At 72.6% G+C, this 56,986-nt stretch carries 50 protein-coding genes (2 of these 50 cut by a window edge); 31 read left to right on the top strand and 19 right to left on the bottom strand.

The features are described 5' to 3' along the window. The 6 genes from ACVUH9_RS01240 to ACVUH9_RS01215 form a co-directional block, all read left to right on the top strand. Nucleotides 1-105, top strand: the 3' end of a protein-coding gene (locus ACVUH9_RS01240; RefSeq protein WP_475753147.1) for an endonuclease/exonuclease/phosphatase family protein. It extends 741 nt beyond the left edge of the window; only the last 105 of its 846 coding nucleotides appear in the window; its start codon lies off the left edge, out of view; the stop codon is at nt 103-105. 77 nt (nt 106-182) lie between these two features. Beyond that, nucleotides 183-1,865 (top strand): ABC transporter substrate-binding protein, encoded by a 1,683-nt coding sequence (locus ACVUH9_RS01235; protein WP_475753145.1) that lies wholly within the window; start codon nt 183-185, stop codon nt 1,863-1,865. Between the two features lie 33 nt (nt 1,866-1,898). After that, nucleotides 1,899-2,861, top strand: coding sequence for an ABC transporter permease (locus ACVUH9_RS01230; RefSeq protein WP_475753143.1), 963 nt, complete (start codon nt 1,899-1,901; stop codon nt 2,859-2,861). A 23-nt stretch (nt 2,862-2,884) separates the two neighbouring features. After that, a complete protein-coding gene (locus ACVUH9_RS01225; protein ID WP_475753141.1) occupies nt 2,885-3,706 on the top strand; it encodes an ABC transporter permease in 822 nt (273 codons plus the stop codon). Further along, nucleotides 3,703-5,526 carry a dipeptide ABC transporter ATP-binding protein gene (locus ACVUH9_RS01220; RefSeq protein WP_475753139.1) on the top strand — a complete coding sequence of 608 codons (1,824 nt, stop codon included), beginning with the start codon at nt 3,703-3,705 and terminating at the stop codon, nt 5,524-5,526. The genes ACVUH9_RS01225 and ACVUH9_RS01220 overlap by 4 nt, the downstream gene beginning before the upstream one ends. Before the next feature lies 1 nt (nt 5,527). After that, nucleotides 5,528-5,686 carry a hypothetical protein gene (locus ACVUH9_RS01215; protein WP_475753137.1) on the top strand — a complete coding sequence of 53 codons (159 nt, stop codon included), beginning with the start codon at nt 5,528-5,530 and terminating at the stop codon, nt 5,684-5,686. Between the two features lie 114 nt (nt 5,687-5,800). Here ACVUH9_RS01215 and ACVUH9_RS01210 read toward each other — a convergent pair whose 3' ends face one another. From ACVUH9_RS01210 to ACVUH9_RS01200, 3 genes are all read right to left on the bottom strand, one after another. Then, nucleotides 5,801-8,104, bottom strand: coding sequence for an FUSC family protein (locus ACVUH9_RS01210; protein ID WP_475753135.1), 2,304 nt, complete (start codon nt 8,102-8,104; stop codon nt 5,801-5,803). A gap of 92 nt (nt 8,105-8,196) precedes the next feature. Beyond that, nucleotides 8,197-9,336, bottom strand: a complete 1,140-nt coding sequence (locus tag ACVUH9_RS01205) for a sensor histidine kinase (RefSeq protein WP_475753133.1) — start codon at nt 9,334-9,336, stop codon at nt 8,197-8,199. Beyond that, complete coding sequence (locus ACVUH9_RS01200) at nt 9,329-10,024, bottom strand: response regulator transcription factor (protein ID WP_475753131.1); 696 nt, start codon at nt 10,022-10,024, stop codon at nt 9,329-9,331. Before ACVUH9_RS01200 ends, ACVUH9_RS01205 begins: the two co-directional genes overlap by 8 nt. 220 nt (nt 10,025-10,244) lie before the next feature. Here ACVUH9_RS01200 and ACVUH9_RS01195 point away from each other — a divergent pair, with 220 nt between their 5' ends. From ACVUH9_RS01195 to ACVUH9_RS01170, 6 genes are all read left to right on the top strand, one after another. Then, on the top strand, nt 10,245-11,153 hold the full coding sequence (locus ACVUH9_RS01195) for an NAD(P)-dependent oxidoreductase (RefSeq protein ID WP_475753978.1): 909 nt from the start codon (nt 10,245-10,247) through the stop codon (nt 11,151-11,153). Continuing rightward, nucleotides 11,146-12,198: a D-alanine--(R)-lactate ligase gene (gene vanA, locus ACVUH9_RS01190; RefSeq protein ID WP_475753129.1), complete on the top strand. Its 1,053-nt coding sequence runs from the start codon at nt 11,146-11,148 to the stop codon at nt 12,196-12,198. Before ACVUH9_RS01195 ends, vanA begins: the two co-directional genes overlap by 8 nt. Beyond that, entirely contained in the window at nt 12,195-12,836 is a 642-nt protein-coding gene (vanX, locus tag ACVUH9_RS01185; protein WP_475753127.1) for a D-Ala-D-Ala dipeptidase VanX, read from the top strand. Before vanA ends, vanX begins: the two co-directional genes overlap by 4 nt. Nucleotides 12,837-12,839: 3 nt before the next feature. After that, nucleotides 12,840-14,180 (top strand): UDP-N-acetylmuramoyl-tripeptide--D-alanyl-D-alanine ligase, encoded by a 1,341-nt coding sequence (locus ACVUH9_RS01180; protein WP_475753125.1) that lies wholly within the window; start codon nt 12,840-12,842, stop codon nt 14,178-14,180. Between the two features lie 140 nt (nt 14,181-14,320). Further along, on the top strand, nt 14,321-15,133 hold the full coding sequence (locus ACVUH9_RS01175) for a phytanoyl-CoA dioxygenase family protein (protein ID WP_475753123.1): 813 nt from the start codon (nt 14,321-14,323) through the stop codon (nt 15,131-15,133). A gap of 182 nt (nt 15,134-15,315) precedes the next feature. Further along, entirely contained in the window at nt 15,316-15,960 is a 645-nt protein-coding gene (locus ACVUH9_RS01170; RefSeq protein ID WP_475753121.1) for a M15 family metallopeptidase, read from the top strand. 246 nt (nt 15,961-16,206) lie between these two features. Here ACVUH9_RS01170 and ACVUH9_RS01165 read toward each other — a convergent pair whose 3' ends face one another. Then, nucleotides 16,207-17,628 carry an FAD-binding oxidoreductase gene (locus ACVUH9_RS01165; RefSeq protein ID WP_475753119.1) on the bottom strand — a complete coding sequence of 474 codons (1,422 nt, stop codon included), beginning with the start codon at nt 17,626-17,628 and terminating at the stop codon, nt 16,207-16,209. A gap of 261 nt (nt 17,629-17,889) precedes the next feature. Between ACVUH9_RS01165 and ACVUH9_RS01160 the strand changes: the two genes are divergently transcribed. Further along, nucleotides 17,890-18,351 (top strand): MEKHLA domain-containing protein, encoded by a 462-nt coding sequence (locus ACVUH9_RS01160; RefSeq protein ID WP_475753117.1) that lies wholly within the window; start codon nt 17,890-17,892, stop codon nt 18,349-18,351. Nucleotides 18,352-18,420: 69 nt separating this feature from the next. On the opposite strand, the gene ACVUH9_RS01155 is transcribed toward ACVUH9_RS01160, so the two are convergent. Beyond that, entirely contained in the window at nt 18,421-20,364 is a 1,944-nt protein-coding gene (locus ACVUH9_RS01155; RefSeq protein WP_475753115.1) for a helix-turn-helix domain-containing protein, read from the bottom strand. Nucleotides 20,365-20,496: 132 nt separating this feature from the next. On the opposite strand from ACVUH9_RS01155, the gene ACVUH9_RS01150 reads away from it, so the two are divergent. The 6 genes from ACVUH9_RS01150 to ACVUH9_RS01125 are packed head-to-tail and all read left to right on the top strand — an operon-like array spanning nt 20,497 to nt 29,041. Further along, nucleotides 20,497-22,554, top strand: coding sequence for a hydantoinase/oxoprolinase family protein (locus ACVUH9_RS01150; protein ID WP_475753113.1), 2,058 nt, complete (start codon nt 20,497-20,499; stop codon nt 22,552-22,554). Nucleotides 22,555-22,574: 20 nt separating this feature from the next. Beyond that, entirely contained in the window at nt 22,575-24,749 is a 2,175-nt protein-coding gene (locus ACVUH9_RS01145) for a hydantoinase B/oxoprolinase family protein (protein WP_475753111.1), read from the top strand. Further along, on the top strand, nt 24,746-26,008 hold the full coding sequence (locus tag ACVUH9_RS01140) for a CaiB/BaiF CoA transferase family protein (RefSeq protein ID WP_475753109.1): 1,263 nt from the start codon (nt 24,746-24,748) through the stop codon (nt 26,006-26,008). The genes ACVUH9_RS01145 and ACVUH9_RS01140 overlap by 4 nt, the downstream gene beginning before the upstream one ends. After that, nucleotides 26,009-26,854: an enoyl-CoA hydratase/isomerase family protein gene (locus ACVUH9_RS01135; protein WP_475753107.1), complete on the top strand. Its 846-nt coding sequence runs from the start codon at nt 26,009-26,011 to the stop codon at nt 26,852-26,854. It begins immediately after the preceding gene. Next, nucleotides 26,851-28,119 carry a hydroxymethylglutaryl-CoA reductase, degradative gene (locus tag ACVUH9_RS01130; protein WP_475753105.1) on the top strand — a complete coding sequence of 423 codons (1,269 nt, stop codon included), beginning with the start codon at nt 26,851-26,853 and terminating at the stop codon, nt 28,117-28,119. Before ACVUH9_RS01135 ends, ACVUH9_RS01130 begins: the two co-directional genes overlap by 4 nt. Nucleotides 28,120-28,123: 4 nt before the next feature. After that, on the top strand, nt 28,124-29,041 hold the full coding sequence (locus ACVUH9_RS01125; protein WP_475753103.1) for a hydroxymethylglutaryl-CoA lyase: 918 nt from the start codon (nt 28,124-28,126) through the stop codon (nt 29,039-29,041). A 154-nt stretch (nt 29,042-29,195) separates the two neighbouring features. Here ACVUH9_RS01125 and ACVUH9_RS01120 read toward each other — a convergent pair whose 3' ends face one another. Then, a complete protein-coding gene (locus tag ACVUH9_RS01120) occupies nt 29,196-30,326 on the bottom strand; it encodes a restriction endonuclease, SacI family (RefSeq protein ID WP_475753101.1) in 1,131 nt (376 codons plus the stop codon). A gap of 109 nt (nt 30,327-30,435) precedes the next feature. After that, nucleotides 30,436-30,855 (bottom strand): very short patch repair endonuclease, encoded by a 420-nt coding sequence (locus ACVUH9_RS01115; protein WP_475753099.1) that lies wholly within the window; start codon nt 30,853-30,855, stop codon nt 30,436-30,438. Between the two features lie 228 nt (nt 30,856-31,083). On the opposite strand from ACVUH9_RS01115, the gene ACVUH9_RS01110 reads away from it, so the two are divergent. Then, nucleotides 31,084-32,175 carry a DNA cytosine methyltransferase gene (locus ACVUH9_RS01110; protein ID WP_475753097.1) on the top strand — a complete coding sequence of 364 codons (1,092 nt, stop codon included), beginning with the start codon at nt 31,084-31,086 and terminating at the stop codon, nt 32,173-32,175. Nucleotides 32,176-32,219: 44 nt separating this feature from the next. On the opposite strand, the gene ACVUH9_RS01105 is transcribed toward ACVUH9_RS01110, so the two are convergent. The 3 genes from ACVUH9_RS01105 to ACVUH9_RS01095 all read right to left on the bottom strand — a co-directional run bounded on the left by ACVUH9_RS01105 (nt 32,220) and on the right by ACVUH9_RS01095 (nt 36,433). Next, entirely contained in the window at nt 32,220-34,340 is a 2,121-nt protein-coding gene (locus ACVUH9_RS01105) for a PKD domain-containing protein (protein WP_475753095.1), read from the bottom strand. A gap of 105 nt (nt 34,341-34,445) precedes the next feature. Then, entirely contained in the window at nt 34,446-35,798 is a 1,353-nt protein-coding gene (locus ACVUH9_RS01100) for an amidohydrolase (RefSeq protein WP_475753093.1), read from the bottom strand. A 113-nt stretch (nt 35,799-35,911) separates the two neighbouring features. Beyond that, complete coding sequence (locus ACVUH9_RS01095; RefSeq protein ID WP_475753091.1) at nt 35,912-36,433, bottom strand: PadR family transcriptional regulator; 522 nt, start codon at nt 36,431-36,433, stop codon at nt 35,912-35,914. A 55-nt stretch (nt 36,434-36,488) separates the two neighbouring features. Here ACVUH9_RS01095 and ACVUH9_RS01090 point away from each other — a divergent pair, with 55 nt between their 5' ends. Continuing rightward, nucleotides 36,489-37,973, top strand: a complete 1,485-nt coding sequence (locus ACVUH9_RS01090; protein ID WP_475753089.1) for an MFS transporter — start codon at nt 36,489-36,491, stop codon at nt 37,971-37,973. A gap of 32 nt (nt 37,974-38,005) precedes the next feature. On the opposite strand, the gene ACVUH9_RS01085 is transcribed toward ACVUH9_RS01090, so the two are convergent. Both ACVUH9_RS01085 and ACVUH9_RS01080 read right to left on the bottom strand, forming a co-directional pair. After that, a complete protein-coding gene (locus ACVUH9_RS01085; protein ID WP_475753086.1) occupies nt 38,006-38,650 on the bottom strand; it encodes a response regulator transcription factor in 645 nt (214 codons plus the stop codon). Continuing rightward, a complete protein-coding gene (locus ACVUH9_RS01080; protein ID WP_475753084.1) occupies nt 38,638-40,338 on the bottom strand; it encodes a sensor histidine kinase in 1,701 nt (566 codons plus the stop codon). The genes ACVUH9_RS01085 and ACVUH9_RS01080 overlap by 13 nt, the downstream gene beginning before the upstream one ends. Before the next feature lie 110 nt (nt 40,339-40,448). Between ACVUH9_RS01080 and ACVUH9_RS01075 the strand changes: the two genes are divergently transcribed. The 8 genes from ACVUH9_RS01075 to ACVUH9_RS01040 all read left to right on the top strand — a co-directional run bounded on the left by ACVUH9_RS01075 (nt 40,449) and on the right by ACVUH9_RS01040 (nt 48,614). Beyond that, complete coding sequence (locus tag ACVUH9_RS01075) at nt 40,449-42,749, top strand: arylsulfatase (protein ID WP_475753083.1); 2,301 nt, start codon at nt 40,449-40,451, stop codon at nt 42,747-42,749. 105 nt (nt 42,750-42,854) lie between these two features. Then, nucleotides 42,855-43,535, top strand: a complete 681-nt coding sequence (locus ACVUH9_RS01070; RefSeq protein ID WP_475753081.1) for a GAP family protein — start codon at nt 42,855-42,857, stop codon at nt 43,533-43,535. A 114-nt stretch (nt 43,536-43,649) separates the two neighbouring features. Then, complete coding sequence (locus ACVUH9_RS01065; RefSeq protein WP_475753079.1) at nt 43,650-44,198, top strand: hypothetical protein; 549 nt, start codon at nt 43,650-43,652, stop codon at nt 44,196-44,198. 103 nt (nt 44,199-44,301) lie between these two features. Next, nucleotides 44,302-45,141, top strand: coding sequence for a hypothetical protein (locus ACVUH9_RS01060; RefSeq protein ID WP_475753077.1), 840 nt, complete (start codon nt 44,302-44,304; stop codon nt 45,139-45,141). Between the two features lie 183 nt (nt 45,142-45,324). After that, nucleotides 45,325-46,536 carry a hypothetical protein gene (locus ACVUH9_RS01055; protein WP_475753076.1) on the top strand — a complete coding sequence of 404 codons (1,212 nt, stop codon included), beginning with the start codon at nt 45,325-45,327 and terminating at the stop codon, nt 46,534-46,536. A 95-nt stretch (nt 46,537-46,631) separates the two neighbouring features. Further along, complete coding sequence (locus ACVUH9_RS01050) at nt 46,632-47,279, top strand: LysE family translocator (protein WP_475753074.1); 648 nt, start codon at nt 46,632-46,634, stop codon at nt 47,277-47,279. Between the two features lie 154 nt (nt 47,280-47,433). Next, nucleotides 47,434-48,039, top strand: coding sequence for an RNA polymerase sigma factor (locus tag ACVUH9_RS01045; protein ID WP_475753072.1), 606 nt, complete (start codon nt 47,434-47,436; stop codon nt 48,037-48,039). Next, nucleotides 48,036-48,614 carry a hypothetical protein gene (locus ACVUH9_RS01040; RefSeq protein ID WP_475753070.1) on the top strand — a complete coding sequence of 193 codons (579 nt, stop codon included), beginning with the start codon at nt 48,036-48,038 and terminating at the stop codon, nt 48,612-48,614. The genes ACVUH9_RS01045 and ACVUH9_RS01040 overlap by 4 nt, the downstream gene beginning before the upstream one ends. A 75-nt stretch (nt 48,615-48,689) precedes the next feature. Here ACVUH9_RS01040 and ACVUH9_RS01035 read toward each other — a convergent pair whose 3' ends face one another. From ACVUH9_RS01035 to ACVUH9_RS01010, 6 genes are all read right to left on the bottom strand, one after another. Next, nucleotides 48,690-49,529 carry an SDR family NAD(P)-dependent oxidoreductase gene (locus tag ACVUH9_RS01035; RefSeq protein ID WP_475753068.1) on the bottom strand — a complete coding sequence of 280 codons (840 nt, stop codon included), beginning with the start codon at nt 49,527-49,529 and terminating at the stop codon, nt 48,690-48,692. 14 nt (nt 49,530-49,543) lie between these two features. Then, nucleotides 49,544-50,185 (bottom strand): DUF892 family protein, encoded by a 642-nt coding sequence (locus ACVUH9_RS01030; protein WP_475753066.1) that lies wholly within the window; start codon nt 50,183-50,185, stop codon nt 49,544-49,546. Nucleotides 50,186-50,286: 101 nt separating this feature from the next. Then, nucleotides 50,287-51,477 carry a Cmx/CmrA family chloramphenicol efflux MFS transporter gene (locus tag ACVUH9_RS01025; RefSeq protein ID WP_475753064.1) on the bottom strand — a complete coding sequence of 397 codons (1,191 nt, stop codon included), beginning with the start codon at nt 51,475-51,477 and terminating at the stop codon, nt 50,287-50,289. Nucleotides 51,478-51,548: 71 nt separating this feature from the next. Next, complete coding sequence (locus ACVUH9_RS01020; protein WP_475753062.1) at nt 51,549-52,124, bottom strand: TetR/AcrR family transcriptional regulator; 576 nt, start codon at nt 52,122-52,124, stop codon at nt 51,549-51,551. A gap of 174 nt (nt 52,125-52,298) precedes the next feature. Further along, nucleotides 52,299-52,892, bottom strand: coding sequence for a hypothetical protein (locus ACVUH9_RS01015; RefSeq protein WP_475753060.1), 594 nt, complete (start codon nt 52,890-52,892; stop codon nt 52,299-52,301). Between the two features lie 46 nt (nt 52,893-52,938). After that, a complete protein-coding gene (locus ACVUH9_RS01010; protein WP_475753058.1) occupies nt 52,939-53,559 on the bottom strand; it encodes a LysE/ArgO family amino acid transporter in 621 nt (206 codons plus the stop codon). A 71-nt stretch (nt 53,560-53,630) separates the two neighbouring features. Here ACVUH9_RS01010 and ACVUH9_RS01005 point away from each other — a divergent pair, with 71 nt between their 5' ends. Next, on the top strand, nt 53,631-54,521 hold the full coding sequence (locus ACVUH9_RS01005; RefSeq protein ID WP_475753056.1) for a LysR family transcriptional regulator ArgP: 891 nt from the start codon (nt 53,631-53,633) through the stop codon (nt 54,519-54,521). On the opposite strand, the gene ACVUH9_RS01000 is transcribed toward ACVUH9_RS01005, so the two are convergent. Continuing rightward, nucleotides 54,487-55,302 carry an IclR family transcriptional regulator gene (locus tag ACVUH9_RS01000; protein WP_475753054.1) on the bottom strand — a complete coding sequence of 272 codons (816 nt, stop codon included), beginning with the start codon at nt 55,300-55,302 and terminating at the stop codon, nt 54,487-54,489. The two genes, ACVUH9_RS01005 and ACVUH9_RS01000, sit on opposite strands and share 35 nt — an antisense overlap. Nucleotides 55,303-55,465: 163 nt before the next feature. On the opposite strand from ACVUH9_RS01000, the gene hutH reads away from it, so the two are divergent. Further along, nucleotides 55,466-56,986 carry the 5' portion of a histidine ammonia-lyase gene (gene hutH, locus ACVUH9_RS00995; RefSeq protein ID WP_475753052.1) on the top strand. Its footprint extends 63 nt past the window's final position, so the window shows 1,521 of its 1,584 coding nt (coding positions 1-1,521); the start codon lies at nt 55,466-55,468; its stop codon lies beyond the right edge, outside the window.

The raw sequence follows: 56,986 nt of genomic DNA, 5'->3' as shown, positions 1-56,986 counted from the left end.
GACGCGCGGATCGTCCGCTGCGACGTCGTCCTCACCGATCCCCCCGCCAGCGATCACTACGGCGTGCTCGCCGAGATCGAGCTGGTCGTGCAGCCACCGCGCTGATCCGCCGTCCGCGGAGCGATCCGCGTCGTGCTTCCTCTCCCCAAGCAACAGCCTCTCCCCGAAGAACAGGAGTTCTCGTGCAGACCCCCCGTGGTGACCAAGCGTCCCGCGGCGCTTCGTGGCGCCGCAACCGCAGTTCCGTCCTGTTGGCCAGCGCCTTCGTGATCGGTGTCTCGACGCTGACGATCGGTTGCGGCGGATCCGAATCCCCGGCCGACGGTGCGGCGCCCTCGACCGACGCCGCTGCGGCGGCCAAGCCGATCGAGCAGTTCCGGATCGGGCTGTCGGCCTCCGAGCCGACCAGCAGCATGGATCCGAGCACGGACCAGACGGCCCATCTGGTCGATCAGTTCTTCATGGAGCGGCTGACCGAGATCGACGCGGCCGGCGTGCCGCAGCCTGCGCTGGCGGAGAAGGTCACGCAGCCCGACGCGAAGACCTACGTCTACCACCTGCGCCACGGCGTCAAGTTCTGGGACGGCGCGGAGCTGACGGCCGACGACGTCGTCTACTCGATGAACTACCTGTCGAAGCCGACCAGCATCAGCTCGTTCCCGTGGCCGTCGTTCAAGAGCGCCAAGGCGAAGGACCCGTACACGGTGGTCGTCACGCTCAAGCAGGCCGACGCGTCGTGGCCCAGCAAGGTCAGCCACCCGATGGCCCCGATCTTCCAGAAGAAGTTCGCCGAGGAGCACAAGGGGAGCATGGGCAAGCCCGGCACCCTGATCATGGGCACCGGCCCGTTCGAGCCCAAGCGGTTCGATCCGTCCTCGGGTGAGGTCGAGCTCACGGCGAACCCGAACTGGTGGGGCGGGAAGGTCGGCATCAAGAAGCTCTCGTTGAACTTCTTCGCGAAGGAGACGAGCCTGGCGCTGGCGATGCGCTCCGGCAGCATCGACGCGGGCGTCGGGGCATCGCGGGCGTCGGCCTTCGAGGCCTCGGCGGGCTCCGACGTGCAGGAGGTCTCGTTCCGGTCGTGCACCTCGCCGTTCATCTCGATGAACGTCCGCAAGGCGCCGTGGAACGACGTGCACGTGCGCCGTGCGGTCGCCCATGCGATCGACCATGACGCGCTGATCAAGGCGAGCGGGGCGCGGGCGGTGACGCCGGGCGCCAACCCGACGCTGATCGCGACCCCGAGTCTCGAGACCGTGGGAAGCAAGCAGGACGTCGAGGCGCTCCTCGCGTCGGTGCCGCAGTACGAGCACAGCGTCGAGAAGGCCAAGGCCGAGCTGGCCAAGTCGAAGTACCCCGACGGCGTCAACGCCGACTTCACGTACTACACGTGGGGGCCCTCGGGTGACGTGATGCAGGTGCTCGCGGCCCAGATGGCGGCGGCCGGCATCAAGATCAAGCCGCGGCTCGTGCAGTACGCCGCGTGGATCGCCAACGAAGGACAGGCGAACCTGGCCGAGCGGTGGACCACGCTCAACTACGCTGGCGGCTGCAGCAGCTCCGGTGATCCGAGCGGGTACGCGGGCTACCTGGGCGCGGCCAGCCTGAAGAAGGGCTCGTACAACTTCGCCGGCTACGGCACCGACGAGTTCAACGACTGGTGGGCGCAGTCGCTGGCGACGAGCGACAAGGACGAGCGCTTCGGTCTCTACTCCAAGATCGTCACGGCGATGGCGGAGGACGTGCCGTTCCTGCCGCTGTTCCTCGGCACGGAGCAGGTCTACCTGCGCAAGGGCTTCAGCGTCGCCAACGCCGGCAAGTGGCTGCCGACGGACTGGCCGCTCACGATCACGGCCGGGAGCTAGCCGGATGTCCTGGACAGCACGGGAGGACCGACGATGAGTCGCGGAGAGGCCGTCGCGTTCGTGGCCCGCCGCCTGGCGATGCTGCTCGCCCTGCTGGTGGTCGTGTCGTTCGCGGTCTTCTCGCTGCTGTCCATCGCGCCGGGCGATCCCGTCGAGGTCCTCCTGGGCACGACGCCCCGGACCGCGGAGACCGTGCAGGCGCTGACGGAGAGGTACCACCTCGACCAGCCGTTCCTGGAGCAGTACTGGATCTGGCTCAGCCACGCGGTCCAGCTGGACTTCGGGGACTCGATCCAGACCCAGATGCCCGTTACCGACGAGCTGGCCCGGCGCCTCGCGACGTCGCTGTTCCTCGGGCTGTACGCGTTCGCGATCGTGATGGTGCTCGGCGTCGGTCTCGGCATCGTCGCCGCGCTGCGTCGGCGCACCGGGGTCGACCGGGCGATCGTCGGGGCCTCGATCGTCGGACTCAGCACGCCGTCGTTCGTCGGGGGGATGGCGTTGATCTACCTGTTCGGCGTCGTGCTCGAGCTGTTCCCCGTCTACGGCGGCGGCTCCGGGTTCGTCGACCAGCTGTGGCACATGACGCTGCCGGCCGTCGCGCTGGCGTTGACGAGCACCGCTGCGGTCGTCAAGACCGTGCGGGCGGCGATCCTCGGGGTCGTCGACCAGGACTACATGATGTTCGCCCGTGCGCGGGGCCTGTCCCGGAAGCGGATCCTGATCGTCTACGCCCTGCGGAACGCGCTGATCCCGCTCGTGACGATGAGCGGCATCGTCCTCACGCACCAGATCGTCGGCGCGGCGCTCGTGGAGACCGCGTTCTCGCTGCCCGGCCTCGGAGCGCTGCTGGTGACGTCCGCCGCCCAGCAGGACATCCCGATGCTGCAGGCGATGGCGGTCCTGATCGCGACCGTGGTGGTGCTCGTCGGCCTGTTCTCCGACCTCCTGCTGGTGGCCGTCGATCCGCGCATCCGACTCGGGCGGCAGGCATGAGCGCGATGCAGCAACCGGGAACGGTGGGTCGACGGATCGGCCTGCTCGGCATCGTCGTCTGCGGCGCGATCATCGCCGTGGTCGTGGTCGCCGCGGTCCTCGGCTCGGTGGTCGCGCCCCACAGCGCGAGCGCCCAGGACGCCGGCAACATCCTGGCCGGAGCGAGCGGTGCGCACTGGCTCGGAACGGATTCGCTCGGGCGTGACGTCGCCTCGCGGCTGATCGTCGGGGCGCGCTCCGCGCTCGTCGGTCCGCTGGTGATCGCGATCGGCTCGATGCTGATCGGCAACGTCCTCGGGCTGCTCGCCGGCTACCGCGGGGGCCGGCTCGACGCGATCGTCATGCGGTGGGTCGACCTGATGTGGTCGGTGCCCGCCCTGCTGGTGATCATCATCGTGCTGGGCGTGCTCGGCACCAGCTACTGGGCGGCGGTCGGCCTGCTGACGGTGCTGACCGCGCCGTTCGACGCCCGCGTCGTGCGCGGCGCGACGCTCGAGCAGGCGCCGCGCCCGTACGTGCAGGCGGCCCGAACGCTCGGGATCTCCGACACGAGGATCATGTTCCTCCACGTCTGGCCGAACGTCGCGGCCGTCGCGATCGCCAACGCGTTCATCGTCTTCGCGGCCTCGTTGACGGCGATGGCCGGGTTGTCGTTCCTCGGCTTCGGCCTGGCACCAGGCAGTCCCGATTGGGGGCTGATGCTGGCCGAGGGCTTCCAGGACCTCTTCCAGAACCCGTTGTCGATCCTCGCCCCTGGGGTGGCGATCGTGCTCGCCGCGACGTCGATCAACCTGATCGGCGATTGGTTCTACGAGCGGCTCTCGAGCCGAGGAGCATCACGATGACCGCAGTCGACGGCGAGCCGATCCTCGAGGTCGAGGACCTCCGCATCGAGCAACCCCGCCGCGAGGGTGCGCGGACGATCGTCTCGTCGGTCGGATTCTCGGTGCGCGCGGGGGAGACGGTCGGGATCGTCGGCGAGTCGGGCAGCGGCAAGTCGATGACGGCCCGCGCGATCGTCGGCCTGCTGCCGCACGGGGTCGCCGCCTCCGGCGTGGTTCGGCACCAGGGACGCAACCTCCTGGAGCTGTCGGGGCCGCAGCAGCGCGCGCTGCGCGGCGGGCGGATCGGCCTGATCATGCAGGACCCGTTCACGATGCTCAATCCGCTTCTGCGTTGCGGGCAGATCGTCGCCGAGTCGCTGCCGTCGGGCCGGGCGATGGGCCGCGCGGCCCGACGGCTGGAGGTCGCACGGCGCCTGGCCGAGGTCGGGATCCACGACGAGAGCGTGGCGCACCGCTACCCGTTCCAGCTCTCGGGCGGGATGAGTCAGCGCGTCGCGATCGCGGCCGCCCTCGCCCGGGACCCGGAGATCCTGATCGCCGACGAACCGTCGACCGCGCTCGACGTGGCGACGCAGCAGGAGATCCTGGCGGTGATCAAGCGCCTGCAGGAGGCGCGCGGCATGGCGCTCGTGCTCATCACGCACGACCTCCGGGTCGCGTTCTCGACCTGCAACCGGATCAACGTGCTGTACGCCGGGTCGCTGGTCGAGGCAGGAGGGGCCGCCGCGCTGCGTCGGGAGCCACAGCACCCGTACACGCAGGGCCTGCTCCTCTCCGAGCCGCCGTCCGACCGTCGGGTGGAACGGCTGATGACGATCCCGGGCGCGGTGCCCACGGCCGACCAGGTGACCGGAAGCTGCGTCTTCGCCTCGCGCTGCCGCTGGGTCGACGATGCCTGCCGCCGGAATGCTCCGCCGCTGGTCGAGGTCGCTCCCGGCCGCCGGTCGGCGTGCTCGCGGTGGCCCGTGATCCGCAGCGAGATGGCGGGCCTGAGCAACGTGGCGCTCGCCGAGGCGGCGCCTCGGGTGCCGGACGGCGGCGCTGCGTCGCTCGTCGAGGTGCGCGACGTGCGGAAGCTCTTCCGCGGTGCGGCGGTGCCCGCCCTCGACGGCGTGTCGATCGAGCTGCGGGAGGGGGAGAGCGTGGGCATCGTGGGCCAGTCCGGCTCCGGCAAGACGACCCTCGCACGGATGCTCGTCGGCCTCGAGCGGGCCTCGGCGGGCAGCATCGTGATCGACGGCGTGCCCGCCGACGACTGGGCAGCGCTGCGCCCCGACGTCCGGCGACACCTGCGCGGCGTCGTGCAGATGGTCTTCCAGGATCCGTACTCGAGCCTCAACCCGATGCGCACGATCGGGTGGACGCTGCGCCAGGCGATCCTGGCCCGGGATCGGGCGGCACGCAACGTCGACGCGCAGCTGGCCGACCTGCTGCGCTCGGTCGGCCTGTCGCCGGACTACGCCCGACACCGGCCGCAGCTGCTCTCGGGCGGCGAGCGTCAGCGGGTGGCGATCGCCCGCGCCCTCGCCGTGCGTCCGCGGCTGCTGATCTGCGACGAGCCGGTCTCGGCGCTCGACGTGTCGGTCCAGTCGCAGATCCTCAACCTGTTCGACGAGCTGCGGGCGGAGCGGCAGATCGCCTACCTGTTCATCACCCACGACCTCTCGGTCGTGCGCCAGGTGACCGACCGCGTCTACGTCATGCACCGCGGGAAGGTGGTCGAGTCGGGTGCGACCGACGTGGTGCTGCGCGACCCACGGGCGGACTACACCCGGACGCTCGTCGCCGCGTCGGGCGCCGCAGGGACCGGTGAGGCCTGACATGACCGTCGCCACGACCGACGCGCTGGGCAACCGCAGCGAGCAGACGCGGACGGTGACGGTCGCCGACAGACCGGTCGAGCAGCCGCCGGTCGTGGACCGGCCGCGCAAGGATCCGCCGGCCGCAGATCCGCCGAGAACCGACCCGCCCAGGATCTAGCCGACCGCGATGGCTCCTGGCCCGGCGACGTCGAACACGACCCGCCCGGGGCTGGGCCGGGCGTCCTCATGAGTCACCAGGCGTCCACGGGGCCTGGATCGCCCCTGGCTGACGTCAGTGCGCCTCGCGCGCGAGCTCGGCCGCGGCTGCGGCCAGCCGCGGCTCGAGCCCCTGGAGGGCGGCGAGGTGCTCGTGCAGCCAGGCGATGACGAGCCGTTGCGGAAGCTCGTCCGCGGCGCCGGCGGCGCCCTGCGCCTGGAGGCGCAGGACGGTCGTCACGGCGCCGGGCGCGACCGGTGGGGGCTTGGAGCGACGGATCGCGTCGGCCAGCGCGGCGTACCAGCCGTCCAGTGCGTCGATCTCGCGCCGCAACGCGGCCTGGTTGGCGCGCACGGCGGGGGAGGGAGGTGCCGCGGGCATCGGCCGCAGCAGATGGTGCCCGCCGCTCAGCTGCTCGACCCCGCGGCGCAGCCGCGTCACGCCGGCCACGAGCGCCGACAGGTCGTCGAAGGACACGTGGTGCGCCCGCTCGGACAGGTACTGGCGCAGCGTCGCGTCGAGCCGCTCCGATGACGCGCTCGCGGCCTGCGCGAGCCGGTCGGGTGCGGACGCCGCAGGCCGATCGAGCAAGCCGCGGACCGTCGTGATCAGGTGCTCGGCGTTGCGCTCGTACGCCTCGGCGAGATCGTCGCGCAACACGCCGGAGGCGCCGCGCGGCCACAGCAGCAGCGCCGTGAGCAGGCTGATCGCCGCGCCGATCGCGACGTCCTCGATCCGCACCAGTCCGATCCGCCAGCCGGACGGCTGGATCAGGTTGAAGACGATCAGCATCTGGAACGAGAAGGCCGCCTGACCGGCCAGGAAGGAGAGCGCCTTGCGCGCGTAGACGGCGACCACCGCGACGGGCACCAGCAGCGCCCACAGCAGCGTCGTGTCGGTTCCCACCAGGTACACGAGCAGCCCGCCGGCGACGATCCCCAGGGTCGTGCCGGCCAGATCCTGGAGCAGCGTCACGCCCGTCGTGAGGGCCTGGGAGCGCAGCACCGCCAGGGTGCCGAGCACGACCCAGAAGGCGTGATGCACGTCGGCGAGCTGGCTGACGAGCACCGCGATCGCGAGGCCGACCGCGCCACGCAGGCTGTTGCGCAGCCAGACCGAGCGCATCGTCACGTGCGCGGCGGCGACGTCGTGGACCGTGCTGGTCCGTTCCCCTGAGCGTCGCGGCGGCCGGTCGGGCGGCTCCTCGGAAGGCACGCGGCCGGCCACGCGCAGCGCGTCGTTGCCGAGCTGCCACGCGGCGTAGGAGAGCGATCGCAGCCGGAAGCTCTCGTCCAGGTCGGCCGCGAGAGGGATGTCGGCGCCGGCCCGCCACTGGTCGACCCGTTGCATGAAGTGGTCGCCGGCAACGCTGCGCGCGCGCAGCAGCGCCGCCAGGTCCGGCGGCTCGGCGTCGGGGCGATCCACCAGCCGGGCGCTGGCGCCGAGCACGTCGGCGACGCTCGTACGGACCTCGGTCTCGGGGAAGCCGACGTCCGCCGCGCGTTGCGACGGCGACGGCAGCGGCGTCGCGTCGAGCCAGACGACGTCCTCGACGAGCTGCCCCAGCGCGGCGCCGCGCGCGCCCGTGCCGGTCGGGCGCGTCCGTGCCCCGAAGTAGACGTGGTGCATGTCCCGGATCGCCGCGGTCGAGGCCTCGCGGGCTTGCGTGGGCACCCGCTGGTCCACGGCGGCGGACGCCGTCACGACGTCCGCAAGCGCGCGGATCGCGGCGCCCACCCGCGCCCGCAGCTGGTCGGGTGGGCGCCGGGGCCACGGCAGCGCGAGCGCCAGCAGCGCCACGGTGCAGCCCAGCAGCCAGCCGGCCAGCCGGTGGGAGAGGGGGTCGGTCGCCACGGGCACCATCGCCGGCAGCACGAAGGCGAGGATCGCGGCTCGCGATCCGGCCGCGACGTAGCTGTTGAGGATCCCGGCGAACAGCAGGGCGAAGCCGATCACCGCCATCGCGCCCGCGGCGAGGAACGGGTCGGAGGAGCAGAGCGTGCCGATCACGACCAGGACGCTTCCGGCGGCGATCAACGCGACGTAGGCGAGCAACCGGGTGCGCGGGGGACCTCCGAAGTCGGCGAACAGGAGCATCGCGATGGTGCCGAAGAAGGCCAGCGACGCGATCCCGGGCTCGTCGAGGACCTCGAGGGCCAGCGCGAGCACCACGGGGATGACGATCGCCGCGCGCACCGCGGTCCCGAGCACGTAGCGGTCCAGGTGTGCGAACGGCCGCCGCAGCGTCGACCACCCCCGCGCGATGCGGTCGGCGTCGCTCACGACGACCCGCCGCTCGGCATCGCGGTGGTCGGCACGCTCGTCGCCGCTCAGCCGCTCGATCGTTGCATTGGCGCAACGTACATCGGGGTGTGGCATCAAGCGATCGACCGAGCAGCATCACGGCTCGGCTCGCGACGACCCTGGGACGCGAGAGGCCTCGTCGAGCACCTGATTGACGTGCTCCGCCGTCACGCGCCGATCGCCGCGCGCGGGGGCTCTGGCGTCGCGCGCTCTGGCGCGGCGGGCAGGTGCACCGTGACCGAGAGCCCTCCTCCGGCCCTGGGGCTGAGGGTGAGGGTTCCGTCGTGCGCGTCGGTGATGCGCTGGACGATCGCCAGGCCGAGGCCGACGCCTGCGTCGTGGGTACGTATGCGACTGGTGCCGCGCAGGAACGGCTCGCCGAGGGTGGAGACCAGCTGTGGGGTGAGCTGCTCGCCGGTGTTCTCGACGGTGAGCGTCACGCTCTCGGGGCGAACGCTGGTCGTGACCCACACGGTGCCGTCTCCGGGCAGGTTGTGGACGATCGCGTTGTGCACGAGGTTCGTCGCCATCTGCAGCAGGAGCGCGGGTGAGCCGATGGTGGGGGTCGCGTCGCCGGAGGTCTCGATGGTGACGCCGCGCTTCTCTGCGAAGGGGAGGAGCGTCTCGGTGGCTTCTTCGGCTACGAGGGACAGGTCGACGTGCTCTCGGGCGAAGGACCGCTGGTCGGCGCGGCTGAGCAGGAGCAGTGCTTCGGTGAGTTCGATCGCCCGCGCGTTGACGGCGTGGAGGCGCTCGACGAGCTCGCCGTTGTCGCGGTCCGGATCCTTGCGGGCGACGTCGAGCAACGTCTGCGTGACCGCCAGCGGGGTCCGCAGCTCGTGGGAGGCGTTGGCGGCGAACCGCTGCTGCTCCGCGACCTGCGCTTCGAGTCGCGCGAGCATGGCGTCGAAGCTGTCGGCGAGCTCGCGGAACTCGTCGTTGCGGCCCTCCAGCTGAATTCGGTGGCCCAGCGATCCGGCTGTGGCCACGCGGGTGGCGTTCGTGATCCGCGCCAGGGGGGTGAGCATGCGCCCCGCGAGGATCCATCCGCCCACGAGACCGAAGACCAGCAGGGAGGCGAGCGCGATCGCGGCCTTCGGCACGAAGGCGTCCAGGAGCGCGGATCGGCTGGGACCGGTGATCAGCACCATCCGGCCGGGCGGCATCGCATGGTCGTTGGAATCGGGGACGTACCGCAGCAGGAACACCCACACGACCGCGAGCAGCAGGACGCCGGCGAGCATCAGGAAGCCGGCGTAGCTGAGGGTGAGCTTGAGGCGAGCGCTCAAGCCGGGGGCTCTATCCACGGTCTCCTCCCTCGCGCCCGCCGTCGGGCTGGGCGTCGATCCGGTAGCCGGCCCCGGCGACGGTGGCGATCACCCACGGTTCGCCGAGGCGCTTGCGGAGGGCCGAGACCGTGATCCGCACGGCGTTGGTGAACGGGTCGGCGTTCTCGTCCCACGCCCGGTGCAGCAGCTCCTCGGCGCTGACGACGCCGCCCTCGGCCTCGACGAGCACCTCGAGCACCGCGAACTGCTTCCGGGTCAGCGGGACGTAGCGGCCGTCGCGGTAGACCTCGCGGCGGAACGGATCCAGCCGCAGACCGGCGATCTCACGCACCGGCGGCCGGTGGTGGGCGCGCCGGCGGTCGAGCGCGCGCAGCCGGAGCACGAGCTCCTGGAGCTCGAACGGCTTCGTCAGGTAGTCGTCGGCGCCGAGCTCGAACCCGGAGGCCTTGTCGTCGAGTCGGTCGGCCGCGGTGAGCATGAGGATCGGCATGCCGCTGCCGGAGGCGACGATCCGCTTGGCGAGCTCGTCACCGGAGGGCCCGGGGATGTCGCGGTCGAGGACGGCGATGTCGTAGGCGTTGACGCTCAACAGTCGCAGCGCGGCGTCGCCGTCGCCGGCGATGTCCGCCGCGATCGCCTCCAGGCGTAGGCCGTCGCGGATGGCTTCCGCCATGTACGGCTCGTCCTCAACGATCAGCACACGCACGCTTCGAGGCTAACGCCGGCGCATATCGTCGGCGTATCGAAAACCGGATACGGGCTGGCAACAGGCCGCAGCGTTCACTGCGGCCATGCTCCGCAACGCATCCAGACGAACCGTGGCCCGCCCCGCACGCCCGCCGGCGTCCTCATGCTCCCCGGTCGCCCCGACGGTGGGGGCCACGATCTACGGCTGCACGGAGGACGAGGCGGCCCTGTGCCGGCAGATGGCGTGGCGCCTCGGCGTGGTGCCGACGATCACCGCGGCGCCGCTCTCGGAAGCGACCGTCGGGCTCGCGGTCGGCAACCGCTGCGTGAGCATCGGGCACAAGACCCGCGTCACCGACCCCACGCTGCTCGCGCTCAGCGAGGCCGGCGTGCGGTACGTCTCCACGCGCAGCATCGGCGACAACCACATCGACGTCGACTACGCGCAGCGTGTGGGGATCGTCGTCGAGACGGTCGCCTACTCGCCCGACAGCGTGGCGGACTACACGCTGATGCTGATCCTGATGGCGCTGCGACACGCCCGGTCCGTCATCAGGCGGGCCGATGTCCACGACTACCGTCTGGGCGACCTCCGCGGGCGGGAGCTGCGCGACCTGACCGTCGGGGTGATCGGAACGGGACGAATCGGCGCCGCGGTGCTGGACCGACTGCGCGGGTTCGGCTGCCGCGTGCTGGCCTGTGACCCGCGGCCCACGACCTCCGCGGACTACGTCGCGCTCGACGCCCTGCTCGAGCAGAGCGACGTCGTGACGCTCCACACGCCGCTGACGGCGGCGACGCACCACCTCCTGGATCGCCGCCGGATCGAGCGGATCAAGCGCGGCGGCGCTGTGGTCGTCAACACCGGACGCGGCGGGCTGATCGAGACGGAGGCGCTGATCTCCGCCCTCGAGAGCGGCCGGCTGGGCGGCGCGGCGCTCGACGTCGTCGAGGGCGAGGAGGGGATCTTCTACGCCGACTGGAGCGACAAGCCGATCCCGAGTCACCAGCTGCGGCGGCTGCACGAGCTGCCGAACGTGCTGATCAGCCCGCACATCGCCTACTGCACGGACCACGCGCTGCGCGACGCCGTCGAGGCCAGCCTGATCGGCTGCCTGACCTTCGAAGGCGGGGTCCGGCATGCGTAGGTCGAAGGTCGGGATCCTCTTCGGCGGCTGCTCCGAGGAGCATCCGATCTCCGTCAAGTCGGCGCACGAGGTGGCACGCCACCTCGGTCTCGAGAAGCACGAGCCGTACTACGTCGGGATCACCGCGGACGGCGCCTGGCGGCTCTGCGAGGACCGCCCCGACGCGGACTGGGAGCACGGCCGCCACCGTCCGGTGGTGCTGTCGCCGGACCGCGGCACGCACGGGCTGCTCGTGCTGGAGCAGGGCCCGCCCGCCCGCTGGGAGACGATCCGCCTCGACGTGGTGCTGCCGGTGCTGCACGGCACGCTCGGCGAGGACGGCGCGATCCAGGGGCTGCTGGAGCTCTCCGGGATCCCCTACGTGGGCTGCGACATCCAGGGCTCGGCCCTCTGCATGGACAAGTCGCTGACGTACATGGTGGCCCGGGCCGCCGGCATCGCGACGCCGAGCTTCCGGACCGTCGCGGCCGGCGAGGAGCTCGATCCCGCCGAGCTCGCCTACCCGGTCTTCGTCAAGCCGGCCCGCTCCGGCTCGTCGTTCGGCGTCACCAAGGTCTCGGATCCCGACGGGCTGCCGGAGGCGATCCGCGCCGCGCGTCGCTACGACGCGAAGGTGCTGATCGAGGAGGCCGTCGCCGGCAGCGAGGTGGGCTGCGCGATCCTTGGCGACCACCGGGAGCTCCTGGCCGGCGAGGTCGACCAGATCGCCCTCTCCCACGGCTTCTTCCGGATCCACCAGGAGGACGATCCGGAGAGCGGCTCGGACAACGCCACCGTCACCGTGCCCGCCGACGTCCCGGAGGCCTCGCGCGCGCTCGTGCAGGAGACCGCGAAGGCGGTCTATCGCGCCCTCGGATGCCGCGGGCTGTCGCGGGTCGACCTGTTCCTCGAGGCGGACGGCCGCGTAGTCCTCAACGAGGTCAACACGCTGCCCGGCCTGACGTCCTACAGCCGCTACCCGCGGATGATGGCGGCGGCCGGACTGCCGCTCGGCGACGTGCTCGACCGGCTGCTCGCGCTAGCGCTGGACGGAGGCGGACGATGAGCGGCGACTTCGCCTTCGTCGACGAGCTCGTGCCCGGGATCCGCTGGGACGCGAAGTACGCGACCTGGGACAACTTCACCGGCAAGCCGGTGGACGGGTACCTCGTCAACCGGATCGTCGGCACCACCGCGTTGTGCGCGGCCCTGCGCGACGCTCGCGACGCGGCCGCATCCCTGGGCTTCGGCCTGCTGCTCTGGGACGGCTATCGCCCGCAGCACGCCGTCGACAGCTTCCTGCGCTGGATCGAGCAGGCGGAGGACGGCCGGACGAAGTCGCGGCACTACCCCAACATCGAGCGAGCCGAGATGGTCGACCAGGGGTACGTGGCCGCGAGGTCGGGCCACAGTCGCGGCAGCACCGTCGACCTGACGCTCTATCGCCTGGCCACCGGCGAGCTCGCGGCCATGGGCGGCGGCTACGACCTGATGGATCCGGTCTCCCGTCACGGGGCGCCCGCGATCGCGCCGGACGAGGCGGCGAACCGTCGCCACCTTCGCTCGATCATGACGGCCTGCGGCTTCGCGCCCTACGACTGCGAGTGGTGGCACTACACGCTCGCCCACGAGCCGCATCCGGACACCTACTTCGACTTCCCGATCGCCGCAGACCTGGCCATGTCGACGAGCACGGCGGGCTGAGGCGTGCGCTTCTCGACCGCGGAGCTGGCGACCCACCTGGACGGTGAGTTGATCGGGCCCGATGTCGTCGTCGACGGCGCGAGCATCGACACCAGGACGATCCGCCCGGGGCAGCTCTACGTGCCGATCGCGGCCCGGCGCGACGGCCACGACTTCGTCCCGGCCGCGCTCGCGGCCGGCGCGACGGCCTACCTCACCGCACGCGAGCCGGTGGGCGGGACGGCCATCCGCGTGCCCGACACCGGCGCCGCGCTGCTGCGCCTCGGGGCGCTGGCGCGCAGTCGGGTCGGCGGGGCGATCGCGGTCACGGGGTCGGTCGGCAAGACCACCACGAAGGACCTCCTTGCCGCCTGCCTGGCGTCGACGTTCCGCACCGCCGCGAGCGAGCGCTCGTTCAACAACGAGCTGGGGCTCCCGCTGACGCTGCTGGGCGCCCCCGAGACTCCGGAATGGGTGGTCCTCGAGATGGGCGTCCGGCGCGAGGGGGACATCGAGCGGCTGGCCGAGGTCGCCCGTCCCGACGTCGGCATCGTGACCCGGGTCGACCTGGCGCACGTCGAGTATCTGGGCGACCTCAACGGGGTCGCGCGCGCCAAGAGCGAGCTCGTGGCCGCTCTGCCGGCGTCGGGCGTCGCGGTCCTGAACGCCGACGACCGTCGCGTCCGCGAGATGGCGCCGTTGAGCGCGTGCCCCGTGCTGCGGTACGGCAGCGACGCCGACGCCGACGTGCGGGCCGACGACATCACGCTGGACCGCGACCTGCGCCCGCGGTTCCGCCTGTCGTCGGACTGGGGTCGCGCCGAGGTCCGCCTGGGGCTGCGCGGCGTCCACCAAGTGACCAACGCGCTGGCCGCGGCGTCCGCCGCGCTGTGGTGCGGGGTCCCGATCGAGGCCGTGGCGGCGTCCCTGGAGGAGAGCCAGGGCTCGCCCTGGCGGATGGAGGTCCACCAGCTGCCCGGCGGTCCCGTCCTGGTCGTCGACTGCTTCAACGCGATCCCGGCGTCGGCCGACGCGGCCGTGCGCTCGCTGGCCGCGCTGCCGGGCGAGCGCAAGCTGGCGCTGCTCGGAGTGATGGCCGAGCTGGGCGAGCACGGCGCGTTCGAGCACCGCCGGATCGCGCGGCTGGCGGAGCAGCTCGGGATCGACGTGGTCGGCTACGGGACCGACCTCTACGGCGAGGCGTACGTGACCGGCGTCGACGACGCCGTCGCGCTGCTGCGCACCATCGGCCCCGCCGACGCGGCGCTGATCAAGGGCAGCCGCGTGGCGCGACTCGAGGATGTGGTCCGCGCCTACGGCGGGGCGGTGGGCGCACCATCGCTCACTCCCGGGGCGGCAGCCTGACGACCGCGCCCGGGGGTCCGGGGGCCGGTGGCATCCCCGGCCCGCGGCCGCGCTCCGCCCGCTTCCCCGAGCCGGGCGTATCGCCGACATATCGAAAACCGCATACGGGCCGGCAACCCCGCGGAGCGTTGAGTGGGGGCATGAGCTACGACAAGTCGGCAAGCACGACGACAGCGGCGATGGCCAACGCGGTGGCGGAGGAGGGCTGGTGCGTCGTCGGCGCCCTCGAGCGGCCCCTCGCCGGCCGCCTGCGGCGGGCGGTCGACGAGGTGGCGGCGCGCTCCGCCGACGCCGCCACCGGCGGGCAGCTGCACCAGCTGTCGGGCCTGGCCCAGCACCGTGATCTGGCGGAGGTCGTCGACTGGCCGCCGCTGCTGGCCCTGGCGACCGAGCTGCTCTCGCCCAACGTCTACGTCAACCACTCCCACCTCGACGTCCACCCGCCCCACCCGCCCCACCCGCCCACCGGGGCCCGCCGCTGGCACCGTGACAACGGGCTGCTGGGCCGCGACATGCGGCTGCTGTGGCGCGACCAGCCCCGGGTGACCCTGAAGGTCGCGGTCTACCTGACCGAAGTGGACTCGCCCGACGACGGCGCCCTCGAGGTGGTGCCGCGCAGCCACCTCGACACGCAGTCGCGCTACCCCAACGAGGACCAGCCCGACGGCGTGCCGCTCCTCGGTCCGGCGGGCACGGTCGCCGTGTTCGACGCGCGACTCTGGCACCGCCGGCGCGACAACCTCGGCGCACGCGTGCGCCGCGCGCTGTTCATGGCGTACAGCTTCCGGTGGCTGACCTCGCGCGACACCCCGTTCGAGGCCGTGCCGGAGTGGGCTGGCCTGTCGCCGATCCGTCGGCAGCTGCTCGGAGACCAGACGGTCGACCCGTTCTACTGGGCCGCCGGCGAGCTGCCGCTCGATCCGCGCTCCAGCGAGATCCAGGAGGCCGCATGACCCGCGCCGCGAGCGGGGCGGCCGGCAGTGGCCGCCCGTCGGCCCGGCGTGCCGGCGGGGTGGCCGTCGACGCCCGACGCGGAGGCGCGTCGTCGCGTCGACCGGCGACGCGACCCGACATATCGTCGGCGTATCGAGAACCGCATACGGGCCGGCAACAGCAGGCGGTCTTGACTGGTGGCGTGACCACCACCGAACCGGCACGAATGGTGATCCGCCGCACGCGGATTCGCAGAAGGCGCCTCGCCGCCCTGCTCGTCGCGATCGCGGCGATCGTCGTCGCGGCCGGCTACCAGCCGCTGACGTCGTCGTCCGCGATCGACCACCTTCGCGGCGAGCACCACGATCCTGGCCCCGAGTTCCGGGCTGCCCTCGGCGAGGACGCGGGCGCCATCCCCGACGGCACGACGGTCTTCGACGACCAGGTCCGGGGGGTGGCCAACCTCGACCCGGCGCTCCTCGCCGCCCTGCGCCAGGCGGCGTCGGCGGCCGCCGACAGCGGGATCGAGCTCCTCGTCGACAGCGGTTGGCGCTCCCCCGAGTATCAGAAGCACCTCCTCCAGGAGGCCATCGCGACGTACGGCTCCGAAGCGGAAGCGGCCCGCTGGGTGGCCACTCCGACCACGTCCGCGCACGTGTCTGGGGACGCCGTCGACATCGGGCCCACCGGCGCCGCCGCCTGGCTGTCCGAGCACGGCGCCGCCTACGGGCTGTGCCGGATCTACGGCAACGAGCCGTGGCACTTCGAGCTGCGCCCGAACGCCGTCGCCCAGGGCTGCCCCGAGACGTACGCCGACCCGACCCATGATCCAAGGATGCAGCAGTGACCCACCACGCTCGGTACGGAACTGGCGGCGAACGCCATCACGACAAGGGAAGGAGATGACGAGAGCACTGTGGCTGGTCACCCTCGCGGTGGTCGCCCTGATCGGCGCGGGTCTGCTGCCGGCCGTTCGCGCGTCGCGGATGCCACCCACGGTGGCGCTGCGCACGGCATGAGCCGGACGTGGACCTGCATCGCCGGCCACCGTGCGCTCGCGCCCCGCGGCGAGCGTGGGGCCGAGGCACATCGGTCAGCGGTCTCCGTCGTCGGCGCGGCGGACGACGTGCCCGACGCGGAGGACGCCGGCCGGATCGTGGCGCTCGGCCAGTTCGCCGAGCCGGCGGTGGGTCTGCTCGTCGTGGCAGCGGGCGATCCGCTCCGGGTCCGTCGACGGGGCGAAGTTCGGCAGCAGCCCTCCGGTCGTCCACGGCTCGACGCTGGCGATGATCGCGGCGGCGTGGACGGGGACGACCTCCGCGATCTCCGGGGCGAGCGCCCCGGCGGTCAGCAGGTTGAACGCGGCGTCGCGGTGGCAGAACGCGCTGGCGTGCTCGGCCGGACGGGCGAGGGCGCCGCCGAGCAGCCGGAGCTCGACGACGATCTGGGGCGAGCGCGCGCCGGGGCCGGCGAGGGCAAGCAGCGCATCGACGGCCTCGGCCGGCAGCTCGTGCAGCAGGGCGGTGTTCTCGTGGCCGGGCAGCGGGTCGACGGGATCGCCGTGCACGGCGCCGATCGCCGTGTAGGGCATCGGCCCGATCTCCCCGAGGATCGGCTCCGCGCTGGCGCGGATCGCGGCCAGCAGCGGCTCGCAGACGTCGGCGTCGGCGGTGCTGGTGAACCGCACGGCGACGGTCAGCCGGCCGGCCAGCGGCGGCGGGACGTCCGGCAGCGGCGGCAGCTGCATCAGGGCGACGGAGGTGTTGGCGTGCTCGGGCAGCGTCGGGGCCCAGCGGCGCCAGGCGTGGAGCACCGCTGCGGCGTCCTCGCCGTCGAAGTAGAGCGCGCCCCCGAAGACCTCGGTCAGCGGCAGCAGCTCGAGCTCGACGCCGCAGACGATCCCGAGCGTCCCCTTGCCCCCGCGGAGGCCCCAGAAGAGGTCGGGGTGCTCGTCGGGGGTGACGTGCAGCAGTCGTCCGTCGCCGGTGACGACGTCGAAGGCGCGGACCCGGTCGGAGGCGAGTCCGAAGGTCCGCACGAGCGGGCCGACTCCGCCGCCGGTGAGGAACCCGGCCACGCCGACGTGCGGCGTCGAACCGACCACCGGGGCGAGGCCGTGCACGGCGGCCGCATCGATGACCTGCTGCCAGATCGCGCCGGCGCCGAGCTGGGCGGTGCCGGTGGCCGGGTCGATCTCGATCGCGTCCATCTCCCCGGTGTGGACGAGCAGGACATCGTCGCCGTTGGCGGTGGCGACGGTCCCGTGGCCGGTGCGCTGGACCGCGACGCGCAGGCCGAGCTCGTTCGCGACGCGGACGGTCTCGACGACGTCCTGCGGTCCCGCCGCCGCGATCACGGCGCGGGGCGCGACCGCGACGGCCAGGTTCCAGGGCGTCGCCAGCGCGTAGCCGGCGTCGCCCGGCACGGAGATCGAGCCCTGGAGACGGGAGCGTAGGCGGGCGATCGTCCCGTCGGCGTCGTGCGAGGGGTGGGGGCTGGGGGCGGTCGTGGACACGGGCTCTCCGGCTGGTTCGGTGGCACGACCGGTGACCGGCGGTGCGCCGGCGGCCCCGGGCGGACGGCAGACAGGCCGACGGCGGATGTGGGCCTCGGCGAGCAGTGCTGAGGGCGGATCGGTCGCGGAAGCCGGCAACGTATCGCGCCCCGCCACGAGCGCAAAAGGGGCTCAGGCCCCCTCTTCGTGCGGCGCCCGCGTTCGTGACGATCGCCACGCCGATCGCGACGGTCGTGACCGCCCAACTCGTATCTTTCGCGGATGCCGCCGTGGACCGAGGACGAGTTGCTGACGCGAGCGGGTTGGCTCCTGCGCAGCTACCGGGAGTGGGCGGGGGAGGAGCTGATCGACGTCGAGACCGACGACGAGGCCGCACGAGCCCGCGCGCTGTTCGACGCGCCGATCGCGGTCCTGGCCCACGACAGCCGGCCCGATCCGCTCTGCATCTACGCCAACGCCGCGGCGCTTGCCGCGTTCGAGCTGCCGCTCGCCGACGCACCGGCGTTCGCGACCAGCCGGACCGTCGAGCCCGTCGCCCGTGAGGAGCGTCGCGGGGCGCTCGACCGTGCCGACGAGCTCGGGCTCGTGAGCGGCTACAGCGGCGTTCGCGTCTCGACCACGGGCCGTCGCTTCCGGATCAACGACGGCCGGATCTGGACGGTGCTGGACGACGACGGCCGACGGATCGGCCAGGCCGCGGCCTTCCGGTCCGGCTCGGTCTGAACGCGGCCCGGGGTCGGGAGCAGCACCGCGGGGTCACGGGCCAGCCCGCGATCCCCGGGCGACCTCGCCTCAGCCCATCGCCTCGCCGCCGATTCCATCGAGCCGCTGTCGCAGCGCTCGGACGCGGAGGGCGAGGTGCACCTCCAGCCGCCGGGTCGGGTCGTCCCACCCGGGCAGCAGCCGGCGGATCTTGTCGAGCCGCTGGCGCAGCGTGTTGGGGTGCAGGTGCAGCGCCTCGGCCGCCGCCGCGGTGCGCATCCCCTGATCCAGGTGCACCAGCAGGGTGCGGGAGAGCGCGCCGTCGCGAGCTTCGTCGTGGCGCAGCAGCGGGCCGAGCGTGCGGTCGACGAAGTCGCGGATGCCGTCCGGGGTGTGGTCGCCGAGCAGCGCGGCGTACGGGAACAGGTCGCGGTCCTCGCCGAGCGCCCCGGCGCTTCCGAGTCCCTCGAGCAGCTGGATGCAGCGGACCGCGCGCCGGTGCGCTTCGGGGAGGTCGTCGGGCGACGCCAGGGCAGCGGAGACGACTGCGGTCACCGGCGCCGTGCTCTCCTCCTGGACCGCCTGGTGCACGCGACGGGCGAGGGCGTCGGCAGCATCGGCGTCGACGATCACGACGAGGTCGTCGTCGTGCAGGGCTGTCAGCGCGGGCGTCCCGTCCAGGCCGTCGCGTGCGGCTTCCAGACCGACGCCGTGACGCGTGCTCGAGGTCCGCAGCACGACGAGCGCCAGCGGGCGTTCCAGGGTGACCCCGTGGCGGCGCGCGGCGTCGCGCACGCGCTCGGCGTCGGCTCCGGGTCGGCGGAGCAGGTCGCCGACGAGGTCCTCGAGCGCGCGGTGCTCGGCGGTGGCGATCCGCTCCCGCGAGACGAGCACCAGCGTGGCGAGCATCGCGGCGCGCTCCAGCGTCCGCAGCTGCGGCTGCTCGAGCGGTCCGGAGCGGTGCAGCACGAGCACGCCACGCGCGTCGTCGGGCGTCCCGATCGAGGCCAGCCACGCGCCGAGCTCCTCGACCGGCACCGCACGCCCCTGCGCCGCGGCGCGCTTCCACGCCGGCCGGACCGCACCGAGCGTTCGCGGCAGCGCGTCATCGCCCGGCCGCTCCTTCGACGCCGCGATCGGGCGTAGTCGGGCGTCCAAGATCTCGACCGGCCCGTCGAGCGCGTCGGAGACGACCGACGCCACGTCGTCCAGCTCGCCCCCGGTGGTCAGCAGCGCGGTGATCCGCTCGTGGACGTCGGCCGCCGCCTGCACGTCGGCGGTCCGGGCCCGGAGCTCCTCGTTGGCGCTCTCGGCCCGTCGCAGGGCCGCGGTGCTCTCCTGGAAGAGGCGGGCGTTCTCGATCCCGACGGCGGCGTGGGCGCCGAGCGAGTCGAGCAGGGCGATCTGCTGCGGGGTGTAGGACCGTGCCGTTCGGCTGGCGACGAACAGCACGCCGATCACCTCGTGGTCGACGAGCAGCGGCACGCCGAGCAGCGCGACGATGTCCTCGGCGAGCACGCCGGTGTCGATCGCGCCGACGTGCGTGAAGCGGCGATCCTCGGCGTAGTCGGACGAGAACTGGGGGAGGCGGCTGTGGGCGACCGCCCCGCAGATGCCGACGTCCTGCGGCACCCGGATCCGCCGGAAGTCGGCCGAGACCGCACCCTCGGTGGCCCGCACGTAGAAGTCGGACCGCTCGGGGTCGTAGATCGAGAGGTAGCCGACGTCAGCGGCGAGCAGCTGCCGGGCGCGGCGGACGATCGCCTGGAGGGCCTGGTCGACGTCGCGGAGGCGGATCAGGTCGCGGGCGGTCTCCTGCAACGCGACGAGCTCGGCCTCGCGTCGGCGGAAGCGGTCGAGCCGTTCGCGGATCCGGAGCGCGCGATCGGCGTCCTCGGGGTGCCCCGAGGCGGTGAGGGCCCGGGCAGCGGCCCGCAGGTCCTCCGTGGTGCCGTCCTCGTCGAGGAGCCGGACCGCGTCGCCAAGCCCCGTGGGCGCTGTGCTCGTGTGTCGCCCGGCACCTGTCGTGGCCATCGGTATGGAGTCTTGCACGTTCGCAAGCCGTCACTATGGAGATCACCACATTGCTCGGTGCGTCGCGGTGGGATTGGCTGGCGTCCCGCAAGCGAGGACGCCGACGGGGCGCCTTCCGGAGAGAGGACACGCATGGAGATCGAAGTCGGAGTGGACGTCGGAGGCACCTTCACCGACGCCGCGGTCGCGGCGGGCGGCGAGGTCGTGCGCGCCAAGGCGTACTCGACCAAGGACGTCACCGGCGGCATCCTGGACGTCCTCTCGCGGATCCGGGAGCAGTTGGAGCTCGACGAGGCGACGTTCTTCTCGTCGATCTCGAAGTTCGTGCTCGGCAACACGATCGTCACCAACGTGATCGACGAGCTGCGCTTCCCCGCCGTCGGGCTGCTGACGACCGCCGGGTTCAAGGACACCCTGCGGATCGCCCGTTCGGCGCGCGGACCGTCGCGCGACGGTCACGCCCAGGCCCCGCCGCCGGAGATCGTCGCCCGCGAGTCGATCGTCGAGGTCGCCGAGCGCGTCGACGCCAACGGCACCGTCCTCACCGCCCTGGACCGTGCGGCCCTGAAGGCCCAGGTCCAGGAGCTCGTCGACGGCGGCGTCGCCGCGATCGCCGTCTGCTTCCTCTGGTCGTTCAAGAACGACGCCAACGAGCGCGCCGCCGCCGAGGTGATCGCCGAGATCGCTCCCGAGCTGCCGGTCACGCTCTCGTCCGAGCTGGCTCCCGTCTACCGCGAGTACGAGCGCACCGTCACCACCGTCCTGGACGCGGCGTGCAAGCCGGTCGTCGCCGGGCACTTCCACGAGCTCGAGGTGGCGCTGGCCGAGCGTGGGCTGACCACGCCGGTGAAGCTGATGCAGGTCGACGGCGGATTCGTGTCCGTCGGCGAGGCCGCCAAGACCCCGATCAAGATGTTCAACTCCGGCCCCGTCGGCGGCGTCGAGGGCGCCCGCCGGCTCGGCGAGGCGCTGGGCATCGACCGGCTCGTGACCGCCGACATGGGCGGCACCAGCTTCGACGCGGCGATCATCACCGACGGCGAGTACCGCGTCCTGCCGCGGGCCGAGATGGGCGAGTTCCCGACCGCCCTGACCGCCGTCGACATCAGCTCGATCGGCGCAGGCGGCGGCTCGATCGCCTGGGTCGACTCCCGCGGCCTGATGCGCGTCGGTCCCAAGAGCGCCGGCTCCGTCCCCGGCCCGGCCACCTACGGCCGCGGGGGAGAGGACCCCACCGTCACCGACGCGACCGTCGCGATGGGCCTGATCGACCCCGACTACTTCCTCGGCGGCGCGATCAAGCTCGACCGCGACCGCGCGCTCCAGGCGATCACCGACAAGCTCGCCGGCCCGCTCGGCTACGACGTCGACGAGGCCGCCGCCGGGATCTACCGCCTGACGACCGTGCAGATGGCCAACGCGATCCGCGCCCTGACCGTCAACCGCGGCCACGACCCCCGCGAGTTCGCGATGGTCTCCTTCGGTGGCGCGTGCGGCCTGTTCGCCGCCGAGATCGCGCGCGAGTGCGACGTCTCCCGCGTCGTGATCCCCGCCGCCGCGTCGGTCTTCTCCGCCTTCGGGCTGCTGCACTCCGACTCGGTCTTCACCTGCGTGCAGACGACGCCCTGGACGTTCTCGTCCGAGATCGCGCCGCTGGAGGACGCGTTCTCCTCGCTCGGCGAGCGGATCGAGCGCTGGTTCGAGAGCGACCAGATCCCGGTCGGCTCCCGCGAGGTCGCCCGCGAGGCCGACATGAAGTTCGCCGGCCAGGTCTTCGAGGTCATGACGCACCTGCCCGCGGGCCCGCTGACCGAGGACCTCAAGGACGACCTGCGCGACCGGTTCATCGCCGACTACGAGCGCGAGTTCGGGTCCGGCACCGCCTGGACGGAGGCGGAGATCCTCGTCACCAACGTCCGGATGAAGGGCATCGGCCGCCTCGGCTCCGCCGGCGGCGCCCCGGTCCGCACGCTCGTCGACGGCAGCGCCGTCCGCTCCCGCGAGATCGTCGAGCCGATGACCGGCACGCGCCGGACCGTCGACGTGCACCGCGGCGTCCCGCTGGGCGAGCACCGCGAGGGCCCGTGCCTGGTGGAGGAGCCCGACACCAGCCTCTACGTCCCCGACGGGGCCACGATCGCCCGCGATCAGCAGGGCAACTACGTCATCGACCTCCCCGTCCGGTCCTGAGGACCGGGAAAGGGCACGCCATGAGCACCGTTCCGACCCCCACCGCCACGAGCCATGACCCGGTCACGCTCGAGGTCATCCGCATGCGCCTCGACGCGATCGTCGAGGAGATGGCGATCGCGATGATCCGCTCGTCCGGCTCGCCGGTCATCACCGAGTCCGGCGACTTCAACACCGCGCTGTTCGACGCGACCGGGCGCATCTACGCCTACTCGAACTACGTGCAGTTCCACATCGGCTCCGCCCGGGTGGCGCTCGAGGGCCTGCTGGAGGTCGTCCCGGCGAGCGAGATGCGCCCGGGGGACGCGTTCATCAGCAACGACTCGCACACCGCCGGATCGACGCATCCGCCGGACGTCTCGGTGATCACGCCGATCTTCCACGGGGACGTGGTCGTCGGGTTCGCGCAGTCCCAGGCGCACCTGCTCGACGTCGGCGGCATGAACCCCGGTGGGTTCGCGCCGGGCGCGATCGACTGCTTCGCCGAGGCCCTGCGGCTGCCGCCGGGCGTCCGCTTCTACGAGGGCGGCGAACCGGTCGAGTCGATCCGCCGGCTGATCACGAACAACGTCCGCCTGCCCGACATCCTCTGGAACGACATCCGCAGCCTCGTGGCGTCGAACAACACCGGAGCCCGCCGGCTGGCCGCCACGATCGACGAGTTCGGCCGCGACACCTTCGTCTCGTACGCGGACCGGGCGATCCAGGCGGCCCGCGAGGTCGTCGCCGAGCGGATCGGCCGCCTGCCCGACGGCGTCTACACCGGCGTCGAGTGGCAGGAGGGCGACGGCAAGACGACCGACCTGCTCCCGATCCGCTGCGAGGCGCGCGTCGCGGGCGAGACGCTGACGTTCGACTTCGCGGGCACCAGCCCGCAGGTCGCCGGCTTCGTCAACTGCTCCTACGGCGCGCTGGTCGGCAGCGTCGCCACCGGCACGAACCCGGTCCTCGCGTGGGACCTGCCGTTCAACCAGGGCGTGATGGACCCGATCACGATCACCGCGCCCGACGCGAGCATGGTCAACCCGTCGATCCCGGCGCCGACCAGCAACGGTCACCTGACCGTCGGCGGCCGCGTCACCCGGTTGGTGACCGCGCTGCTGAACAAGATCGTGGAGCAGAGCGACGCGCCGGAGTTGCGCGACCGCACCCAGGGTGTCTGGGCGGACTCGTGGACCGGCGGCATCTCCGCCGGCACCCGGACCGACACCGGCGAGTACTTCGTGCTCTTCAACATGGACGGCGGCCTGATGGGCGCCGGCGCGCAGACCGTCAGCGACGGCCTCGACGCCTCCGGCATGGTCACGCAGGTCAGCAACGGCGCGCCGGACGTCGAGATGAACGAGCTGATGTACCCGGTGCTCTACCTCTGGAAGCGGCTGGACGACGCGACCGGCGGCCCCGGCGGCCGTCGCGGCGGCCTCGGCGTCGACTTCGCCTGGACCCTGTGGGGCGGCGACGAGGTCCTGCACACCGTGTTCGTGCCGTGTGCCCAGGTGCCCGCGGCCGGCTACGGCGGCGGCTACCCCGGGGGCGGGGGCGAGCAGCGGATCCTCCGCCAGGTGCCCGTCGACCGGATCCTCGAGCAGGGGACGGCCGCGCACTCCGACACGCTCGGGGAGCAGTCCTCCGAGCTGCTGGAGCTGATCGAGCAGGGTCTGGTGATCCGGCGCGGCGACGTCTTCCGGCAGCGGATCGCCGGTGGCGGCGGCTACGGGGACCCGCTCCTGCGCGACCCCGCGACCGTCGCCCGCGACGCCCGCGACGGGTACGTCGCCCGCGACGCGGCCGCGTCGGCGTTCGGGGTCGTCGTCGGCCGCGACTGGAACGTCGACGATCGGGCGACCGTCGCGCTGCGCCGCTCGATGCGCTCCGACCGCCTCGGCGGCCGCGAGGTCGCGGACCTGAGGATCGACACGATCGACGGGCTGCTGGACGCCCGCGAGGGCGGCGGCACGCTGACGGTCGCGCGCAGCGCCGAGGGCTGGGAGTGCCGGCTGTGCGGCGGCGCGCTGGGCGGCGGCGAGGAGTGGACCGACGAGGCGATCGTGCGGACGACCGACGCGGCCGACCGACTCGCCGAGCTCGGGATCCGCTCGCGCCCGAACGAGGCCGTCGCGGTCGTCGAGTTCCTCTGTCCCCACTGCGGGTCGCTGCTCGACGTGCGCGTCGTCGTACGCGAGGCTGTCGCATGACCGCGGCGGACTCCTGGCACGACCTGCTCGGCGCGCTCGAGGGCGCGCCGAACCAGCAGGGCCCGCTGCGCGGCGTGACGGTGCTCGACGTGACCCGCGTGGTGGCGGGGCCGTACACGTCGATGCTGCTCGGCGACATGGGCGCGACCGTGATCAAGGTCGAGAACCCGAACGACCCGGACTACGCGCGGGACTTCCCGCCGTTCGTCGGCGAGGGGGAGGACCGCTTCTCCGGCTTCTTCGCCCAGTACAACCGCAACAAGCTCGGGATCACCCTCGACCTCAAGTCCGAGCAGGGCAAGCAGCTGTTGCGGGAGCTCGTGCGGCGCGCCGACGTGCTCGTCGAGAACTTCCGGGGCGGCACGATGGACCGCCTCGGCGTCGGCTATGAGGCGCTGCGGGAGGTCAACCCCGCGCTCGTCTACGCCGCCATCTCGGGCTTCGGGCAGTACGGCCCCAGCGCCCGCAAGCCCGCCTACGACAACAGCGGGCAGGCCACCGGCGGTCTCTGGTCGATCAACGGCTACCCCGACCGGCCGCCGGTCCGGGTCGGCACGATCATCGGCGACCTCTCCGCCTCGCTCTACGCGGCGTTCGGCATCACCGCCGCGCTGCGGGAGGCGGAGCGGACCGGGCAGGGGCAGATCGTCGACATCTCGCAGCAGGACGCGATCGTCTCGCTGACCGAGACCGCCGTCGTGGAGTACACGACCAGCGGCAAGGTCGGCGGGCCGATCGGCAACGACCACCCCTTCGTCCGCCCGTACGGCCTCTTCCCGTGCGCCGACGGCCACGTCTTCTTCGGCGGCTACACCCAGAAGCTCTGGGGCGAGAGCTGCCGGATCTTCGGGCAGCCGGAGCTCGTCGACGATCCCGAGATCGCGACGATGGACCAGCGCTTCGACCAGGAGACCTACGAGCGGCGGATCGAGCCGATCGTGCTGGCCTGGTTCGCGGGGCGCACCAAGGCCGAGCTCGAGGCGCTGGCCGGCGACGCGATCCCGCTGAGCGCCGTCAAGGACGTCTCCGAGGTCGTCGCCGATCCGCAGATCGCCGCCCGCGAGATGGTCATCGACGTCGCGTACCCCGGCGGCAGCTTCGGGCTCTTCGGCCAACCCGTGAAGCTCAGCGGCACCCCCGCCGCTCCCAACGCCCGCGCGCCGCGGATCGGTCAGCACAACGACGACGTCTACGGTCCGGCCGGCCTCGGCCTGGACGGCGACCGGATCGCCGCGCTCCGCGAGCAGGGGGTGATCTGAGTGTCGATCGCCTACGAGGTGCAGGACGGGATCGCCGAGATCCGGTTCGACCGCCCCGAGAAGCTGAACGCGCTCACGCTCGCGATGTACGACCAGCTGGGCGAGGCCTGGCACGCCGCGGCCGAGGACGAGACGGTCCGGGCGATCGTCCTGACCGGCACCGGTGACCGCGCGTTCTGCGTCGGCGCGGATCTGACCGAGTCGATCCCGGCACTGGCGTCGGACCGGATCGACATCTCGGCCTGGGACCCCGCCCACATCAAGGACCGGCCGCTGGACAAGCCGATCGTCGCCGCGGTCAACGGGCTCTGCCTGGGCGGTGGGTTCGAGATCCTGCTCGCCACCGACATCCGGATCGCCGCGGACACCGCGACGTTCGCGTTCCCGGAGGCGGCGATGGGCTTCGTGCCGGCCGGTGGCACCCTCGTCCGGCTCGGGCGGCAGATCGCCCACGCCCACGCGATGGAGCTCCTGCTCACCGCCGAGCGGTTCGACGCCCAGCACCTGCACCGGATCGGGATCGTCAACCAGATCGTCCCCGCCGCGGAGCTGCGCGACGTCGCGTTCGCGCGGGCCCGGCGGCTGGTCGAGATGAGCCCGACCGCGCTCTCGACGATCAAGCAGAGCGTCCGCGTGCTCGCCGACCTGCCGCTGGATCAGGCGTTCGCCGAGGAGGCCGGCTACGGCCAGCGGACGTTCACCAGCCCCGACGCCCGCGCCGCGCTCGACGCGTTCGCCGCGCGCGCCACGGCCACCCCTTCGGAGCCGCGCGCCGACGCCGCTCTGCCCACCCCTTCGGAGTCCGGCCCCGACGCCGCTCCAACCGACGCAAAGGACTCTCGATGAGCGTCAACAGCCGTATCCCGGGCTTCTACAAGCTCGACCCCGCCGACCGCTTCGACGGCATCGTCACCGCCTCCGGCCTGGACGCCGGCGACCTGGAGGACCTCAAGACCGACGACGCGGACGTCCTCCGGCTCGCCGACGGCATGGTCGAGAACGTCGTCGGCGTGCTCCCGCTGCCGCTCGGCGTCGCCGCGAACTTCACGATCAACGGCCGCGACCGGCTGGTGCCGATGGCGACCGAGGAGCCCTCCGTCGTCGCCGCCGCCAGCAACATGGCCGGCGTCGCCCGCGACACGGGCGGGTTCTTCTGCTCGACCAGCGAGCCGATCATGATCGCCCAGATCCAGGTGATCGGCGTGCCCGATCCGCACGGCGCGCGCCTGCGGCTGCTCGAGCACCGCGACGAGATCGTCCAGAGCGCCAACGACCAGGACCCCGTCCTCGTCAAGTTCGGCGGCGGCGCCCGCGACATCGACGTGCGCGTGGTCCCCGGCCCCAACGGCACCCACGTCGTCGTCCACCTGCTGGTGAACGTCGGCGACGCGATGGGCGCCAACGCGGTCAACACGATGGCCGAGGCCCTGGCCCCGCGGATCGCGGAGATCGCCGGCGGCCGCGTGCTGCTGCGGATCCTCTCCAACATGGCCGACCGCCGGGTCGCCCGCGCCCGGGCCGTGTTCCCCCAGGAGCGCCTCGGTGGCGCCGACGTCGTCCAGGCGATGCTCGACGCGTACCAGCTGGCGTTCGACGATCCCTACCGGGCCGCCACCCACAACAAGGGGATCATGAACGGCATCAGCGCCGTGGTCCTCGCGACCGGCAACGACACCCGCGCGGTAGAGGCCGGCTGCCACAGCCACGCCGTGCGCGACGGCCGCTACTCCACGCTGTCGCACCTCGAGCGCAACGCCGACGGCGACCTGGTCGCGTCGCTCGAGGTCCCGATGCCGGTCGGCCTGGTCGGCGGCGCGACGCGGACCCACCCGACCGCCCGCGCCGCCGTCCGGCTGCTCGGGGTCGAGACCGCGGCCGAGCTGGCCGAGATCGTCGTCGCCGTCGGTCTGGCCCAGAACATCGGTGCCGTCCGCGCGCTCGCCGCGGAGGGGATCCAGAGCGGTCACATGAAGCTCCACGCGCGCAACGTGGCGCTGTCCGCCGGCGCGACGCCCGACGAGGTCGCCGCCGTCGTCGACCGGCTGGTCGCCGGGGGCCAGGTCCGCGCCGACGCCGCCGAGCGGATCGTCGCGGAGCTGCGGGGAGCCTGAGCCGGTGCCCGCCGCCGTTCGGGGACCGTGGTCGCTGCCGGAGGCGATCGTCCTGCGGGAGGTCGGGCCGCGGGACGGCCTCCAGTCGGAGCGGCCGATCCCGGTCGTGGAGCGGGGCGACCTGGTCCGCGGCCTCGTCGCCGCGGGGCTGCGGACGATCGAGGTCGGGGCGTTCGTGTCGCCACGGGCGGTTCCGGCGATGGCCGGAAGCGCCGAGCTGGTCGGGGCGCTGCAGGGCCTCGACGGCGTGACCCTGGTCGGGCTGGTCCCGAACGCCCGGGGCGCCCGCGACGCGGTGTCCGCCGGGGTCGACGCCCTGACCTGCACGATCTCGGCGTCCGCTGCGTACAACCAGCGCAACGTCGGCATGACGATCGGCCAGTCGCTGGCGGAGGTCGCCGAGGTGGCGTCGATCGCGCACGCCGCCGGCATCTCGGTCGACGTCGTGGTCTCGTGCGCCTTCGGCTCGCCCTACGAGGGCGAGATCCCGGCGGCGGACGTCGAGCAGCTCTGCCGCGACTGCCGGGAGGCCGGCGCCGACGACCTCACGCTCGCCGACACGACGGGAATGGCCACGCCCCGCGGGGTCTGGGAGGTCCTCGACCGGACCGGATCCGACGTCGGCCTGCACTTCCACGAGACGCGTGGGACCGGCCTCGTCAACGTGCTGGCTGCGCTCCAGGTCGGAGCGACGCGGTTCGACAGCTCGATCGGCGGCCTCGGCGGTTCGCCGTTCGCCGCCGGCGCGGCCGGGAACGTCGCGACGGAGGCCGTGGTCCTGCTCGCGGACGACCTCGGGATCACCACCGGCGTCGAGCTCGCGCCGCTGTTGGCGCTCGGGCCGCGGCTCGCCGACCAGATCGGTCGCGAGCTGCCGAGCCCGGTGATGGTGGCCGGCCCGCGGGTGCGGGCGGCGCGGTAGGACGTGTGGAGCAGAACCCGGGGCGAGCCGCCGCGGGCAGCGCGAAGACCTCCGCCGCCGCCCCGCGCGGCCGCGCCGCCGGTGGCCTCAAGCTCGCGGAAGCACCCGCGAGGTCCGTGGTGGACCCCCTGAGCTCGATCTACTGGAGCCAAGCTCAGAGTCGAAAGTCGGGTCCGTCGTCGGCCCACCGCTCGACGGTGGCTCTCCAACGTAGCCGCACGCCTTCGGAGGCACCAAGGTCGGCGAGCCACCGCGCCAACTCGGCTGGGAACTGGTCAAGGAACTCGACTCGGGTGAGCATCGAGGAGAAGATCGCCCGATGGAGGACCTGGTGGACGCTGTAGTCGATGGCGAGCACGACTCCGTCGTTGGCCTCGGCCTTGGTGGCCAAGCCATCATCGTCGAGGGCACCCTGCCGGGAGTCAAGTGCGACGAGGAGCGCCTTGCTCCCGCCGATCGCTGCCGATCCGGCAGCGATGTCCAGCGCATCCTGGGCTGTAGCTGGCTTCTGCTTGACCTCGATGCCGACGGCGATCTCGCCGGAAGGCAGCTTGACGTCGATGTCGGTCTGGCCCGGAGCGTTGACGCCGCGCGCGTCGACCTCGTGCCCAGCCGCGGAATAGGCGGCAGCGCAGACAGCCGTCCCGAGCCGGCCCTCCTCAGCATCCGCGAGGACAAGTGCATTGAGCGTCGAGGCGAGCACGGCGACCGACGGAACCGCTCCGGACACGAGCCCGGCGGCTCTGCTGGCGACATCGGTGTCGTGCCGGTGCATGCAGACGTGCAGGAAGCCGATGAGGGCATCGGGGGCCTCTGTGGCGGTGAGGCCTGAGAGCCAAGCGACGAGCTCTCCGGCGGGCTCGCGCATGCTCGGACGCCACTTCGTGATCAGGTCGATCCGGACGTCACCGCCGAACCATGGCGAGTTCGCCAAGGGGTCGCTTGCTGGGGTTCCCAGCGCATATCGGTAGCTCTCGCGGCCAGCAGCGAGCACGGTCCGGGCTAGTGTTCGAGCGGCATAGCCGTTGGTTCCGGACTCGGGCTTGAGGCTCAAGGCGTCGATGTCGCCATCGGTCGCCTTGGCGAGGAGCGCCGTCCCGAGAGCCGCCACCGCGGTTCGGTTCCCTCGCCAGCGGAAGGCCTCGCGGGTCCGGTCGGCCCAGAGTCCTTGGACGTGGTTCGCGGGATCTGCGTCTCGCGCCTTTCGCGCAGCGGCCTCCAGGACACGTAGTGCTGCGGTCAGATCGATCGTGCGGCCCACAGCGCAGGATTCGCGCTGGCTCACGTCGTTCCTTCGTGGGCGACTCCCACGCTGATCGCAGCCGGCGGCGGCTTGTCGCTCCCTCGTGGAGGGGAGCATGTCGCTGCCGCGCTGGGGCGTTGCCGGTTCGGTGTCAGCGGTCGGCGTTGGATGCCGACGGCATACCGGGCGGAGCTGTCGCTGGAACAGCGTCCAATGCGGCGATGATGCGCTCGGCGCCACGGCCAGGGTCCTCGTGCTCCCATATCCGAATGACCTGCCAGCCTGCGGTCGCGAGCTCGGCATCGTTGCGGCGATCTCGCGCGACGTTTCCCGCGATCTTGTCGTCCCAGTACGAACGGTTGGCTCGCGGGCGGGTTCCGTGCTCCGGACAGGAATGCCAGAAGCACCCATCGACGAAGACCGCGACCCTCGCTCGCGTGAAGACCACGTCTGCACGACATCGGACGCCCGGGACAGGCGCGTAGTTGACCCGGTACCGCAGGCCAGCGGCATGCAACCTTCGACGTAGCGCCAGCTCCGGAGCGGTATCCGCGCCACGATTGCCCTGCATCACACGTCGAGCCGCCAGCGAGCTCGCCGGCGGCGGTGGTACGCGGCAGCCCATCTGTCGAATCGTCGCACGGTGCCGAGCGCCCTCACCAGAGCACGAGCAGTCCGCACCCGATGCGGCCCGAGCTCGTTGCCATTCGTCACCGGCAGCGCTAGCGAGGGTCCGCACGCCCCTCTGTTGCCGCGGATCCTCGAAGCCGTCCACCGGGCGAGCAACAATGCAGTCCACGTGACCTCTCCTGCCTACAGCGTCGTGTCCCTCTACAGTGGGGCTGGCGGCCTTGATCTTGGGTTCCAGCGGGCGGGGTTCGAACTTCAGTGGGCGATCGACTTCGACCGTCACGCCGTAGACACCTACAACCGCAACATCGTCGATCACGCCATCTGCGGCGATGTCCTGGAGCACGACCCGCCTGCGGGTCTTCGGCCAGACGTGGTGATCGGGGGGCCTCCGTGCCAGGGGTTCTCGGTGATCGGCCGGATGAACCCGTCCGATCAGCGGAGCCAGCACGTCTCCCACTTTCTCAACGTCGTCGAGGACCTTGGGCCGCGGGCGTTCGTGATGGAGAACGTCAAGGCGCTCGCGGTCAATGATCGCTGGGCCGACGTCCGCGACGGATTGCTCCGGCGGGCCAAGGCGCTCGGGTATCACGCGAAGGTCTTCGTACTGAACGCGTCTCACTACGGAGTGCCCCAGGCACGCGAGCGGATGTTCCTCATCGGCTACCGCGCCGGTTCTCCAGCTGAGCCACCGACGACGACTGCTGATCGGCCGCCGACTGTTCGCGAGGCGTTGAGCGTGCTGCCCCGGGTGGGGAGGCCCGGCAACGATGGGGTCTGCACCGCGCGGGTCGTTCCGGCGCGGCTTCCGGTGATGAGGCCGAGCGCGTACAAAGGGAGCCTGCTGTTCAACGGCTCCGGCCGGCCGCTGCAGCTCGACGGGGCAGCGAAGACGCTGCCAGCGTCGATGGGCGGCAATGCGACCCCGATCCTGGACCAGGACGAGTTGGATCATGGCGCGACACCGTGGGTCGTCGAGTACCACGCTCGTCTGGTGGCAGGGAAGCCGCCGCTGAAGCGCGCGCCGAAGCGGATGCGGCGGATCACGGTCCAGGAGGCCGCCGTCCTGCAGACGTTCCCGGCTACGTGGGAGTTCCAGGGACCTCAGGGCGCGCGCTATCGCCAGATCGGCAACGCCGTGCCGCCGAACCTCGCGCACGCCGTCGCGCAGGCAGTACGCCTCCACCTCGCAGACTCCGATGGGCGCGACAGCGGGCGGGAGGTCGGTGGCCTTGAGGACCCAGTTCTCGTCGCCGCCTGATTCCCGATCGCCCTCAGTCGTCCGTTGCGGCCGGTAGCCGACGGCTAACCGCGGGGCCGCTGCTCCGAAGCCTTGGTCCTGGCCTTCTTCGGCTTCTTCACCTTGGCGATCGAGACGGCGCGCTTGGCGGTCGCGCGCTTGACCGCGACGGTGCCGACGAAGCTGACCGTGACGGCGGCCTTGCCGCGGGCCGCCTTGCCCCGGGTGAGCGTGCGGGGCAAGGCCAGCGTGGTGCGCCAGCGACCCTTGGCGACGGTGGCCGTCCTCTTGACGCGGATCGTCTTGCGGCCGACCTTCTGGGCGTAGGCGATCGTGACCTTGCCCGTCGCCCGCGAGCTGATCGTGCCGGTGACCGTCACCCGCGCGCCCTTCCGAATCGCCTTCGAGACCCGCAGACCGGCCGCTGAGGGCGTCGGCAGTGAGGCCAGCGGCGGGGGCGTGGTTCCGCCCGTGTCGATGCTGGGCCCGCCGGTCGGCACCGGGGTCACCGTGATCTTGCGCGTCACGACGGTCTCGTTGGCGACGTCGTCGGTCGCGCGCGCCGTGACCGTGTAGGAGCCGGGACCAGCGAAGGCGTGGTTGACGCTCAGGCCGGTCGCCGTGCTGCCGTCGCCGAAGTCCCAGGTCAGCGGGGCGTCCGGGTCGGCGACCGTCCCGGTGAGGCGCACCGGGGTCTGGGCGACCGCGGTCGAGGGCGCGTCGACGGTGACGGTCGGTCCGACCACGTCGAGGCGGAAGGCGCTGAAGCTCCAGTCGATGCCCCCGCCCGGGAAGGACGTGCCGACGCCGATGATCCCGGCGCCGTGGTCGTCGGCCTGCGGCATCAGTCGCGGAGGAAGGAAGCCGGGATCGAGCGGCGCGCTCGTCAGCGTGCTCGCGGCGGTTCCGATCGTGCCGTCGGGCGCGACGCGCACGCCGGCAACGCCGGCGGCCTCCACGCCGCCGATCCGGAGCCAGCTCGCCAGCAGCGAGCCGTCCGGCGCGGCACCGAACGTGGGCGCCAACGACCCCAGCGCGTTCGACCGGCTCAGGCGCGCGGCGGCTGCGGTCGCCTGCCCGGGGGCGAAGCGGCTCAGGACCGCGGTCAGCCCGCCTGCCCCGCTGTCGGCTCGGGTCCACCCGAGCGAGACGGTGCCGTTGGGGCCGACCGCGAGACCGATGCCGGTCCCGAAGATGCCTCCCGGTGAGACGTCGACCGCCCCTGCGGCGCCGAAGGGGGCGCCGACGAGCGGCCCGTCGGCGGTCAGGCGAGCTCCGGCGATCTGCGCCAGGGTGAAGCCGCTGGGGTCGGCCTCGCCCAAGGGGTCCGGCACCGCCCAGGCGATCGCGGCGCCGCCCGCCGACGCTGCGAGGTGGAAGGCCGACGCGCGGTCGTCGTCTGCCGACACCTGGGTGGCGGGAACGTCGACCCCGCCGCTGCTGGTCAGGCGGGTGACCTCGACGCTGGCGTCGGGCGTGATCCATCCCGCCCAGGCCGTTCCGCCCGGGGCAGAGGCGACGGTGGGACGGGTCGCCGGGTCGTCGATGCTCTCGCCGAGCAGCGTCGGCGTGCTGGAGGCCCCGTTGGGCCGCACGTTGGCGGCGACGACCTCGATCGCCGAGCTTTCCGGGTTCACGCGCGTCCAGACGACGGTCGCCTTCCCGGCCGCGTCGAGGGCGACGTCGGCGGACGGGGAGCTGCCCGCCTCGTCCGCGGTCAGCGTCGCGACGGCGGTGTTGCGGACGACCGCGCCGCTGGCGTCCAGCAGCGTGACGCGCACGGTCCGATCGCCGTCCGAGAGGTTGCCGCCGATCCACGCCACCGCGGTCATGTTGGTGGTCGACGTGGCCATGGCGGGGGAGGCCCCGGCACCCAACGTGAGCGGCGCGTCGACGCTGCCGTTGGGCCGCGCGTGCTGCACCTGGAGCACAGGCGGAAACTCCTCGCTCCCGCTGAACCAGGTGGCGGTCGACGAGCCGTCGGGCGCTTCGACGAAGTCCCCGCCGATGCTCCCCGCGGCGACCGTGAAGCGGGGGCCGTTCACCCAGCCGGCGGCGTGCGCGGCGGTCGGCAGCGCGCCGAGCAGCGCGAGCGACGAGAGCGCGACGGCGAACGGCGCGCGACCTGGGGCCAGATGATGGCGGGGGACCGACGAACGCCGGCGGGCACTGGGGGACGATGGCATCCGCCTGACGCTGACAGCCGGCTTCGCCTGCGCCAAGGGGCCTGAACCCCCTCTTCCTCCGCCCGACGCGAGAGCGGGTCGTGGTGGCGACGCCGGGGAGCCGGGTCAGGCCGGAACCGAGATCGCGCCGGTGAGGTGGTCGAGCGCGACGTTGGCGTGCATCCGCACGCCGGTCTCGAGCACGGAGTCGTCCGCGTAGAAGTGGGGGTTGTGGTTCATGGCGATGCCACGACCCCCGGGGATCGGGGCCATCGTGCCGTCCGGGCGCAGCTCGACGTCCTGCGCACCGAGTTGGAGGTAAGCCCCGCCGTACCGGTTGACGAAGACCGAGACGTCGTCGTAGCCGAGTCCCGGAGGCGCCTGGACCAGGCGGTCGTGGCCGACGACGTGCTCGAGCGTGGGCAGGACCGCGTCGATCCACGGCTGGGTGTTGTGGACGGCCGGCACGTCCTGGAGGAACTCGACCTCCGCGGTCGCGCCGTAGGCCAGGGCGATGTGCTCCGCGGTCCGCTGCACGTGAGCGCGGGCGACGTCCATGTCGGCCTCGACGGTCGAGCGGATCGTGCCCAGCAGCTGCACCGACTCGCCGACGACGTTGAAGCGCCCCTGGTCCTCGACGTGGCCGATGGTGATCGTGAGCGGGTCGTAGCCGGGCAGCTGGCGGTAGACCTGGCCCATCGCGGCGATGATGTCCGCCGCCGGCGGCAGCGGGTCGGTGCCCGCCCACGGCGTCGAGCCGTGCACGCCCTTGCCGTGCACGGTGATCCGCAGCAGCACCGAGGCGCCGTACTGGTTGCCGGCGAGGTAGGCGACGACGCCCTTCGGGTACGGCGTGACGTGCATGCCGAAGACCATCGTCGGCGTGGGGTCCGCGAGCGCGCCCTCGGCCTCCATCTGGCGCGCGCCCCCGGCCTCGTCGATCGGCGGTCCCTCCTCGGCGGGCTGGAAGACGAACAGGACGGTGCCGGGCAGCTCGTCGCGGACCTCGGCGAGCACGCTGGCGGCACCCATCAGCATCGCGGTGTGGCAGTCGTGACCGCAGGCGTGCGCGACCGGATACGGCCCGCCGGGGTAGTCCTCGTCGACGACGGTCGAGGCGAAGTCGACGCCCGACTCCTCCTTCACGGGCAGCGCGTCGATGTCCGCCCGCAACGCGACGACCCGGTCGCCGCCCTGCCCGCCCCGCAGCACGCCGACCACGCCGTGACCGGCGATGTCGGTGCGGACCTCGTCGAGCCCCAGCGATCGCAGGTGGTCGGCCACCATCCGCTCCGTCTCCCGCTCGCGGTTGGACAGCTCCGGATGCTGGTGCAGGTGGTGCCGCCAGGCGATCACCTTCGGCGCGACCTCCGCCGCGGCTTCGTCGAAGCGTGCGTGCAGGTCGTGAGGCGGGACGGTCTCTCCGGTCCGTTCGTGCTGGGCGAACCGCTCGTTGCCCGTGAGGGTGAGGCACGGCATCTGGGACTCCTCGTGTCGGAACCTGCCGCCACGAACCTAACGAGCGTCCGACGTGCCTCGGCCGGGCCCGACGACCGTCGGCAGCACGGTCGGCGGCGTCGGGGCTCCGGTCGCTAGCCCTCGTCGTCGGGCAGTCCGGCGAGCTGGTCGCGCAGCCACTCCAGCATCACCGCGTTGACGCGCTGGCCGAGGTCGATCGTCGGCTCCAGCGGGCTCGGGTCGTCCTGAGCGGTCTCCGCTTCGGCCGCGAGGGCGTCGAGCATCGCGCCCGTCCGCTGGACGTAGTCGATCTCGCGTTCGATCACCTCGCGCCGGTCGGCGGGGTCGAGCAGCTGGAAGAGGAACCAGCGCACGCCCGACTCGTTGCGCTGGCCGCGGTCGACCTCGGTCTCGACGAGCCAGTGGCGCAGCTCGTCGCGGCCGGCGTCGGTGATTCCCCAGGTGCGGCTGCGGCGGGGGCCCTCGCTGAGGACCTCGACCAGCCCGGCGGTCTCCAGCTTCGCCAGCGCCGGATAGACCTGGCTGTGGCTGGCGTGCCACGAGTGGGCGAGCGAGAGGTCGAACCGCTGCGTCAGCTCGTAGCCGGTCGACGGACGGATGGCCAGCAGGCCGAGGACCGCGTGCGGGAGCGACATGGGCGAAGCCTAGTCCGTCCTTGACATGTCAACTTCGACATGTAAATTACGACATATGGATGCACCGACCCTCTCCCCGGGACGGCAGCGGCTGCTGCTCGTCGCCGTGATGTCCGGCCTGCTGCTGGCGATGCTCGACCAGACGATCGTCGGCACCGCGCTACCGACGATCGTCGAGCAGCTCGGCGGCGACTCGCTCTACGTCTGGGCGATCACCGCCTACCTCGTGCCGGCGACCGTCTCGCTGCCGCTCTACGCCCGGCTGTCCGACCGCTACGGGCGGCGGGCGCTGCTGCTGATCGGGATGGCGCTGTTCCTGCTCGGCTCGGTCGTCGCCGGGGCGTCGTCGTCGATGGAGCAGCTGATCGCCGCGCGGGCGGTCCAGGGCCTGGGCGCCGGGGCGCTCGAGGCGCTGCCGTTCATCCTCGTCGCCGACCTCTTCGCCGGTCGCCGCAGCGCGGCGCTCCAGGGCATCCTCGCCGGGCTGATGGGGATCAGCTTCATCGCCGGGCCGCTGGTCGGCGGCTTCCTCACCGACCACGTCGGCTGGCGCTCGGTCTTCTACGTCAACCTGCCGATCGGAATCGCGGCGATGACCGCCGTAGCGGCCCTCCTGCCGGCCCGGCTCGGGCGCAGCGAGGGACGCGACACGCCGCTCGACCTCGCCGGGATCGCGCTCCTGACCGTCGGCGTCGGGCTGCTGCTCGTCGGTCTCGGCGAACGGGGCCACGCCACGGCCGGCGGCGCCCTGCCGGGCTGGACCGAGCTGCGGACCGGGGGCCTGATGCTCGCCGGCCTCGCGGTCCTGGCCGGCTTCGTCGCGGTCGAGCGGCGGGCGGCGGCGCCGATCGTGCCGCTGTCGCTGTTCACCCGCCACCGGACGGGGGCGTTGCTGGTCGCCGCGTCGACCGGCGGCTTCGCGCTCTACGCCGGGGTCCTGCTGCTGCCGCGCTACTTCCAGCTGGTGCGCGACGTCAGCGCGACCCACTCGGGGCTGCTGATCTACCCGCTGCTGCTCGGGCTGGTGGTCTCGGTCAACGTCGGTGCCGCGCTGATCGTGCGGCGGCTCGAGTTCCGGCGGGTGCTCGTCGCCGGGTGCGGGTTGACCGTGCTCGGAGCGCTCGGCTTCGCGACGTTCGACGCCAGCACGCCGGACTGGCAGAGCCTGCTGTTCATGGCCCTGCTCGGACTGGGCATCGGACCGATCTTCTCCGGGATCCAGATCGCGATGCAGCGGAGCGTGCCGCCGGCCGCGATCGGCGGGGCGATGGGGACGCTGCTGCTGTCGCGGCAGGTCGGGGGCGCCGTCGCGCTGGCGGTGGCGGAGACGATCTACGCCGGCCGTCTGCACGGGGGCGGGGTCGACGCGGCGGCGCGGGCGACGGGCACCGGCGTCTTCGTGCTGGCGCTGGCCGGTGCGGTGCTCGCGGCGCTCGCGCTGCTCTCGCTGCCACGGGGCGCGGGACGGCTGCCGGCGCCGCCGCCGGCGCCGGGCGCGCCGGTGGCCGCTTCCGCGCCGGAGACGCCGGTCGGCGTCTGAGGCGACCGGCGTGGGCGCCTGGCCGGTCGACTCTAGGCCGCGAGGTAGCGCACGACGGCGAGCACCCGCCGGTGGTCCTGCTCGCTCTGGTCGATGCCCAGGGCGTCGTAGATATGGGAGGTGTGCCGGGCCACCGACTTCTCGGCGATCACGAGCTCGGCGGCGATCGCGGCGTTGCTGCGGCCTTCGGCCATCAGCCCGAGGACCTCGCGCTGGCGCGTGGTGAGGCCCCCCACGAAGTCGTCGGTGCGGGGCCGGTCGAGCATCGCGGCGACGACCACCGGGTCGAGCACCGTCTCGCCGTCGAGGACCCGGTGGAGGTCGCGGACGAACGTGTCGACGTCGGCGATCCGCTGCTTGAGCAGGTAGCCGACGCCGTGCGGGCCGGCTTCGACCAGCTCGGTCGCGTAGCGGCGCTTGACGTGCTGGGAGAGCACGATCACGGGCAGCTCCGGCCGGTCGAGGCGTAGCTCGAGCGCGGCGCGCAGTCCGTCGTCGGCGTGGCCGGGCGGCATCCGGATGTCGGTCACGACGAGGTCGGGCCGCAGCTCGCGGACCCGTTCCAGCAGCTCCGGCGCGTCAGCGGCGTCGCCGACGATCGTGAAGCCGGCGCGCTCGAGCACGAGCCGCAGCCCCTCGCGCATCAGCACCTGGTCTTCGCCGATCACGACGCGCACGGGATCACCGCCTTCACGCGGGTACCGTAGCCGGTGCTCTCGACCGCCAGTCGGCCGCCGAGGGCCGCCGCGCGGTCGTCCATCCCGCGCATGCCGTTCCCGCCGCCGACCTGCGCCCCGCCGCCGCCGGCGTCGGTGACCTCGATCGACAGGTTCTCGCCCGACTGCTCGAGCGAGACCGTGAGCGTCGTCGAGCCGGAGTGCTTGACGGCGTTGACGATCGCCTCCGAGACGATGAAGTACGCGGCCGTCTCGACGACCGGCGCCAGCCGCTGCTCGAAGCCGCTGACGTGCAGCACGATCGGGGTCGGCAGGCGGTCGGCGAGGTCCTCGATCGCCGCAGGCAGACCGCATTCGGTCAGCTGCGCGGGCATCACCCCGTCGACGAGGTCCCGCAGCTCGTCGATCGCCGCCTCGATCCCGGTACGCAGGGTCGCGGCGTCGCTGCCGGTGCCGGCCTGTACGGCGAGGAAGACGAGCCGCGACTGCAGGCCGTCGTGGAGGTCGACGGCGATCCGGCGGCGTTCGTCGTCGGCGGCGGCGACGAGGCGGCTGCGGGAGGCACGCAGCTCGACGACCAGCCGCTCCCGATCGAGCGCGAGGGCGATCACGCGGCCCGCCTCGCGCACGTCGGCGGGACGGTCGAGCAGGACGGCGTCGTAGACGATCGCCCCGATCGGCTCGCCACCGAGCTCGATGTCGATCACGCCGCGCGGCCCGTCCGGGGCCGGCCACGAGACCGTGGCGCCACGATCGTCGACGAGCGCATCATCCCCGGGCAGCCGGAACAGCAGCTGCAACGACGGATCACCCAGCGTGTCGGCGAGCGCCTGCCGCAGCGCGGGGCGGGCACGGTCGTCGGTGCCGAGCCAGCTGCCGAGCTCCGCGATGTCGGCGGTGCGGGCGAAGCCCCCGCGCGAGGCGGCGACCGCGAACGCCACGGGCACGAACCCCATCACCCCGAGCTGGATCGCCGGAAGGGTCAGGCCGCCACCGTCGAACAGCAGCTGGGCGACGTCGCTGCTCCACTGGACGAGCAGCAGGGCGAAGATCCCGTGGACGTAGAGCGGGGCGAGCACGCGGCGTTGCTCGGCCGTCGCCCGCCGCATGCGGGCGACGAGGACCGCCGTGGCGGCCAGGACCAGAAGCGCCCCGCCCACCCGCAGCGCGGCGATCCCCGCGCTGACGATGTCGGGACGATCGGCGATCGAGAGCACGCCGTCCGGCGCGAACAGATGGAGCGGCAGCTCGAGGACCACGCAGACGACGTAGCCGCCGGCCACGACGAGGCGCTCGGCCCGCGTGCGCAGGCGGCCGGTCGGAAAGCCGATCAGCAGGTGGACGACCACGGCGATCGCCAGGATCCGCGTGACCGACCCGACCGCCACCAGCTCCGGAACGGTGGTGTTCACCAGCCCGCTGAGCAGCCAGACCCCACCGCCGACGACAAGCAGCAAACCGAGCTGGCTGCTCGGGCGACGGGTCCACGCGGCCAGCCCGGCCACGACGTAGACGAGCGCGATCGCGGGGAACAAGGCGGCCAGCCACGGTGCCGCGGGTGGTTGCCGCATCAGGGCCAGCTCGGCGCCGGCCGCGCAGACGGCAGCGAACGCGATCAGCAGCGCGGAGCCGGTGATGGGGTGAGCGCGGACGCGGGCGGCATCCGCTGCCCATTGGCGCGCGCGCATGGGGCGGATCCTCGCAGATGGTCGCCGCGAGTTGCCGGGGCAGGTGTACACCTCGATCTCACCCTTTCCGGAGGATGTCGGGCTCACGGCCCGGGCATAGCGTCGCGCCCATGAGCCAGGAGAGCCTGCCCTTTCCGCCCACGCCGTCGGCGAGTCGTGCCGGCCGGACCATGCAGGAGTCGACGTACGCGAACCGGGTGAGACCGCGTCGGCTGCCCGAGGACGCGCCCAACATCCTGATCGTGCTGATCGACGACGCCGGCCCGGGGCTGCCGGACACGTTCGGCGGCGAGGTGCACACGCCGAACCTGAGCCGCGTGCACGGCGAGGGCGTCGGGTTCAACCGCTTCCACACGACGGCGATGTGCTCGCCGACGCGGGCGTCGCTGCTGACGGGGCGCAACCACCACCGGATCGGGAACGGACAGATCGCCGAGCTGGCCAACGACTGGGACGGGTACGCGGGGGAGATCCCCAGGAGCAGCGCGCTGGGTGCGCAGGTGCTCAAGGACTACGGGTACAGCACGGCGGCGTTCGGCAAGTGGCACAACACGCCGGCGATCGAGACGACGGCTGCCGGGCCGTTCCACAACTGGCCGTCGGAGCTCGGCTTCGAGTACTTCTACGGCTTCCTGGCGGGCGAGGCCTCCCAGTACGAGCCCAACCTCGTGCGCAACACGACCAGCGTCCTGCCGCCGCGCACGCCGGAGGAGGGGTACCACCTCAGCGAGGATCTCGCCGACGACGCGATCGGCTGGTTGCATCGCCACCAGGCGCTCTCTCCGGACAGGCCGTTCTTCATGTACTGGGCGACGGGGTGCCTGCACGCGCCCCACCACGTCTTCAAGTCCTGGGCCGACAAGTACGCCGGGAAGTTCGACGACGGCTGGGACGCCTACCGCGAACGGGTCTTCGTGCAGGCGAAGGAGAAGGGCTGGATCCCGCCCGAGGCGCAGCTCACGCCGCGCGATCCGCAGATGCCGGCGTGGGACGAGATCCCCGAGCAGCAGCGCCCGTTCCAGCGCCGCCTGATGGAGGTCGCCGCCGGGTACGCCGAGCACGCCGACGCCCAGGCCGGTCGCGTGCTCGACGAGCTGGACGCGATGGGCCTCAGCGAGAACACCCTCGTCTTCTACATCTGGGGCGACAACGGCTCCTCCGGCGAGGGGCAGAACGGCACGATCAGCGAGCTGCTGGCGCAGAACGCCATCCCCTCCACGATCGAGCAGCACATCGACGCGCTCGAGGAGATGGGCGGGCTCGATCTGCTCGGGACCCCGAAGGTCGACAACCAGTACCACGCCGGCTGGGCGTGGGCCGGCAGCACCCCGTACCCCGGGATGAAGCTGCTCGCGTCGGATCTGGGAGGGACACGCAACCCGCTGGCCGTCCGCTGGCCGGCCAAGATCGCTGCCGATGCCACGCCGCGCACGCAGTTCCACCACTGCAACGACGTGCTCCCGACGATCTACGAGGCGGTCGGGATCACGCCGCCGCTCACGGTCGACGGCGTGCAGCAGGACCCGATCGACGGCACGAGCTTCCTCTACGCGTTCGATCACCCGGAAGCGCCCGGCCGTCTGGTGACCCAGTACTTCGAGATCATGGGCAGCCGGGCGATCTACCACGACGGCTGGCTCGCGTCCGCCACCGGGCCGCGCCTGCCGTGGGTCCCCGGGCTGCCGGAAGGGTTCGAGGAGTGGACGCCCGACCAGGACGCGTGGCGGCTCTACCACCTCGACGAGGACTGGTCGCAGGCGAACGACCTCGCGGCGGAGAGGCCCGACAAGCTCGCGCAGATGAAGGAGACCTTCGCGATCGAGGCGGCCCGCAACAGCGTCTACCCGGTCGGGGGCGGGCTGTGGATTCCGGTGTACCACCCGGAGCTGCGGATCTCCACGCCCTACCGTGAGTGGACGTTCGGCCCGGACATCACCCGGATGCCCGAGTTCTGCGCTCCCGCCCTGGGCAATCGCGGCAACCTCGTGAGCATCGAGGCGGACCTGCCCGAGCACGCGAGCGGCGTGCTGTACGCGCTGGGCAGCTCCAGCGGCGGGCTCACCGCCTACCTCGACGACGGCTACCTGGTCTACGAGTACAACCTGTTCATCATCCAGCGGACGAAGATCCGGTCCGAGCAGCGGCTTCCCGCCGGGCCGGCGACGGTCGAGATCTCGACCGAGTACGCGGAGGTCCGGCCGGCCGGACCGCTGAAGATCGTGGCCACCGTCAACGGCGAGCAGGTCGCGTCCGGCGTCGTGCCGGTCAGTGCCCCGCTGCTGTTCACGGCCAACGACTGCCTGGACATCGGGACCTGCCTCGGCGGCCCCGTATCGCTCGACTACTACGACCGCGCGCCGTTCCCGTTCGAGGGCACGATCGACCGGGTCCAGGTGCGGTACACGGCGTAGGCGCGCCCGTGTCTGCCGGCGAGCCGAGGAACGGACGGCGGTCGGGCAGACGGTCGTGCTGCGCGGCGGTTCGGGCGTCCGCGCCTGACGTAGGTTCGGGTCGTCGTGGACCAGTACCTCTTCTTCTCGTGCTCGGCCGCGGCGAACCCGACCCTGGTCGCGGCGACGACCCTGATGCTGCTCAGCGCCCATCCGAAGCGCCTGATGGCCGGCTACCTGCTGGGCGCTTACACGATGAGCATCACCATCGGCCTCGTGATCGTCTTCGCGCTGCCGAACTCGAGCGCGGTCGACACCACCAAGCGCACGATCAGCCCGGGCATCGACATCGCCGTCGGCCTCGTCCTGCTGGTCGTCGCGTTCGTGCTCGCGACGGACCGTGACCAGCCCGTCGCCGAGCGGCGCCGGGAACGCCAGGCCAAGAAGCCCGACAAGGGACCGCCGCGCTGGCAGCGCGCGCTCGACCGCGGCTCGCCCCGCGTGACCTTCGCGGTCGGTGCGCTGCTCACCCTCCCGGGCGTCTCCTACCTGGCGGCGCTCACCCAGATCAACAAGATGGGCAGCAGCACCGGCGAATCGGTGCTGCTGGTGATCCTCACGAACGTCATCATGCTGGCGCTGATCGAGGTCCCGCTCCTCGGCTACGCCCTGCGGCCGGACGCCACGCCGCAGGCCGTCGACCGCGCGAAGGCCTGGATCGGCCGGCACACCCGCCAGGCCGCCGTCGTCGGGGCGACCGCCGTCGGCCTCGTGCTCGTGATCAAGGGCATCGCCCAGCTCGGGTAGCGCTCGCATCGCCTGAGCCCTACCCACCGCACAAGAAGCGCGCGTGGCACCCACATCTGGGCCGGTAGGAATGCGCCGCCTGGATCAAGGTCGATCTGCGACCGTCTGTCTATCATGAGCCTTCCGGAAGGGGACGACGAGGATGCTTCGGAGGAGACGTTGCGGCTGGCGCAGGCGATGCTTCAGCAGGTCTTCGTCGTCGAGCACGGCCTGACGCCGGGTGGGCGAGTCGCGACGGCGCAGGCATGGGCGGCGTTCTTGGACTTCGCGGGGCGCCCGGTGTTGCACCGTGATCGACAGCCGTCCAACGAATGGACGCAGGTCTCGCACGGAGGCCAGTGGGACGCGGAGGGCGGTGAGCCGCAGCCGTCCATCACGCTCGATCGTCTGATCACGGTCGAAGACGACGAAGGGTGGCACGACGGCGAGGTTCGGTGCATGTGCGACTTGACGTTCGATGATGCGCGGGCCTTCCATCTCGTGCAGACGCTGACCTTCGAGGGCCCCGGCGGCGAAACACCGCCGGCGTGGGTCGCAGAGGCTCGGGACGCCAACGAGTTCATGACGGTCGAGGATCTTGCGGCTGCGGTGATGGCGTCGGAGATCGGACCGCTGCTGCGCTTGCCGGAGTGCGTCCTACGGATCGACGCTCGGCACGTGTAGGGCACGCTCCCGGACCGTTCGTCTCTTCAACGGCCGACGAACGGCGCAGGCTCCGTGCCGTTCGGTGGATGCGACCGCGGGTCCGCTGCGCGAGCGTGTCCGCATGCGTATCGCGCTTCGCCTGCTTCCACTGCTGCTGGGGATCGCCGGGGTCCTGGCGACCCCGGCGACGGCCCTCGAGCTCACCACCAAGACCAAGGCCTTCGACGTCCGGATCTCCGGTTCGCACGTGGTCGACTGGGCGTACACGAGCGCGCTCGACCGGTCGAACTGCGCGTCGTGGTCGGTCGGGAAGGGCCAGTTCAAGGCGACCTACAAGATCGCGAAGAAGGTCCGCTACGAGCTGGTCGAGATCTTTCGCAACGGTCGGCTGACCGAGACCCGCTGGGGCGCGACCCGCGACCGGCTGCCGAAGTTCGCGATGACCCAGGGCGGGGACTGGCGGAGCAACAGCGCGTTCAAGATGGAGTGCACGCCGTGCGGTCCGTTGAGCGAGTTCGGCCCGTGCGTCCCCGATGCGCCGGCCCCGCCGAAGCCCTCCTGCCCGAAGCGGTCCGCTCGCGGAGTCGTCGATACGACCTTCCTCGCGGACGGTCGAGATGCGCCGACGGTCATCGAGAACTTCCTGGCGCCCCTGGTTCCCCGAGCGGCCCTGGTGGCTGAGGTGCGCTATTCGGAGGACCCGAAGTGGGGGAGCCAGTGCTACCCCCAGGCGGGCAGTGGGGACGTGCTGCCGCTGGCCCAGCCGGCGGCGCTGCTCGTCGATATCGGCGATCTCCCGAAGATGCAGCGTGGAGCCCGTGAACGGTTCGACAGCAGCCGCGACGAGTACGTCAAGTCCGGCGTGTTCCAGGAGGGCGTGTGCGGGCCGCTCGAGGGCGTCCTGAAGATCAACGCCTGCAGCACGACGCGGATCGAGCTGCAGGTCAAGCGGGTGCGGTGAGCCGGAACCCAGCGCGCGCTGGCGCTGACGTTCACGGGCTTCGCTCTGCGGGGCGGCGGGCGAAGGCGATGTCCACGGTCAGACACGGACACGACTACGGTGCTTGGCCCGTGCCACAATCAGCGCGTGAACGCTCGGCGAGGACTCTCAGCTGCGCCGTCGAGTGCCAGCGTCGCGGTCACCATGTCGGGTCCACGCGCGGAGGTCGTCGTGACGCAGCTGCCGTCGGACGGCGACCCGGTTGAACGAGCGTCGTGGACCGTCGCCGTCGCGAATGCTGACGACGACGGCTGCGAGGTCGTCGTCTCGCGGTCGCCGGACCGCGAGACCGTGGCGGTGCTGGTGGGACCCGAGCTGCGGACCGTCGATCTCCGTGACGGTGCGCTCTCCGAGCCGGTGGCGGTCGCGGCGGTCGATCGATCCGGTCTGGCGGCCGATCCGGTCGGGTACTTCAGGAGCGACGACGGGGTGATCGTCTGGGACGGGTGCACGGCCCCGTCCGTGATCCGTCCCGGAGCCGCGGCTGCGCTCGATCTGCCGCTCGAGCCCGGGTGGAGGCTCTCGCTGGTCGGCTCGATGGTCGTCGACGGCGGCCACAGCGGCCACGAGTCGAGGGCGCAGCACCTCTTCGCCTACGACGAGGAGACCGCTCGTGATCTGCCGCGCCAGCGGGCGCTGCTCCGGGAACGCCACGCGGAGGCGCTGGGCGTCGAGCTGCCGTTTCGCTGCGCCACCGTTCGTGACGGGTGCGAGGCCGTCGTGCACGAGGAGTCGCGTCGGTCAGGCGACGGCATCACGACGCTGTACTGGCCGCCGGTGGTCGGACCCGCGGGGGTGCTGTTCCGACGCAGCCGGTTGACCCGCAGCGTCGGCGACGGTGAAGGGGGACATCTCACCGAGGACACCGAGATCGGCTTCCCGTGGCTGGTCGCCCGCGACGGGGAGGTCCGGACGATTCCCGTCGAGCTTGGCGTCTCCCCGCTGTGCGCGCTGCCCGACGGTCGCTACCTGCTTCCGGGTGTGGATGCCCTCTGGCTCGACGGGACCGACGAGGAGATGCACGTCCTCGACGCCGACGGTCGGCTCGAGCCGTTGCTCGTCGAGGGCGAGCCGCTGACCCCCTCGCGGATCATGCGGAAGCTCGCTCCGCAGCTGCTGCCCACGCCCGAGCAGCGTCAGCGCGAGACGGTGTGCGACACGAAGCACGCTCGGGTGGACCCGGCCACCGGGGACCTGATCGTCCTGCTGGCCGAGCTGCCGTGGGGGACCGACGCACGCTACGACCCGACGGGCGCGTGGGCGGTCGTCGCGGTGCCGCTCGACCCGGCTCGCAGCTGGCGGCTGATCGCGACCGGGCCGGGCAGTCCCGGGACGCACGTGGCGATCGCGCTCTGAGCAGGGCGACGCGGTCCCGCAGCAAGCAGCATGCGGGCCGGGCGAGCAGGTCCGGAAGCGATCGGGACGACCAGGCCCGGCGCTAGGCTGAGCGCATGCCCACGTTGACCACGCTCGTCCTGTTCGCCGTCGTGGCCGCGGGGTTCATGGCGCTTCCCGGACCGAGCAGCCTCTTCGTCGTCGCGCGGGGGCTCTCGCAGGGCACGCGACCAGCGCTGTTCGCCGCCGCGGGGTGCGCGACCGCCTCCAGCACCTACGCGATCGCGACCGCCGCCGGCCTGGCCGCGGTGATCGCCTCGTCCCAGGTCGCGTTGCAGGCGCTCCACGTCGTCGGCGGCGGATACCTGCTGCTGCTCGCGGTCCGCTCCTGGCGGGACCGGACGCCGCTCGCCGTGGCGGGCGAGCAGCGCGCGCCGGCCTCCGGCTGGCGCTCCTACCGCCAGGGGCTCGTGGTCGAGCTGGCCAACCCGAAGGTGGCGCTGTTCTACCTCGCGCTCTTCCCGCAGTTCGTCGATCCCGCGCGGGGGAGCGCGGCGACCCAGATCCTGGTCCTCGGCGCGGTCTTCGTACTGATCGGGCTGGTCGCCGACAGCGCCTACGGCCTCGCCTCGGGCCGCCTCGCCCGCTGGCTGGCCCGCCGCCCGTCGGTGGCCGCCCGTCAGGGCCGGGTCGCCGCGGTCCTCTACGCGGGTCTCGGGGGCTGGACGCTGGCCTCGGCGGGATCGACCAGCCCGCGTCACTGAGAGCGATCGGCTGCCTCGGGCGCCGCCGGTGGGGCGCCTGAGCGGGCGCGCGACGCGTCCTCGGAGGCGTCACGCGGAGCCCGCCGGAGCGGTCGGCGAACCAGATCGCGGGGTTGCGGTGTCACAGAACGACGGGGCAACGCCAAATAGGAGCATGCGCGTCTACGCCGACTGCACCGACGAGGAGCTGCTGGTCCTCGCTCGGGCCGACTCCGACGCGTTCGCCGCGTTCTACGACCGCTACGCGGGAGCGATCAGCGGTTGGCTCGCCCGCCGCGCGCATCCCGACGCCGCGCAGGAGCTCTTCGCCGAGACGTTCGCCGAGGCCTGGTGCGCGCGTCGGCGCTACCGTCCGGCCAAGGGGTCGGCGGCCGGGTGGCTCTACGGGATCGCGCAGCACCTGCTGCATCAGTCCTACCGTCGCCTGGCCGTCGAGGACCGCGGACGTCGCCGGCTCGGCATGGCCCTGGAGCCGGTCGAAGCGGAGACCGACGAGTCCGATGCGCGACTCGACGCGGCCCGACTCCGGGTGGAGCTGAGCGCGGCGCTCGACCAGCTGCCGCGCGGGATCCACGACGCCGTCCTCCTGCGCGTCGTCGAGCAGCGCGACTACGCGGAGATCGCCGCGGAGCTCGGCTGCTCGAGCCAGACCGCCCGGGTGCGGGTCTCCCGGGGCCTGCGGGCCCTCCGGCGCCGCCCCGTCACCGAGTACGACCCTGCACCGATCGTTCCGTCCCCGTCACGAGGAGCAACATCATGACCACGAGCATCGACACCGCCGCCTTCCGCGAGCAGCTGGTCGCGGCGACCGCCCAGGATCTGCGACGCGGGGCGGTGCGGCGCAAGCGTGCTGTGCGCGTGTCCGTCCTCGCGACCGTCGGGGTCGTCGCCAGCACCGGCGTCGCCACCGCGACCGGCGTGCTGTTCGCGGCCCCGAAGCCCGACCCGACCGTCCCGAAGGTCGCGGAGTGGACCTACTACTCCCAGAACCCCTACGGCGACGGCGGTGGTGCGGTGCTGCTGCGCAAGCACCCGGAGGCGACCGCCCGGGCCAACCGCCTCAACGAAGCCGCGTTGGCCAAGAACGGGGTCACCGCTCGCTGCGGAACCGACCCCGGGCACCCGCTCGCCTGCTTCCTGCCCAACGGCGAGCTCGTCGACGCCAAGGACCTCGGCCCGGTCCTCGGCGGCCAGATGGACAGCGCGGCGGACTACGACATCAAGCCGCTGACCGCCGCCGAGGGACACGCCTGGCTGTGCAGGAACCCCGAGCAGCGTCCGGGTGCCGACGGGGGCGAGAAGCCGGCCCCGACCGCGGGCTACGAGGACTGCTGAGGCCGAGAGCTTCGGGCAGAGCCAGCGGTGACGGGCGGACCCGGTGCACGACCGGTTCCCGCCCGCCGCGGTTCCTCAGCTGCTCGCGTCGTCCCGGCCGCTCCCCGGCTTGGTCTGGGTGCCGGTCAGCCGGGCTGAGATCGAGTCGGGCAGCAGCGCCCCGACCTTCTCGGCGAGCTTGTGCGTCAGCTTGCCGGCGACCACGTGGTCGTCGCCCCGCATCATGGCCTCGAAGCCCTCCTGGGCGACGTCGGCCGGATCGCTCATGTCCTTGCGGGCGATCTCGGTCTCCTCGGCCCCGGAGCGCTCCCAGAACTCGGTGTCGGTGCCCCCGGGCTGGAGGGCGGTGACGGTGACGCCGCTGTCCCGCAGCTCGACCCGCAGCGCCTGGGCGAAGGAGTGGACGAACGCCTTCGAGCCGGCGTAGGTCGACTGGTAGGGCACCGGCGTGCTGACCGCCACCGACGAGGTGATCAGGATCCGGCCGGTGCCGCGCGCGACCATCGCCGGGGCGAAGCGGCGGGCGAGGTGGACCGTCGAGCCGACGTTGAGGTCGATCAGATGCCGGTGGGCGCGGACGTCGGCCGCGTGGACGAAGTCGCCGGTGACGCCGACGCCGGCGTTGAGCGCCAGCGCGTCGAGCGGGCGACCGAGCTCGGCGACGGCGTCGACCAGGGCCTCGCAGCCGTCGAACGTGGCGAGGTCGCCACGGACGCCGAGCGCGTCGACGCCGAGCGCGTGCATCTCGGACACGGTCGGCCCGACCCGCTCGTCCTCGGCCGCAACGACGACGTCGAAGTCGTTGCGGGCGAAGATCCGGGCGAGCTCGTGGCCGATGCCGGAGGTCGCCCCGGTCACGACCGCCAGCGGCCGGTCACTGGGGGAGCTACCGGAGGGATGGGGTGTGGTGCTCATCGCGGACCCCTTTCTCAGTCGCGGACGTCGGCGAGCTTCTGCTTGGCCTTGTTGGCCGAGCGCTTGGCGGTGTGGGCGACCTCGCGAGCCGCGTCGGCGGGCGTGGTCGTGGTCTCCTCCTCGTGCTCGTCTGCGTCCGCCCGCGCTGCGACGACCGCGTCGGTGAGGTCGCCGAGGCCGTCGAGCAGCCGCTGCAGCATCGCCTCCTCGTCCTTGCGGATGCTCGCGACGAGATTGACCGTCGCGGTGTCGCCGGCGTCCCGCGCGAGCCGCTCCAACGTGGTGTAGGTGGCGATCTCCAGGGCCTCGGTGGCGCAGGCGTCCTTGGCGTTCTTGAGCACCTTCTCCTCGCGGCCGTGCCCGCGGACGAGGTCGAGCGGCGTCTTGGAGAGGGCGATCAGCTGCGCGGCGATGCCCTGGGCGAGGTCGAGGCCGAGGGAGATCAGGCTGCCGGGCTCGACCTGCTCGACGTGCTCGAGTCGCTTGCCGACCCGGTCGGCGTGTGAGCGGGTCTCGCGCAGGTGCTCCTCCAGTGCGGTCCGGTGCGCTCCGCGCGGAGCGACGGCGATCTGGGACTGGAGGATCCGGACGAGGCCGAGCTCCATGGCGTGTGCCTCGCGCAGGTACTGGATGATGGTGGCGTCGCGCTGGGTCATGTCGTGCTCCGGTCGGGTTGCGGACGAACGTTCGTTGACCCGCTACCCAGTGGTCAGAGCGCTACACATCGAGTCGCGTTCGGTCGCGACTGTCGCGTCGGTCACGGCGCGGGCGGGGCCGACGCGGGCCGGGAGTCGCACGCGGTGCTCCGCTGGACCCCGGCGGTCAGGGCGACGGCGCCGAGCGCGGCGACGCCCAGCCCGGCACCGATCCAGGCGATCGACGGGTAGCCGAGGCCGGCGCCGATCGCCAGGCCGCCGAGCCACGGGCCGACGGCGATGCCGACGTTGAAGGCCGAGACGGTCCCGCTGGCGGCGAGCCCCGGCGGGCCCTCGACGATCGCGAAGACGCGGCTGTTGAGGGTCGGGTTGGTCCCGAAGCCGAAGGCGCCGAGCAGGAACGACAGGGCAATCGTCGGTAGCGGGTGGTGTGCCACCAGCGCGATCGCGATCGAGGTGAGGACGAGGCCGGTGATGCCGACGTACAGCGTCGTGAACGGGTGAGCATCGGCCACCCGTCCGCCGAGGCCGATGCCGATCAGGGCCCCGAGCCCGTAGAGCGCGAGCACGGCGGGGACCGCGCCCGCGTCGACGCCGGTGGTGTCGAGCAGCAACGGCGCCAGGTAGCTGAAGGTGATCAACAGGCTGCCGGTGGACAGCGCGGTCGTGCCGTAGGTCAGCCACAGCCGCGGGTCGGTCAGCGCGCGCAGCTCGTGCCGCAGCGGCGTGATCTCGTCCGGCGCGGGGCGACCGCCGGGGATCGTGGACAGCACCCCGACCGCCGACAGCGCGGACATCACCGCGACCGTCCAGAAGGCCGCGCGCCACCCGAGGTGGTCGCCGATCAAGGTCCCGCCGGGTAGGCCGACCAGCATGGCCAGGGTGAGGCCGCCGGCGACGATGCCCATCGCCTTCCCGCGGGCGTTCGGGGGCACCAGCGCGACGGCGGTCAGCGCGGCGATCGCCCAGAACCCGGCGTAGACGAACGCCCCGACGACGCGGGTGCCGAGGAGGACCACGTAGCTCGAGGTCAGGGCGGCGACGACGTGGGTCATGACGTAGATCGCGAGGAAGGTCAGGAGTGCGGTCCGGCGCGACCAGCGGCGGGTGACGACCGCGAGCGCCGGCGCGCCGACGATCATCCCGACCGCGAACGCCGAGATCAGGAGGCCGGTGTCTGGGATCGAGACGTCGAGGTCGGTCGAAAGCTGGGGGAGCAGCCCGGCGAGCATCAGCTCGGAGGTGCCCTGGGCGAAGATCGCCAGGCCGAGGACGTAGACGGCGAGGGGCATGGGTGCAGGCTCCTGATTGTAGATCGATCGGTCCAAAATGAGCCGAAAAAAGGGGCGGGCGGGTGTGGGGATCACAGCGCCGTCAGGGCCGTGGTCGCGACCGCTTCGAGTGTGGCCTGATCGGCGCCGCCTCGTGCCATCACGCGCAACCCGCTGATCGTCGCGACGACGAACTGGGCGAGCGCGCGGGCGTCGCGGTCGGCGTCGAGCTCGCCGGCGCGCTGGCCGGCCTCGATCGCCGACCGCAGCGCGCGGAGGCGCCGGTCCTGGTCGCGGGACAGCGCGTCCGCGACTTCGCGATCGTGCGGGCCGAGCTCGATCATCGCGTTGACGACCAGGCAGCCGGAGGGATCCTCGGGATCGGGGTCGACGGCCTGCCACAGCAGCGCCCGGAGCTTCTCGGCGAGGGGCAGTGGCCCCTCGAGCAGCTCGATCGCCGCCCCGGTCTTCTGCGCCATGTAGCGCTCGAGGGCCCGCTCGAAGAGGGCGTGCTTGCTCGTGAAGGTGTTGTAGATGCTGCTGCGCCCGAGACCGGTCGCCGCGCAGAGGTCCTGGGTCGAGGTTGCCTCGTAGCTGGCCGCCGCCCAGAACGCGCGCATCGCGGCGTGGATCGCCTGCTCCTCGTCGAACTCCCGCGGTCGTGCCATCGGAAGGGACCGTAGCACGGTTATGGAACGGTCGGTTCAATATGGCGGCCTTCACCCGGCGTGGCGGCTGGCCGAGCGACCTAGACTGGCCCGCGTGCGTGGCTGGGAGCTCGCGGTGGCGAGCCTGCGGTGAGCGGCTCGGCCCGGACGACTGAGATCCGGCGTGGCGCTGGCTCAGCCCACCGTGGAGGCGACCACGGTCGGCACGTACGTCTGATCGTCTGACCGGTCGCCGGACGAAGCATGGATCGCGACCTGCTCGTACGCGCCGAAGGGCTTGCGGAGGTGGGTCCGCCAGGGCGTGTACACGAGGGCGAGGGTCGCGCCGTGCTCGCGCTCCCAGGCCCGGACGACGCGCAGGTCGAACAGCGAGAGCAGCGCGACGCCGAGACAGAGCAGGGTCGGCACGGCCAGGTCCTGCATCAGGGCGCCGCCGAGCGCCGCGATCGCCAGGAGGAGTCCCAGGCCGCGGACCGCGGGACCCCAGAGCGGTCGGATCCGGACGTCGGTTGCGGTGACGGCGCGGGGTGCGCGCTTCGCCAGCTCACGCTGCTTCGTGGTCCGGCCGGTGAGGATCAGGAAGGCGCTGATGCTCAGGAAGCCGAGCGCGTACGGAAGCGCTCCGCGCCAGTCGTGCAGGTCGATCAGGACCCCGGCCACCAGGGTCGCCACGCCGGCGATCAGCAGCGTGGCGACGCCCACGTACAGATCCTGGCGCGCCGGGAGCACCTGTGGTCGGGGGTGCTCGGCGGGGATGGGCTCACGCATCGGCGGATCCTGGACCGGACGCACCCGGGTCGATCGTCGCCGTCGCCTACGCCGTCGCCAGCAGCGACCCCGCCAGCACGACCATCACCGTCGCGATCAGGCCGTCGAGCACCCGCCAGGCGGCGGGCCGGGCGAAGATCGGGCGGAGCAGGGCCGCGCCGTAGCCGACGGCGGAGAACCACGTGATGCTGGCGACACCGGCCCCGACGGCGAACCACCAGCGCTGCTCGTCGTGGCTGTCGGCGACCGATCCGAGCAGGACGAGCGTGTCGAGGTAGACGTGGGGGTTCAGCCAGGTGAAGGCCAGCGCGGTGAGGAGGGTCGCGATCGGGCCGATCGGGCCGGTGTCGGTGCCGGTCTGGAGGGCGACCGGGCGCAGCGCGCGGCGGGCGGCGAGCGCCGCGTAGCCGAGCAGGAAGACCGCGCCGCCGATCCGCATCGCCTGCGCGAGCCACGGGACCTGGGAGATCAGCGCCCCCGTCCCGGCGACGCCGGCGACGATCAGGGCGACGTCGGAGAGCGCGCAGACGGCGACCACGATCGTCACGTGCTGGCCGCGGAGTCCCTGGCGGAGGACGAAGGCGTTCTGCGCGCCGATCGCGACGATCAGGGAAAGGCCGAAGGCGAGCCCGGCGACCAGGGCGAGGAGTTCGGGCGTTCCGGGCATCCGCAGGAGTGTGCGGCCCGGCGAACCGAGAATCCAGCGCATGTTTCTACAGAATCATTAGCCTGGCTACAGTGGAACCCGATCTGCAGCAGCTTCGCGCCCTCAGCGCCGCCGTCTCGGAGGGCACGCTCGACGGCGCCGCGCGCGTCCTCCACGTGACGCCGTCGGCGGTCAGTCAGCGTCTGAAGGCGCTCGAGACGGCGACCGGTCGGGTCCTGCTCGTGCGCAGCAAGCCGGTCCGGGTGACGCCGTCGGGCCGCGCCGTCCTGCGCCTGGCGCGCCAGGTCGAGCTGCTTGCCGCCGACACCGCCGCCGAGCTCGACCTGGCCGAGGGCGAGCGCGGGTTCGTCACGTTGCCGGTCGCGGTCAACGCCGACTCGATGGCGACCTGGGTCCTGCCCGCGCTGGCGCCGCTGGCCGACGAGCTCTGCTTCCAGCTCTACCGCGAGGACGAGGACCGGACCAGCGAGCTGCTGCGCGAGGGGGCGGTCGTCGGCGCGGTGACCGCCGACGCCGAGCCGGTCGCCGGCTGCAGCATCGTCGCCCTCGGCGCGATGCGGTACCGGGCGATGGCGGCCCCGGCGTACGTGGCCCGGTGGTTTCCGAACGGCCCCGATCCGGCCGCGTTCGCCGGGGCGCCGATCGTCAGCTTCGACCGCGACGACCAGCTCCAGCGGCGGTTCCTCGAGCGGCGCGGGGCGGGGCACGTCGCGCCGCCGAGCCACCAGGTCCCGTCCTCGTCCGACTTCGTGGCCGCGATCCGGCTCGGGCTCGGCTGGGGGATGGTGCCGCACCTCCAGTCCGGCGACGAGCAGCCGGGCGGGCCGCTGATCGACCTCGATCCGGCGGCCCCGGTCGACGTCCCGCTCTTCTGGCAGCAGTGGCGGCTGCGGACGCCGGCCCTCGACCGCCTGGCCGAGGCCGTGATCACCGCGGCGCGGCGGGAGCTGCTGGCGGTCTGACCTCGTCGGCCGCGGCCGCGGCCGCTCGCCCCCGGATCTGCCGCGCGACCTGGTCCGCCGCCTGCCGCACCTGGCGAACCAGCCACTCGCGGGTCTCCGGGCCGACGTGCTCGCTGCGGAAGGTCAGGGTGACCGCGGCGGCCGGGCGCCCGGTGTGGTCGAGGACGGCACACGCGACCGAGGCGAACCCGGCGGTCACCGAGCCGTCCTCCCACGCGTAGCCCTGGGCGCGGACCTCGGCCAGCACCGCCCGCAGCTCGGTCTGGGTCGCCGGGCCGCGGTCGAGTCGCCGGACCAGCGCCCGCCGTGACGGGTAGAGCGCCCGCAGCTGCCCGGGGGCCAGCGCCGCCAGCATCGCCTGACCGCTCGCCGTCAGGTGGGCCGGGAGCCGCACGCCGACGTCGGTCACGAGGCTGGGACGACCGGCCGCGCGCTCCTCGATCAGGTAGAGCACGTCGGCCCCGTCGAGCACGGCGAAGTGGCCGTTGTGGGTGGTCGTGTCGACCAGCCGCGCGAGCGTCGTCTGAGCGATCCGGCGTAGCGGCTGCTGGCGGGAGTAGGCGAAGCCGAGCTCGAAGGCGGCGACGCCGAGGCCGTAGCGGCCCTCCTCGCGCAGGTGGACGACGAAGCCCTCGTCCTGGAGCACCGTCAGCAGGTGGTAGACGCTCGACCGCGGCAGCTCGAGCTCGCGCGCGATCGCGGCGGCGGGCACCGGCGCCGACTGGCGGGCCAGCAGGTTCAGGACCCCGAGGGCCTGGCGGGCGGCGGGCGCGTTGGCCATCTCGTCCACTGTCTCAGATCTGAGACGCAACTGGTGGGGATTGCGTGACTTCGCCCCGACCGCCGGTTTGAATCGCGGCATGAGCACGACGGACGGGGTAGGGGTGGACGCCACGCGGGGCGCCCGAGCGGGGGAGATCGGAGCGGTCGCGGGCGGCTCAGCCGTGGCCACGACGCCCGTCACGGTCGGCACCGGCCCGCTGACCCCCGCCGACGTGATCGCCGTCGCCCGCTACGGCGCGCCGGTCGTGCTCGCCGACGAGGCGTTGGCGGCGATCGCGGCCAGCCGCTCGGTGATCGAGGCGCTGGCCGAGGACAGCCTCCCGCACTACGGCGTCTCGACCGGCTTCGGCGCGCTCGCCACGCGCTCGATCCCGCTCGCCCAGCGGACCCAGCTCCAGCGCAGCCTGATCCGCAGCCATGCGGCCGGCTCCGGCCCCGAGGTCGAGCGCGAGGTCGTCCGCGCGCTGATGCTGCTGCGGCTCTCGACGCTCTGCACCGGCCGGACCGGCGTCCGCCCCGTCGTCGCCACCACCTACGCCGGGATGCTCAACGCCGGGATCACCCCGGTCGTCCACGAGTACGGCTCGCTCGGCTGCTCCGGCGACCTCGCGCCGCTGGCCCATTGCGCGCTGGCGCTGCTCGGCGAGGGGCCGGTCGACGACGCCGACGGCCACCGCCGCGACGCCGCCGAGGCGCTGCGTGACGCGGGCCTCGAGCCGGTCGTGCTCCAGGAGAAGGAGGGGCTGGCGCTGATCAACGGCACCGACGGCATGCTCGGGATGCTGCTGTTGGCGATCGAGGACCTGCGCGAGCTGCTGACCGTCGCCGACGTCACGGCCGCGATGAGCGTCGAGGGGCTGCTCGGCACCGACCGCGTCTTCGCAGCCGACCTCCAGGCGCTGCGGCCGCAGCCGGGCCAGGCGCGCGCCGCGACCACGATCCGAGAGGTCCTCGCCGGTAGCCCGATCGTCGCCAGCCACCGCGGACCCGAGGACACCCGCGTCCAGGACGCCTACTCGCTGCGCTGCGCGCCGCAGGTCCACGGGGGCGCCCGCGACACCATCGACCACGCGGCGTTCGTGGCGCGCAACGAGCTGTCGGCTGCCGTCGACAACCCGGTCGTGACGGTCGACGGTCGGGTCGAGTCCAACGGCAACTTCCACGGCGCGCCGGTCGCCTACGTGCTCGACTTCCTGGCGATCGTCGCCGCCGACGTGGCGAGCATGGCCGAGCGCCGGACCGACCGCTTCCTCGACCCGGCCCGCAGCCACGGGCTGCCGCCGTTCCTCGCCGACGACCCCGGCGTCGACTCCGGCCACATGATCGCCCAGTACACGCAGGCGGCGATCGTCTCCGAGCTGAAGCGGCTCGCGGCCCCGTCGAGCGTCGACTCGATCCCCAGCTCGGCGATGCAGGAGGACCACGTCTCGATGGGCTGGTCCGGCGCGCGCAAGCTGCGGCGGTCGGTCGACGGGCTGACCCGGGTGCTGGCGATCGAGCTGCTGACCGCCGCCCGCGGGATCGAGCTGCGCGCCCCGCTCGAGCCGGCCGCGGCGACCGCCGCCGTGATCGACGCCCTGCGCGAGACCGCCGACGGCCCCGGCCCGGACCGGTTCCTGGCGCCCGAGATCGAGGCCGCCGTCGCCTTCGTCCGCGAGGGCCGCGTCCGCGCCTGTGTCGAG

This window comes from Patulibacter ginsengiterrae, assembly GCF_056269115.1.
This window is presented reverse-complemented; position numbering and strand designations above follow the sequence as displayed.

Excerpts from the sequence above, each read along its gene's own strand:
- ACVUH9_RS01230 (WP_475753143.1), top strand. The coding sequence starts at position 1,899 with ATGAGTCGCGGAGAGGCCGTCGCGTTCGTGGCCCGCCGCCTGGCGATG.
- ACVUH9_RS01220 (WP_475753139.1), top strand. The coding sequence starts at position 3,703 with ATGACCGCAGTCGACGGCGAGCCGATCCTCGAGGTCGAGGACCTCCGC.
- ACVUH9_RS01215 (WP_475753137.1), top strand. The coding sequence starts at position 5,528 with ATGACCGTCGCCACGACCGACGCGCTGGGCAACCGCAGCGAGCAGACG.
- ACVUH9_RS01210 (WP_475753135.1), bottom strand. The coding sequence starts at position 8,104 with ATGCCACACCCCGATGTACGTTGCGCCAATGCAACGATCGAGCGGCTG.
- ACVUH9_RS01195 (WP_475753978.1), top strand. The coding sequence starts at position 10,245 with ATGGCGTGGCGCCTCGGCGTGGTGCCGACGATCACCGCGGCGCCGCTC.
- vanA (WP_475753129.1), top strand. The coding sequence starts at position 11,146 with ATGCGTAGGTCGAAGGTCGGGATCCTCTTCGGCGGCTGCTCCGAGGAG.
- vanX (WP_475753127.1), top strand. The coding sequence starts at position 12,195 with ATGAGCGGCGACTTCGCCTTCGTCGACGAGCTCGTGCCCGGGATCCGC.
- ACVUH9_RS01175 (WP_475753123.1), top strand. The coding sequence starts at position 14,321 with ATGAGCTACGACAAGTCGGCAAGCACGACGACAGCGGCGATGGCCAAC.
- ACVUH9_RS01160 (WP_475753117.1), top strand. The coding sequence starts at position 17,890 with ATGCCGCCGTGGACCGAGGACGAGTTGCTGACGCGAGCGGGTTGGCTC.
- ACVUH9_RS01155 (WP_475753115.1), bottom strand. The coding sequence starts at position 20,364 with ATGGCCACGACAGGTGCCGGGCGACACACGAGCACAGCGCCCACGGGG.
- ACVUH9_RS01150 (WP_475753113.1), top strand. The coding sequence starts at position 20,497 with ATGGAGATCGAAGTCGGAGTGGACGTCGGAGGCACCTTCACCGACGCC.
- ACVUH9_RS01145 (WP_475753111.1), top strand. The coding sequence starts at position 22,575 with ATGAGCACCGTTCCGACCCCCACCGCCACGAGCCATGACCCGGTCACG.
- ACVUH9_RS01140 (WP_475753109.1), top strand. The coding sequence starts at position 24,746 with ATGACCGCGGCGGACTCCTGGCACGACCTGCTCGGCGCGCTCGAGGGC.
- ACVUH9_RS01130 (WP_475753105.1), top strand. The coding sequence starts at position 26,851 with ATGAGCGTCAACAGCCGTATCCCGGGCTTCTACAAGCTCGACCCCGCC.
- ACVUH9_RS01115 (WP_475753099.1), bottom strand. The coding sequence starts at position 30,855 with ATGCAGGGCAATCGTGGCGCGGATACCGCTCCGGAGCTGGCGCTACGT.
- ACVUH9_RS01105 (WP_475753095.1), bottom strand. The coding sequence starts at position 34,340 with ATGCCATCGTCCCCCAGTGCCCGCCGGCGTTCGTCGGTCCCCCGCCAT.
- ACVUH9_RS01100 (WP_475753093.1), bottom strand. The coding sequence starts at position 35,798 with ATGCCGTGCCTCACCCTCACGGGCAACGAGCGGTTCGCCCAGCACGAA.
- ACVUH9_RS01095 (WP_475753091.1), bottom strand. The coding sequence starts at position 36,433 with ATGTCGCTCCCGCACGCGGTCCTCGGCCTGCTGGCCATCCGTCCGTCG.
- ACVUH9_RS01090 (WP_475753089.1), top strand. The coding sequence starts at position 36,489 with ATGGATGCACCGACCCTCTCCCCGGGACGGCAGCGGCTGCTGCTCGTC.
- ACVUH9_RS01080 (WP_475753084.1), bottom strand. The coding sequence starts at position 40,338 with ATGCGCGCGCGCCAATGGGCAGCGGATGCCGCCCGCGTCCGCGCTCAC.
- ACVUH9_RS01075 (WP_475753083.1), top strand. The coding sequence starts at position 40,449 with ATGAGCCAGGAGAGCCTGCCCTTTCCGCCCACGCCGTCGGCGAGTCGT.
- ACVUH9_RS01065 (WP_475753079.1), top strand. The coding sequence starts at position 43,650 with ATGAGCCTTCCGGAAGGGGACGACGAGGATGCTTCGGAGGAGACGTTG.
- ACVUH9_RS01060 (WP_475753077.1), top strand. The coding sequence starts at position 44,302 with ATGCGTATCGCGCTTCGCCTGCTTCCACTGCTGCTGGGGATCGCCGGG.
- ACVUH9_RS01055 (WP_475753076.1), top strand. The coding sequence starts at position 45,325 with ATGTCGGGTCCACGCGCGGAGGTCGTCGTGACGCAGCTGCCGTCGGAC.
- ACVUH9_RS01050 (WP_475753074.1), top strand. The coding sequence starts at position 46,632 with ATGCCCACGTTGACCACGCTCGTCCTGTTCGCCGTCGTGGCCGCGGGG.
- ACVUH9_RS01045 (WP_475753072.1), top strand. The coding sequence starts at position 47,434 with ATGCGCGTCTACGCCGACTGCACCGACGAGGAGCTGCTGGTCCTCGCT.
- ACVUH9_RS01040 (WP_475753070.1), top strand. The coding sequence starts at position 48,036 with ATGACCACGAGCATCGACACCGCCGCCTTCCGCGAGCAGCTGGTCGCG.
- ACVUH9_RS01035 (WP_475753068.1), bottom strand. The coding sequence starts at position 49,529 with ATGAGCACCACACCCCATCCCTCCGGTAGCTCCCCCAGTGACCGGCCG.
- ACVUH9_RS01030 (WP_475753066.1), bottom strand. The coding sequence starts at position 50,185 with ATGACCCAGCGCGACGCCACCATCATCCAGTACCTGCGCGAGGCACAC.
- ACVUH9_RS01025 (WP_475753064.1), bottom strand. The coding sequence starts at position 51,477 with ATGCCCCTCGCCGTCTACGTCCTCGGCCTGGCGATCTTCGCCCAGGGC.
- ACVUH9_RS01020 (WP_475753062.1), bottom strand. The coding sequence starts at position 52,124 with ATGGCACGACCGCGGGAGTTCGACGAGGAGCAGGCGATCCACGCCGCG.
- ACVUH9_RS01015 (WP_475753060.1), bottom strand. The coding sequence starts at position 52,892 with ATGCGTGAGCCCATCCCCGCCGAGCACCCCCGACCACAGGTGCTCCCG.
- ACVUH9_RS01010 (WP_475753058.1), bottom strand. The coding sequence starts at position 53,559 with ATGCCCGGAACGCCCGAACTCCTCGCCCTGGTCGCCGGGCTCGCCTTC.
- ACVUH9_RS01000 (WP_475753054.1), bottom strand. The coding sequence starts at position 55,302 with ATGGCCAACGCGCCCGCCGCCCGCCAGGCCCTCGGGGTCCTGAACCTG.